This window comes from Megasphaera geminata F0357, assembly GCF_000239275.1.
Lineage (GTDB): Bacteria > Bacillota > Negativicutes > Veillonellales > Megasphaeraceae > Megasphaera > Megasphaera geminata.
The window spans coordinates 51,021-94,308 of record NZ_JH417605.1 but is presented as its reverse complement, the minus strand read 5'-3'; the positions used below and the strand labels follow the sequence as shown (position 1 = coordinate 94,308).

At 49.9% G+C, this 43,288-nt stretch carries 46 protein-coding genes, 1 tRNA gene and 4 pseudogenes; 3 read left to right on the top strand and 48 right to left on the bottom strand.

Translation table 11 applies throughout. The features are described 5' to 3' along the window. Positions 1-751, bottom strand: a 751-nt coding sequence (locus tag HMPREF0080_RS07110; RefSeq protein WP_040347464.1) for an amino acid ABC transporter substrate-binding protein, incomplete at its 3' end; no start/stop codon positions are given. Positions 752-947: 196 nt separating this feature from the next. Continuing rightward, complete coding sequence (locus tag HMPREF0080_RS07105; RefSeq protein WP_006790723.1) at positions 948-1,439, bottom strand: hypothetical protein; 492 nt, start codon at positions 1,437-1,439, stop codon at positions 948-950. 140 nt (positions 1,440-1,579) lie between these two features. Between HMPREF0080_RS07105 and HMPREF0080_RS07100 the strand changes: the two genes are divergently transcribed. Genes HMPREF0080_RS07100 through HMPREF0080_RS09765 form a run of 3 tightly spaced genes read left to right on the top strand, consistent with a single transcriptional unit; the run spans position 1,580 to position 3,154 of the window. After that, a complete protein-coding gene (locus HMPREF0080_RS07100) occupies positions 1,580-2,278 on the top strand; it encodes a GntR family transcriptional regulator (protein WP_006790722.1) in 699 nt (232 codons plus the stop codon). Then, positions 2,275-2,694: a QueG-associated DUF1730 domain-containing protein gene (locus tag HMPREF0080_RS11745; RefSeq protein ID WP_006790721.1), complete on the top strand. Its 420-nt coding sequence runs from the start codon at positions 2,275-2,277 to the stop codon at positions 2,692-2,694. The genes HMPREF0080_RS07100 and HMPREF0080_RS11745 overlap by 4 nt, the downstream gene beginning before the upstream one ends. After that, entirely contained in the window at positions 2,597-3,154 is a 558-nt protein-coding gene (locus HMPREF0080_RS09765; RefSeq protein WP_006790720.1) for an epoxyqueuosine reductase, read from the top strand. The genes HMPREF0080_RS11745 and HMPREF0080_RS09765 overlap by 98 nt, the downstream gene beginning before the upstream one ends. 17 nt (positions 3,155-3,171) lie before the next feature. Here the strand turns inward: HMPREF0080_RS09765 and dnaB are convergent, their stop codons facing one another. From dnaB to HMPREF0080_RS06885, 46 genes and pseudogenes are all read right to left on the bottom strand, one after another. Then, positions 3,172-4,515, bottom strand: coding sequence for a replicative DNA helicase (gene dnaB / locus HMPREF0080_RS07090; protein ID WP_006790719.1), 1,344 nt, complete (start codon positions 4,513-4,515; stop codon positions 3,172-3,174). A 9-nt stretch (positions 4,516-4,524) separates the two neighbouring features. Then, positions 4,525-6,431: pseudogene (lonC, locus tag HMPREF0080_RS07085) on the bottom strand (Lon family ATP-dependent protease). A gap of 4 nt (positions 6,432-6,435) precedes the next feature. Then, entirely contained in the window at positions 6,436-6,882 is a 447-nt protein-coding gene (gene rplI / locus HMPREF0080_RS07080; protein WP_006790716.1) for a 50S ribosomal protein L9, read from the bottom strand. Between the two features lie 2 nt (positions 6,883-6,884). Continuing rightward, complete coding sequence (locus HMPREF0080_RS09960) at positions 6,885-8,231, bottom strand: DHH family phosphoesterase (protein WP_245527254.1); 1,347 nt, start codon at positions 8,229-8,231, stop codon at positions 6,885-6,887. Next, positions 8,206-8,892: a hypothetical protein gene (locus HMPREF0080_RS10950; RefSeq protein ID WP_006790714.1), complete on the bottom strand. Its 687-nt coding sequence runs from the start codon at positions 8,890-8,892 to the stop codon at positions 8,206-8,208. The genes HMPREF0080_RS09960 and HMPREF0080_RS10950 overlap by 26 nt, the downstream gene beginning before the upstream one ends. Positions 8,893-8,908: 16 nt before the next feature. Continuing rightward, positions 8,909-9,862, bottom strand: coding sequence for a DUF2232 domain-containing protein (locus tag HMPREF0080_RS07070; protein ID WP_006790713.1), 954 nt, complete (start codon positions 9,860-9,862; stop codon positions 8,909-8,911). An 80-nt stretch (positions 9,863-9,942) separates the two neighbouring features. Further along, positions 9,943-11,605 (bottom strand): annotated as a pseudogene (locus HMPREF0080_RS07065) (ribonuclease J). A 257-nt stretch (positions 11,606-11,862) separates the two neighbouring features. Further along, complete coding sequence (locus tag HMPREF0080_RS07060) at positions 11,863-12,786, bottom strand: hypothetical protein (RefSeq protein ID WP_006790710.1); 924 nt, start codon at positions 12,784-12,786, stop codon at positions 11,863-11,865. A 14-nt stretch (positions 12,787-12,800) separates the two neighbouring features. Continuing rightward, a complete protein-coding gene (thiD, locus tag HMPREF0080_RS11380; protein WP_006790709.1) occupies positions 12,801-13,283 on the bottom strand; it encodes a bifunctional hydroxymethylpyrimidine kinase/phosphomethylpyrimidine kinase in 483 nt (160 codons plus the stop codon). A gap of 37 nt (positions 13,284-13,320) precedes the next feature. Then, positions 13,321-13,599: a bifunctional hydroxymethylpyrimidine kinase/phosphomethylpyrimidine kinase gene (locus HMPREF0080_RS11375; protein WP_006790708.1), complete on the bottom strand. Its 279-nt coding sequence runs from the start codon at positions 13,597-13,599 to the stop codon at positions 13,321-13,323. Between the two features lie 15 nt (positions 13,600-13,614). Beyond that, positions 13,615-14,103 carry a SixA phosphatase family protein gene (locus HMPREF0080_RS09255; RefSeq protein ID WP_050808848.1) on the bottom strand — a complete coding sequence of 163 codons (489 nt, stop codon included), beginning with the start codon at positions 14,101-14,103 and terminating at the stop codon, positions 13,615-13,617. Between the two features lie 27 nt (positions 14,104-14,130). Beyond that, positions 14,131-14,448 carry an ArsR/SmtB family transcription factor gene (locus HMPREF0080_RS07045; protein WP_040347483.1) on the bottom strand — a complete coding sequence of 106 codons (318 nt, stop codon included), beginning with the start codon at positions 14,446-14,448 and terminating at the stop codon, positions 14,131-14,133. Positions 14,449-14,777: 329 nt separating this feature from the next. Continuing rightward, complete coding sequence (locus HMPREF0080_RS07035) at positions 14,778-15,233, bottom strand: Fur family transcriptional regulator (protein WP_006790704.1); 456 nt, start codon at positions 15,231-15,233, stop codon at positions 14,778-14,780. Then, positions 15,234-16,055, bottom strand: coding sequence for a metal ABC transporter permease (locus HMPREF0080_RS07030; RefSeq protein WP_006790703.1), 822 nt, complete (start codon positions 16,053-16,055; stop codon positions 15,234-15,236). After that, positions 16,048-16,722 carry a metal ABC transporter ATP-binding protein gene (locus HMPREF0080_RS07025; RefSeq protein ID WP_050808847.1) on the bottom strand — a complete coding sequence of 225 codons (675 nt, stop codon included), beginning with the start codon at positions 16,720-16,722 and terminating at the stop codon, positions 16,048-16,050. The genes HMPREF0080_RS07030 and HMPREF0080_RS07025 overlap by 8 nt, the downstream gene beginning before the upstream one ends. Positions 16,723-16,887: 165 nt before the next feature. Continuing rightward, positions 16,888-17,328: a universal stress protein gene (locus HMPREF0080_RS07020; RefSeq protein WP_006790701.1), complete on the bottom strand. Its 441-nt coding sequence runs from the start codon at positions 17,326-17,328 to the stop codon at positions 16,888-16,890. 12 nt (positions 17,329-17,340) lie between these two features. Further along, positions 17,341-17,670, bottom strand: a complete 330-nt coding sequence (locus HMPREF0080_RS07015) for a hypothetical protein (protein ID WP_040347462.1) — start codon at positions 17,668-17,670, stop codon at positions 17,341-17,343. 20 nt (positions 17,671-17,690) lie between these two features. Then, positions 17,691-18,590, bottom strand: coding sequence for a hypothetical protein (locus HMPREF0080_RS07010; RefSeq protein WP_006790699.1), 900 nt, complete (start codon positions 18,588-18,590; stop codon positions 17,691-17,693). A gap of 11 nt (positions 18,591-18,601) precedes the next feature. Next, positions 18,602-19,543 carry a phosphodiester glycosidase family protein gene (locus HMPREF0080_RS07005; protein WP_040347482.1) on the bottom strand — a complete coding sequence of 314 codons (942 nt, stop codon included), beginning with the start codon at positions 19,541-19,543 and terminating at the stop codon, positions 18,602-18,604. A gap of 22 nt (positions 19,544-19,565) precedes the next feature. Beyond that, positions 19,566-19,817 carry a polysaccharide deacetylase family protein gene (locus HMPREF0080_RS10945; protein WP_006790697.1) on the bottom strand — a complete coding sequence of 84 codons (252 nt, stop codon included), beginning with the start codon at positions 19,815-19,817 and terminating at the stop codon, positions 19,566-19,568. After that, positions 19,799-20,377, bottom strand: a complete 579-nt coding sequence (locus HMPREF0080_RS07000; RefSeq protein WP_245527253.1) for a polysaccharide deacetylase family protein — start codon at positions 20,375-20,377, stop codon at positions 19,799-19,801. The genes HMPREF0080_RS10945 and HMPREF0080_RS07000 overlap by 19 nt, the downstream gene beginning before the upstream one ends. A 25-nt stretch (positions 20,378-20,402) precedes the next feature. Next, the gene (locus HMPREF0080_RS06995; RefSeq protein ID WP_006790695.1) at positions 20,403-21,371 is read right to left on the bottom strand and encodes a C-terminal binding protein; all 969 of its coding nucleotides are present in this window, start codon (positions 21,369-21,371) and stop codon (positions 20,403-20,405) included. A gap of 241 nt (positions 21,372-21,612) precedes the next feature. Next, on the bottom strand, positions 21,613-21,933 hold the full coding sequence (locus tag HMPREF0080_RS06990; RefSeq protein ID WP_006790694.1) for a hypothetical protein: 321 nt from the start codon (positions 21,931-21,933) through the stop codon (positions 21,613-21,615). 60 nt (positions 21,934-21,993) lie between these two features. Further along, a tRNA-Ser gene (locus HMPREF0080_RS06985) sits at positions 21,994-22,082 on the bottom strand. A gap of 104 nt (positions 22,083-22,186) precedes the next feature. Continuing rightward, complete coding sequence (locus tag HMPREF0080_RS06980; RefSeq protein ID WP_006790693.1) at positions 22,187-22,801, bottom strand: class I SAM-dependent methyltransferase; 615 nt, start codon at positions 22,799-22,801, stop codon at positions 22,187-22,189. A gap of 130 nt (positions 22,802-22,931) precedes the next feature. Then, positions 22,932-23,504, bottom strand: a complete 573-nt coding sequence (locus HMPREF0080_RS06975) for a chromate transporter (protein ID WP_006790692.1) — start codon at positions 23,502-23,504, stop codon at positions 22,932-22,934. A gap of 12 nt (positions 23,505-23,516) precedes the next feature. After that, a complete protein-coding gene (locus HMPREF0080_RS06970; RefSeq protein ID WP_006790691.1) occupies positions 23,517-24,098 on the bottom strand; it encodes a chromate transporter in 582 nt (193 codons plus the stop codon). 81 nt (positions 24,099-24,179) lie between these two features. Continuing rightward, positions 24,180-25,300 (bottom strand): annotated as a pseudogene (gene hydE / locus HMPREF0080_RS06965) ([FeFe] hydrogenase H-cluster radical SAM maturase HydE). A gap of 12 nt (positions 25,301-25,312) precedes the next feature. After that, a pseudogene (uraA, locus tag HMPREF0080_RS06960) lies at positions 25,313-26,580 on the bottom strand (uracil permease). A 17-nt stretch (positions 26,581-26,597) separates the two neighbouring features. Continuing rightward, positions 26,598-27,845, bottom strand: a complete 1,248-nt coding sequence (locus HMPREF0080_RS06955; protein WP_006790685.1) for an FtsW/RodA/SpoVE family cell cycle protein — start codon at positions 27,843-27,845, stop codon at positions 26,598-26,600. Continuing rightward, positions 27,835-28,500: a tRNA (guanosine(46)-N7)-methyltransferase TrmB gene (trmB, locus tag HMPREF0080_RS06950; RefSeq protein ID WP_006790683.1), complete on the bottom strand. Its 666-nt coding sequence runs from the start codon at positions 28,498-28,500 to the stop codon at positions 27,835-27,837. Before trmB ends, HMPREF0080_RS06955 begins: the two co-directional genes overlap by 11 nt. A 224-nt stretch (positions 28,501-28,724) precedes the next feature. Then, positions 28,725-29,714: a hypothetical protein gene (locus tag HMPREF0080_RS06945; RefSeq protein WP_006790681.1), complete on the bottom strand. Its 990-nt coding sequence runs from the start codon at positions 29,712-29,714 to the stop codon at positions 28,725-28,727. Then, positions 29,633-31,084, bottom strand: coding sequence for a TonB-dependent receptor (locus HMPREF0080_RS11370; RefSeq protein ID WP_156795311.1), 1,452 nt, complete (start codon positions 31,082-31,084; stop codon positions 29,633-29,635). Before HMPREF0080_RS11370 ends, HMPREF0080_RS06945 begins: the two co-directional genes overlap by 82 nt. Next, entirely contained in the window at positions 30,988-33,672 is a 2,685-nt protein-coding gene (locus tag HMPREF0080_RS11365) for a TonB-dependent receptor plug domain-containing protein (RefSeq protein ID WP_006790678.1), read from the bottom strand. Before HMPREF0080_RS11365 ends, HMPREF0080_RS11370 begins: the two co-directional genes overlap by 97 nt. A 344-nt stretch (positions 33,673-34,016) precedes the next feature. Beyond that, complete coding sequence (locus HMPREF0080_RS06935) at positions 34,017-35,141, bottom strand: HAD family hydrolase (RefSeq protein WP_006790677.1); 1,125 nt, start codon at positions 35,139-35,141, stop codon at positions 34,017-34,019. Between the two features lie 9 nt (positions 35,142-35,150). Beyond that, positions 35,151-35,858, bottom strand: a complete 708-nt coding sequence (hisIE, locus tag HMPREF0080_RS06930) for a bifunctional phosphoribosyl-AMP cyclohydrolase/phosphoribosyl-ATP diphosphatase HisIE (RefSeq protein WP_006790676.1) — start codon at positions 35,856-35,858, stop codon at positions 35,151-35,153. Further along, the gene (gene hisF / locus HMPREF0080_RS06925) at positions 35,859-36,623 is read right to left on the bottom strand and encodes an imidazole glycerol phosphate synthase subunit HisF (RefSeq protein ID WP_006790675.1); all 765 of its coding nucleotides are present in this window, start codon (positions 36,621-36,623) and stop codon (positions 35,859-35,861) included. Position 36,624: 1 nt separating this feature from the next. Beyond that, positions 36,625-37,341 (bottom strand): 1-(5-phosphoribosyl)-5-[(5-phosphoribosylamino)methylideneamino]imidazole-4-carboxamide isomerase, encoded by a 717-nt coding sequence (gene hisA / locus HMPREF0080_RS06920; protein ID WP_040347459.1) that lies wholly within the window; start codon positions 37,339-37,341, stop codon positions 36,625-36,627. Between the two features lie 4 nt (positions 37,342-37,345). Continuing rightward, positions 37,346-37,960 (bottom strand): imidazole glycerol phosphate synthase subunit HisH, encoded by a 615-nt coding sequence (gene hisH / locus HMPREF0080_RS06915; RefSeq protein ID WP_006790673.1) that lies wholly within the window; start codon positions 37,958-37,960, stop codon positions 37,346-37,348. Beyond that, positions 37,961-38,104: a hypothetical protein gene (locus HMPREF0080_RS11360; protein WP_280959844.1), complete on the bottom strand. Its 144-nt coding sequence runs from the start codon at positions 38,102-38,104 to the stop codon at positions 37,961-37,963. Further along, on the bottom strand, positions 38,070-38,543 hold the full coding sequence (locus HMPREF0080_RS06910; protein ID WP_006790671.1) for an imidazoleglycerol-phosphate dehydratase: 474 nt from the start codon (positions 38,541-38,543) through the stop codon (positions 38,070-38,072). The genes HMPREF0080_RS11360 and HMPREF0080_RS06910 overlap by 35 nt, the downstream gene beginning before the upstream one ends. Continuing rightward, positions 38,536-39,609, bottom strand: a complete 1,074-nt coding sequence (hisC, locus tag HMPREF0080_RS06905; RefSeq protein WP_006790670.1) for a histidinol-phosphate transaminase — start codon at positions 39,607-39,609, stop codon at positions 38,536-38,538. The genes HMPREF0080_RS06910 and hisC overlap by 8 nt, the downstream gene beginning before the upstream one ends. Then, complete coding sequence (gene hisD / locus HMPREF0080_RS06900) at positions 39,602-40,894, bottom strand: histidinol dehydrogenase (RefSeq protein WP_006790669.1); 1,293 nt, start codon at positions 40,892-40,894, stop codon at positions 39,602-39,604. Before hisD ends, hisC begins: the two co-directional genes overlap by 8 nt. After that, on the bottom strand, positions 40,891-41,538 hold the full coding sequence (gene hisG, locus HMPREF0080_RS06895; RefSeq protein ID WP_006790668.1) for an ATP phosphoribosyltransferase: 648 nt from the start codon (positions 41,536-41,538) through the stop codon (positions 40,891-40,893). Before hisG ends, hisD begins: the two co-directional genes overlap by 4 nt. After that, positions 41,535-42,755 carry an ATP phosphoribosyltransferase regulatory subunit gene (locus HMPREF0080_RS06890; protein ID WP_006790667.1) on the bottom strand — a complete coding sequence of 407 codons (1,221 nt, stop codon included), beginning with the start codon at positions 42,753-42,755 and terminating at the stop codon, positions 41,535-41,537. The genes hisG and HMPREF0080_RS06890 overlap by 4 nt, the downstream gene beginning before the upstream one ends. 224 nt (positions 42,756-42,979) lie before the next feature. Next, on the bottom strand, positions 42,980-43,186 hold the full coding sequence (locus tag HMPREF0080_RS06885; protein ID WP_040347477.1) for a DUF951 domain-containing protein: 207 nt from the start codon (positions 43,184-43,186) through the stop codon (positions 42,980-42,982). Positions 43,187-43,288: the final 102 nt, after the last annotated feature.

The window sequence follows — 43,288 nt, the reverse complement described above, 5'->3', positions numbered from 1 at the left end:
TTGTCATCGTGCCGTCTTCACTCATCTGTCGGAGGACGTCATCAATTTTTTCTTTCAAAAGCGTATCCTCCTTACGCATGCCTATGCCGAACTCTTCATCGCCCATATTCCGATCAATGACTTTAAACTGATCCGGTTTCTTACTCATGTAATATCTGCCGACAACACTGTCTACAAGGACGCCGTCAATACGTCCGACTTCCAAATCCATGAGGGCCGCCACAAAGTCTCCGTACATTTTAACATTTCCTAAAGACGACTTAAAGTCCGCCGCTTTATTTAATGCGTCGACAGAACTGCTGCCTTCCTGTGTGCCCAATACCTTGCCTGCAAGCCCGGCTCTGTCGTTCACTGCCGAATCGGCGCGGACAACCAGGAGCTGCGCATTTTTCATATACGGTTCGGAAAAGGCGATTTGCTGCCGGCGTTCCTCCGTAATGGTAAGGCCGTTCCAAAGAAGATCTACCTGTTTGCTCTTCAGCGCCGCTTCTTTGCTGTCCCAGTCGATGGGCTTGAATTCAACGGAAACGCCGAGGCGTTTACTTGCTTCCTGTGCAAGGTCGATATCAAAGCCGACTATATTACCGCTTTCATCGCGGAACCCCATAGGCGGAAAGTTGTCGTCAAACCCGATGACAATCTTATCGGGCAGCTTCTGCTCCGTTGTTGCCGAATCGGAACCGCACCCTGTTAAAACCGCTGCCGACATTATGATTGCCGCTGCCGTAACCGTCCATTTTTTCCAGTTCATCTTACATTCCTCCCGCACTTTCCACGTTATACTGTAGGTTTTAATTTTCATATCTTACAGCTGTAGTCTTTATATCTTGAGACAAAATTATTTTACTTTATCACATTAAAATAGTAAAGGTTATTTAGAGTTAAAAACGATGCTATTATTTATTTCTTTCTTCATTTTTTTCTTTTATTTGACAGTATACTATCTTTTAATCATCTTTTTCCTGGCCCTTCTGAATTACAGCAAAAATACTTTGTTTGGCCTCTTTGGAAAGATAGCGGAGCCGTACGGGTTGTACGACAATAACGCCGATCTCAGCCTGTCCCAACTCAAAATCGGCCCAGGTTTTGGAAACGGAGAAAATAAGCTCATACGGGATGAAAACAAGATGTTCCGTGCCTCTTACCTGTTCAGCCAGCAATTCCTGAAGGGTATGACAATTTCGCCTTACAATAAGGCCTTTTTCAGCAACATAGCAAACAACATCACGTTGCCTGTAAATACGATAGAGACAAAACACAAGGCCCAATAAGGGATAAAGTTTCATATATATATCAGGCGCATTCATGAACAAGTTAAAGAAATATATGCCGGCCAAGGCAAAGCTCCCTTGGCCGCTAAGCACGGCTATGCGCCCATTCTCATAGGTTGTTTCAATCGTACCGCACGAGAATTTTTGCTGTAATTCTTCTTCTTTCATAAATGCACCTCCTTTTTACTGCCCTTATTGTACACTAGGGCTGTGCCGTACTCAATCCTTTTACGGCTGTATGGCGGACTTGGCAAGAATCGGCGTTATAGTATATGATACACGTATAGATACAACGTGTTCAGGAGTCAATGATGAAAAAAAACAAGTCACCTGCTTTAAAAGAACAGGTCTATACAATTGTAAAAAACAGGCTTTTAGAGCAAAAATATCAGGACGGCCAAGTCCTGACGGAGCGGGCCCTGGCCGAAGAGTTTCGCGTCAGTCGCACACCTGTCCGCGCCGCTATGCGCCAACTCCAGAAAGAAGGGTGGCTGCGTTATATTCCCCATAAAGGTATTGTCGTACGTAATTTGGATGAAAAAAATCTGACTCATATTTTCCAGATTCGCACGGCTCTGGAAGTTCTGGCAGTTCGTTTGGCCTGCGGAAAAATCACCAAAGACCAGCTCGAAATTTTACGGCTCCTTGTAAAACAACAAAAAAAAATGGCCGAACAGGCCATCCCTACATATAATGAATTTATTTTCAGCGATACGGAATTCCACAATATTATCGTTGCCGCTACGGGAAACAGTCTCCTGCGCAGCCTTGTTGACGAACTGCGCGACAAAATCAAGCGCACGGGCATTAATTCACTCTATAGCCGCATTAACCGTGTGCATGAGGCGGCGCAGGAACATGAAACAATTGTCAACGCCTTACGTCTCGGTGATGTTGAGAAAGCCGCCGCCGCGATGGAAACCCATCTGAACATTTGTTATACATCGGCATACAGCTACATTGTCTCCGGTGCGGCCGACAGAGCGGGAAGTGACCCGGCTCTATGACAAGCAAAGATATAAAATCCTTTTGTCTGTCTCTCGGTCTGGATGCCGTCGGTATCGCTCCGGCTCAGTTGCCTGCTGAAAATGTTGATGCGGAGATTTGCCCGCTCGCAACGGGTCAAGGCAGAGAAAGGTATGAACCGGAAAAAATACTGCCCGGAGCGAAATCCTTAATCGTCGTCCTCTTTCCTTATTTTTGCGGTTACCCGACAGAAAGTAATCTCTCCTTATATACTCATTCTCTTGATTATCATACGATTATCCGGAATTACTTACATAAAATCGGAGACTTCATGAAAGAGGCCGAGCCCCTTGTCGAATATGTTTCCCGTCGTCGATACATCGCCCTTAGCCGACCGCTATATGGCGCGCATGGCCGGTCTCGGCTTTATTGGCGACAATCAGTGTCTCATCCATGAAAACTACGGTTCGTATTGTTTCATCGGTACCATCGTGACGACGGCCGTCTTGGAAATTGATACGCCGTCAACACGGGAATGCATTCATTGTCGCCGCTGTAAAGAGATTTGTCCCGGCCGTTGTTTTGACGGAAAAAACTATGACTATCGTCTCTGCAAATCATACTTGACTCAAAAAAAAGGAGACCTCAGCAGTGAGGAAATCAGGATTATCCGCAAGACGCCTTATATCTTCGGTTGTGATGAATGTCAACGTGTCTGCGCCCATAACAGAACCCCGGCGCCTACACCTATTCCCGAATTCAGACAAAATCTCCTGACCCGTCTCGACATCGCGGCCGTCGCGGCCATGACAAACAAAGAATTCAAAGAGGCCTACGGCAAACGTGCCTTTGCCTGGCGCGGCAAAAAAATACTCATCCGTAATGACGGATATATAAAAAGCACGCCGGAAGATTGATTCCGACGTGCTTTTTTCTATTCTGTAGGTGGCATATCGCCGTGCTGCGTGTCCAGATTCATAAATAAGGTATATTCACTTCTGAAATACAGCTTGGCCGTACCGACAGGACCGTTACGATGTTTGGCCACAATAACTTCCGTAATATGCTGATTTTCTGTTTCTTTATTGTAATAGTCTTCACGATAGAGAAAGGAGACCAGATCCGCGTCCTGTTCAAGGGCGCCCGATTCGCGCAAATCGCTGAGCATAGGCCGTTTATCCTGCCGGCTTTCCACACTGCGACTGAGCTGTGACAAGGCGACAAGGGGCACTTTAAGTTCCCGCGCCAAGGCTTTGAGGGAACGGGAGATATCGGAAATCTCCTGTTGCCTGCTCTCGGAATTTCTCCCCTGCATCAACTGAAGATAATCGACGATAATCAGATCAAGCCCGTGTTCCGCCTTCAGGCGACGTGCCTTGGAACGCATCTCAGCAACGGAAATACCCGGCGTATCGTCAATATAAATAGGTGCATCATAAAGCTTGCTGCATGCTTCCGTAAGCTTCTGCCATTCTTCATCCGTATTGAGTTGCCCTGTGCGCAGTTTCTGGGAATCAACATGCGAAATTTGACATAACAATCGATGCACCAGTTGTTCCTGTGACATTTCCAGAGAAAAGAAGGCAACCGTCTTATGCTGCCGTACACCTACATTCTGAGCGATATTCAAAGTGAACGCGGTTTTACCCATGCTCGGGCGGGCTGCCACAAGGACAAAATCCGACGGCTGCAGCCCCGATGTCAGCCGGTCAATATCGCGAAATCCCGTCGGTAACCCCGTAAGACCTTCTTTATTTTCATAAAGTTTAGCGATCTTGTCGAGAGCTTCGTCGACAACCTTGCCGACAGAAGCGAAGTCACCGCGCTTGCGGCGGTCGGCAAGATGAAAAATTTGTCGTTCCGCATTGTCGAGAATCTCTTCTGTATCTTTTTCACCGTCATACGCGTCGGCCGCCACATCCGTACACGTCCGGATAAGGTTGCGGGCAAGCGCTTTTTCAGCGACAATCCCGGCATGATATTCAATATTTGCCGCCGTAGCGACAAGATTAGGCAGACTGAGAAGGTACTCCAATCCTCCCGCTTCTTCAAGCTTCTTCATGCGCCGCAATTCTTCCGGCAAGGTAATGACATCGATCTCCTTATTTTCTCTATATAGATGTTCCATTGCCTCAAAGATTATACGGTGCGTATCTCTGTAGAAGTCATCGATGCTGAGCCTCTCCAGAGCGGTAATAACGGCATTGTGCTCAATAAGCATAGCCCCTAAAACAGCCTGTTCGGCTTCTACATTCTGAGGCGGTATACGTTGTTCCATACGGTTCTCCTAATCAACAGTCAAGAGCTTCAATACTTCTTCAATCGTTGTCACGGCATGGATGTGCATATTCAAGTGATGCTCCGTAATATCGTCCTTGTTTTCAGCCGGTATAATCATATCTTTCATACCGGCTCGAGCGGCACCGTAGGCTTTTTCAAAGATACCGCCGACAGCTCTCACTTTACCGCTGACGGAAATTTCGCCGGTAACGGCAATATCCTGTCGGACAGGCTTTCCTGTAATAGCGGAAATCAAGGCGACCGTTACAGCGGTGCCGGCAGAAGGGCCGTCAATCTGACCGCCGCCGATAAAGTTAATATTCACATCATAATCGGACAGTTCCTTCCCTGTCACGGCACGCACGACGGCAGCCGCATTGAAAAGAGAGTCTTTTGCCATGGAACCGGCCGTATCGTTAAAGCGAAAATACCCTTTCCCTTCATTACGGGCGGAGAAGGCCACCGCTTCGATTTCGATAACCGAGCCGAGATAGCCGGCCACCCCGAGACCGAAGACCTTACCTACTGCAGGTTTGTCCGAAGCTTTTTCCGTCGCATACGGTATAAAACGGCCGATCTGAACAACGTGCTTTGCCAGCTCCATCGTAATGGTCACGTCATCGGCACCGCCTCCGGTATATACGGCATACCCGTACATATCTGCGAGGATATTGATGGCTTTTCGGCCTTCGACCGTAAACTCACTGATATAGGACGAAACGCCGCAGACAAAACAACCTTCAAATCGTGGGCCGCATTTTCCACAATTTTTTTGATATCCGTCGGTTCGAGCGGTTCAAAGAACACCTCGGTACAACGGGAACGAACGGCCGGGTTGATTTCCTGCGGACTCCGCGTCGTCGCACCGATAAGAATAAAATCGGCAGGCGCGCCTTCGGCAAAAAGCTTCCGAATATACGCAGGTATATTCGGATCCGCTTCATCATAATAAGCAGAATCGAATTTGACGCGCTTATCTTCAAGAACCTTCAACAATTTATTCAATAAGAGCGGGTCCATTTCGCCGATTTCATCAATAAAAGTGTCCTCGCCGTGAGCTTCCGTTACAAGACCGGGTTTAGGTTCGGGAATACCCGTATCCGCCAAGTCGCGGCGAGCCCCCTGATAGATGGGGTCATGAACGGAGCCGATAAGCGGATTCGTCATATCGCGCGCATCCCAGCGTAAAGTTGTACCGTCCGTTTCCACGAAAGGCGCATCCGCCTCAAACGGTGTAAAGGGAAGTTTTTTTGCTTCTTCCAGAATAATACGCGCCGCCGTCGTCTTACCGACTCCGGGCGGACCGTACAAGAGCACATGCTGCGGATAAACGGAAGCAAGCTTACTGCGCATCGCTTCGACAGCCCGTTCCTGCCCGACAATCCGATCCAACTGCTTCGGGCGCACCGCTTCCATGACGGAGGCCGCCAACTTTACGCGATCAAGTGATTCAAGGCGAGCCAATTTCTGCTGTGTCTGCGGCGTTTCCACGTCATGCAATTCTTCCTGAATAAGTTGCATCTTGATTTCCTGTACATACTCCTGCTGTTTTTCTTCCATACGCTGGGAAAACTTCCCTTTACACCGTTCTTCAACGGCCTGACGCGCAAGCATTTCGGCGAGGACACTTTCCAAATCATTGAGGACATCTACCACTTCTTCGTCCGTCGGCACCTGTTCATACGAAGCATCTTCATAGACCAAGCGCTGCAATCCCTTCAGCCGCCGCCGCGGATCTTCTGAATGAATATAAGCCAGGGCTGAGTATTTACTGGCACGGAGAACCATTTTTTCCGGGCCGATAAGTCCTGTAAAGGCACCGTAAAGAACATTCACCTGCCGACGCAATTCTTCTTCCGCTGTCGGCTCCAAATACTTTTGCCGTTGTAAAAGCTTCTCCAACAATTCTTTCATATACTTAACCTTCGACTACATGGACTTTGATAACACTTGTAATTGCCGGATGCGCGCGAATAATAACGTCATATGTACCCAAAGCCTTGATAGGCTCTTTAATTTCCACCTTACGTTTATCCAAATCAAGGTCATACTGCCTTTTTGCGGCATCACTGATATCCTTGCCCGTAACGGCACCGAAGACTTTACCGCCTTCACCGATGCGGACGGGAATAGTGAGCTCCACTTTTTTCAACTCACTTGCCAAAACAACGGCTTCATCGGAAGCAACCTGCGCCCTATGGTCGGCAGCGGCTTTTTTCTGCTTGGCATCGTTAATATTCTCAGACGTGCCGGGAGCCGCCAGTTTGCGCGCAAGCAGATAATTGCGGCCATAACCGTCGGACACTTCCACAATCTCACCTTTTTTGCCGAGTTTTTTAACATCTTGCAGCAAGATCACTTTCATCTCTATTCCGTCTCCTTTTCTACCGTAATTTCTTTCAGGGCTTTCCAAACAGCGGCCTGCGCTTCTGCGGACGTGACGCCTTTCAATTGAGCGCCGGCCACATTGCTGTGTCCGCCGCCTCCGAGAAGTTCCATAACCCGTTGCACATTAACAAGCCCCTTTGAACGGGCACTGACACCGATTACATTTTCAGCCAGCTCATAAAATGTGAAGCTGACGTTAACATCATTGATACTGATGAGCAGATCCGCCAATTGGGCTGCCATCATGGTCGCGTTTTCCTCCAAATGGCCGCAATCGGTCATAGCCACACCGTCTCTGATCGTAGCCCTGGAAATAAGTTCGGCCTTCAGCTTGACCGTATCAAAGTCTGCACTGAAAAGACTGCGCACAATTTCCGGATCGGCACCGCAACGGCGCAGATATGCGGCTGCATCAAAGGTGCGTACGCCCGTTTGGACGGCAAAATTCTTCGTGTCGACGACGATACCCGAATAGAGCGCCGTCGCTTCAAGCTTGTCCAGCTCCACATCTTCCTGGTAGTACTGAATCAGCTCCGTGACGAGCTCACTTGTTGACGAACTGGATGTTTCCATATATGTCAGAAGCGGGCGTTTAATAAAATCGGCGCAGCGACGATGGTGATCGATAACGACACGATGAGGCGTCATTTCAAGGAGTTTGCTCGCCGCCGTCATATCGCCGCGATGCGTATCAACAACAAAAAGCAACGTCTTCTCCGTACAAATACGTTGACCTTCATCGGCGGAAATAATCATATCATTATAAATTTCATCGGCTTTCAACTGATCAACCAGGTACCGCACTGAATCACTCTGATCGCTCATAACAATATGTACAGGTTTGCCGGAAAGACGCGCCATATGCGCAACACCGACAGCCGCCCCGAGACTGTCGTAATCTTCGCGGGTATGGCCCATAATGAGGATAGAATCACACGCGTTGACCAATTCCCGCATAGCCTGTGCCACGACGCGTGCGCGAACACGTGTATGCTTCTCTACGGATTGGCTCTTACCTCCATAGAAGCGGGCCCCGCCGTCATCCTCATAAACTACTACCTGGTCGCCGCCGCGCCCGAGAGCCAGATCAAGACCGGCACGGGATTTTTCCGCCAATCCGTCAAAGTCGGTATGTCCCGATTTGACCAGTTCTTCTGGAATCGCGGCAACACCCATACTGATAGTGACGGGAATACGATTGACTGTATGGATTTCACGGATTTTATCAAGGAATGAAAAATTATTTTCCTTCAATGTATCCAGGGCATCCCTGCTCAGGCAGGCAAAGTACTTGCCGTTATTATATGAATGAATATAACAGCCCAAGTCGGTCAACTCGCTGACAAGGCAGGTTATTCACATCCGTCCACAACGTAGCCTGCTGAACCGCAGTCATACCTTTAGCCGCTTCTTCCATATTATCGATTTCAATTTCCGCGAAAACGGGAATGGCTTTAAGACAGAGGATCTTCTGTTGTTCCGTTTCCGTAATATCGTCAAAGTAAAGAATTAAGTAGCCGTCACCGTCAGTCGCTTCTCCTTGCAGGCTTTTATAGACGACACGGTATTGACGCTCATTAATAAGTTCAAAAAAATAACCTGCCTTGCCCCACATCTTTTCAATCTGTAAATTCGGCATGGACCGATCGAGGCGTTCATTTTCTTCCGCCGAGCCTATCCAATCGAAAAACACACTGTTTGCCCAGCAGAGACCGGCGCCTTTATCGACGATGGCAATACCGATAGGCAAATTCTGCACGGCATAGGTTGTCGCCTGATCGACACTCTTGGAGATGGCGTCGAAATAGCGGCTGATTTCCCGATTCCGTTCCGTATCGCTCTTGTGCATCAATACAAAAACACCGGCAATCAAAATAAGAGATAATACGGCAATAACCCAATTATATAAAGCAATCAGAACCAGCAGAATCAGAATAACCGCAAAATAAACGAATTCAGCCTTACCTGAAAATAACTTTTTAAGCATAATTTCTCCTAACGCATCAGTCGACGCGATATTTGCGGCGATAGCGGAAAAGAATATCCGCCATACCCGATAAAAACGTAATATATTGAGTCGGTACGGGTACGAACCAATAAAGGAACACTAAGATTCCCTGTGTAACCGCACCGATCTGAAAGTGTCGCTGTAAAAAAAAGAAGATAACTGCCAGCCCATTCAACGAGATGAGAAAAAAGGTCACCGTATCCAGATTAACGCCGGCCCCGTTAAGAAGGAATATTTCTCTCGTCGTCCCCCAGTATTGCATGACCTGAGCCAACACATATAAGTATACCACAGGCTTGCCCATTTCCCAAAAACGGATAGGCAAAACGGGAGGCACAGCAAGACCCGAACGGCACATAATAAAACGACATACCTTAGCCGTACAATACACTATGACCGCCGCGGCAATTATTATAGCCGAAGGTATGATAAGAGGCAGGACTTCAAGCACCGCAGTAACATTACGTCGCGTATTCATCAGTTCAATTTCCGAGATACCTGTGTCAGCAACATTCGCTAGCCCTCGGGTAATAACAGCATCCAGCTCCTGGCGCGCTGCAGCAAAGACATTAATATCCATAGTGACGTAGAGGGCGGCAAAAAACAGTGTCATAAGCACGGCAATATACGCGGCAGTCAGTACGATAAGCTTTTTCAGGGACCAGCCGTAGCGGAAAAACGCCCCTGCAAAAAAACCGTAAGGCCCGCTAAATGCCAAGAGCAATAACGCCGCCGGCGGCGAAGAAATCAGGGCCGCCACGGCAGTCATGCCGAGCGCCGTTACAACAGCGCGACGCAGGCCGTACGCGAAAAAGCTCATGCCGACAGGCAAGGGAAATATCAAATAACTCATAGGGAATGTAGCCGGAAATACTGCCAATATCTCCGCCACGGCGGCAGTCAGGATAACGGCACGGCCAATGGCAGAGAGGGTATGTAGCTTTTCCACTGTCAGCTCTCCTTTTCAAAATCTTCATTATACTCAGAACAGCGGAGGTAGCCACCTCCGCTGTCGTCATGGTTATAAAATTACACTTCCATAATAATCGGTAAAATCATGGGGCGGCGCCTCGTTTTTTCAAACAGATACCGGCTGAGCGTATCACGTACTTGAGATTTAATGACGGACCATTCGCGGATGTGTTCATCTTCACACCGTTCTAAAACAGCTGCCACCTTATCATGAGCTTCACTCATAAGCTCTTCCGAATCGCGTACATAAACAAAGCCCCGCGATACGATATCAGGCCCCGCCAGGGCATGGCTTGTACCCTTGGCCAGGGTCATAACGACAATAACCATGCCTTCCATCGCCAACTGCTGGCGATCGCGGATAACAATATTGCCGACATCGCCGACACCTAATCCGTCAACAAAGACACGACCCGCATTGACGCGGCCGCCCTTCTGGCCGGAACGATTGGTAAATTCAAAGATCTGTCCGTTATCCCCGATGAGGACATGATCCTTCTCAACGCCCATTTCCACAGCCAATTCGCCGTGGCATTTAAGCATTCTGTATTCACCGTGAACGGGCAGAAAATATTTCGGTAAGGATAAGGCCGAGCATGATCTTCAATTCTTCCTGACTGCCGTGGCCGGAAACATGAATACCCTTATCCTTACCGAATACGACATTGGCGCCGAGACGCATGAGATTATCGATTGTACGTCCTACACCTGTTTCATTGCCGGGTATAGGCGTTGCCGAGATAATAACCGTATCGCGGGGCATAATACTGACGCTGCGATGATTGTTCGACGCCATACGGGACAGGCCTGCCATCGGTTCCCCCTGACTGCCCGTCGTCAAAATAAGGATCTGATCGGCCGTGTAGCGGTTCAGTTCGTCCGCTTCAATAAATACGCCTTCAGGCACTTCCAAATAGCCTAACTCCTGAGAAACGGCCACATTGTTGACCATGCTCCTGCCCAGGACAAGAACCTTGCGTTTATATAAGACAGCCGTGTTAACGGCCTGCTGAATACGAGAGATATTCGACGCAAAAGTCGCAAGGATAATACGTCCTGTCGCTTCCTTAAATTCTTTGCGGAAGGCTTCGCCCACAGTCCGCTCCGATTCCGTATAGCCCGGGCGGAGCGCATTCGTACTGTCCGACATCAGAAGCAGAACGCCGCGGCGGCCGAGTTCGGCAAATCTGTGCATGTCCATCAACAGGCCGTCGACAGGAGTAAGATCGATTTTAAAGTCTCCTGTATGAACGACAGTACCGACAGGGGTTTTAAAATAAAGAGCGCTTGCATCGGGGATGGAATGATTGGTGTGAATAAAGCCCACCTTCATACAGCCGATCTGCACCTCATCTCCGTGCCGCACCTCATTTAAGGTATAGTGTCCTATATGATTTTCTTTCAGTTTTCCCTCAACAAGGCCGCAAACGAGCTTTGTCGCATACACGGGCACGTTGATTTCGTTCAGTAAATAAGCCAGACTGCCGATATGGTCTTCATGTCCGTGTGTAATGACAACGGCTTTAACCTTATCTTTATTTTCAATGAGATAACTCATGTCGGGGATAACAAGGTCAATGCCGAACATGTCATCATCAGGAAAGGCTAACCCGGCATCAAGAACGATGATATCATCACCGTACTGGATAACCGTCATGTTCTTACCGATTTCCCCAAGACCGCCCAAAGGGATAACCATAAGCTTTTCCTTTTTTGCCAAGATATATTCCTCCTATTTAATTTTAAACAAAACGTTTTTTATATGAATGCCCGCTTCGGGCTTTACAAGTCACGTCCGTTTTACATTTCTTCATATTCTCCGCTTTTTTCCGTAATCTGTCAATATATATTGCAGTAAGACAGACGTTTTACGAAAAGAATTGTTTAAAAATATTTATATTAATATCGCAAAATTGGTTTCCCGCAACCTCAAAAAAGCGATTCTCGCCAAAACAAGAATCGCCTTCATAAAACGAATTATTTCGTTTCCCCCGTCCCGTTGCGGTGTTTTTCAAATGCCGCATTGACAGTTTTTCCCGTTCCGTGTTTGTCCCTGGCAAGAACTTGATCTTTTACGTACTGCGGCACGGTCAGGTCAATCCCTTCAGGTAATTCAGCATAATCAAGCGTAAGATTTACCGTGCTGTTATCGGCAACTTGCTGCGCAATAGCCTGTTCGGCAGGCGTCATCATGCCGTCTGAAGACACAACGGCATAGGTTAAAAGACTGCGAAGCTGTCCCGTAAGAGGCATTTCAAAATGAGTAATCTTATTACGTGACGGATCAATCATTACTGTCGCCGTAACGGGGCCGCTTTGTTTCACTGCATTCAAAACGCCTTCAATATCTTTCAGATTTTTGTCGTCACCCTTTTTAGCGCGAATATCCCTCATAATCGCACCGATATCCAACATCGCCGGGTCGACCGTTACAGCATAAGTATTATCCGCTACTTTTGTAACACTCTTCAAATAAGCAACGGACACGGTTCTTTTTACCGTTTTTTCAGCCAACGGCGTCGCGTCTTTCAGTTTTTCCTCGCCGGCTTTCCACGCATCGTCATTCTTGCGGTAATAACAGTTCAGGATATCACCGTTCTGCTCGGCATAAATATCGGCACGGCCGAAAAATTCGGCCATTCCGGCAGAAGCAATATCCGTATGACCTTTCACTCGGAACGGAACCATCTGCACGGATATAGTCTGATTAAGTGCCGAATCTAAGGCAAAGGGGATCTGTGTGTCGACATGAACAGTATAGACTCCGTCGGGATGAGCTGCCATATTGGAAACGGCTGATTGATAAATTTCCGTCGGCGTTGCCGCAAAAACGGAACAGGAAACGGCACAGGCGGCCATTATGGCTGTAAAACTGCGCTTTGCGTATATTTTAAGCTTCATTATATATCTCCTTTTCACATGCCTGCTTTTCTGTAAAGTTCATAGAAATGATGGATCGGCCCATGGCCTTTGCCGATCGGTTCAGCATGCGCAATACCGTCAAAGACGTACTGTTTAGCTTCTTTCACGGCATCGGCAAGAGTCATTCCGTTTGCCAAATCGGCTGCGACGGCACTGGATAAAGAGCACCCCGTACCGTGCGTGCTTGTGCTTTCAATATGGCGGCCTTTACAGTAATGGAACCGCTTGCCGTCGTAGAGGATGTCCGTCGCATCTTCCGTACGATGACCGCCTTTGACGAGAACGGCTTTCGGGCCGAGCGCAACAATTTTTTCGGCAGCACGTTCCATATCGGCAAGACTTTTAATTTTCATCTCCGCCAAAACTTCCGCTTCCGGAATATTCGGCGTAAGGACGGTTGCCCACGGCAAGAGAAGCTCTTTTAAAATCGCTTCCGCCTTCGGCGCAAGCAAACGGTGACCGCTCGTGGCGACCATAACCGGATCAATGACGACAACAGGCGGTTTATATTGCTCAAGCTTGCCGACAATGGCACGAAGTTTCGGGTACGCTGACCATGCCGATCTTCACAGCATCAACGGAAATATCCTCAAAGACCGCATCAATCTGAGATGCAATAAGAGCGGGCGGAACATCCATATAATCGCGGACGCCTTGTGTGTTTTGTGATACAACAGCGGTAATGACATTCAGCGCAAAGCAGCCGTGGGCACAAAAAGTTTTACAGTCCGCCGCCGCACCGGCACCTCCCGACGGATCCGTGCCGGCAATGGACAAGACATGTTTCATCATATGTCAAAGACCTCCTCAAAAACATCCCCGCAAGAGGGATAGGACAGCCGGCTGCACATACATTATAAGCTCCCCCTTGCCGACAGGCCCGTCATAAGGGTCATACTCGACAAGCGCCACCCCGGCCCGGGAAAAGCGGAGAACCGAACCGGTCCAGGTATGCAGCCACGCCTCAAGATACGGCGTATGCCCAATGCAAATAATATCATTCTCAGTTTCCTGCCGCAATACACGGCAATAAAAACTGTTTAAATCTCCCGTCGAAAGATCCGATGATTCTTTTACGGGCAGACACCCCAGCTCGCTTGCAACGGCACGGGCCGTATCTACGGCGCGGGCGAAAGAACTCGCATAAATAACGGGACGGCGGGCATTCATATGTTTTTTTATGACTTTCGCCATTCCCGCCGCATCGGTAACGCCTCGCAGCGAAAGCCGGCGGTCTTCATCCTTGCCGCCGTTGTCCGCGTCGGCTTTCCCGTGTCGCATAAGCCAGATATACACGGCGTCTCCCCCTTTACGCGACAACGCCTACTCGGAAACATGCTCCAAGCCTACTTCCAGCAATGTATAAACATGATTGTCCGACAAAGAATAGTATACTTCTTTACCGGCACGGCGAAATTGGACCAATCTGGCATTACGCAAAATACGAAGTTGATGCGATACTGCCGATTGCCCCATGTTAATCTGCCGTGAAATATCGGACACGGCCACTTCATTATGCAAAAGAACATGTAGAATACGCAATCGCGTCGGGTCACCGAGAACCTTATAAATATCGGCTAAGGGCTGAATATATTTATCTTTCATAACGGGACCGCCTTCGCCTGCAGGTAAGCAGGACATATGTCCGGTCGCGCGCCCTTCTTTTTCCGTCATGTCATTTTCCTTCTTTCTCCCGAATATGATGAATCATGGTCTATACGGTATGTATTATTATAGCACATGCGGACAGACCGATTATACTGTTTTTACAAGTAACTCCATACATATGCTATATAAAAACGCGTGAATTATCTCATCAATCACAATTCCAGGCCAATTAATAAACATTCGTACACGTATTTTCGCTTTCTGCAGGCATATGAACACCAATCCCTGCCTCCGTCTCACACCGCCGGGCAGCGCGAAAAAACGGCTCGCAGTGTTTGCAACGGCATGAGCAGCCGCCATAATTACTTCTTCTCTGCCGATATATATCCGCCCGTTTCATGACGACACTTTTCACAATATCCATACAGTTCAAGATTATGTCCCTTAATTTCGAACCCAGTATCTGCCGCGACGACGGCTTCAAAATCACCGAGCGGACAGTGAGATATATCTATTTTCTTATGGCAACGCATGCATATGAGATGATGCGTATGCCCGACCGACATCAATGAAAAACCGTAACTGCGGAGATCGGGAAAAAAGTTTTTTCTTACAAGCCCCTTTGCCGCGAAAAGCTCCAATACACGATAGACAGTAGAAAAATTCACGGACGTACCCGCTCGTAAAAGGGCTTGATAAATCTCTTCCGCCGTCAGCGCCCCGTTCTGCCCGACAAGCACGTGAAGAACGGCATTACGCGGCTTTGTGCTTTTCAACCCGTACTGATGAAGCAGCTCTGAACGATCTTCGCACACCATTTAACGCACCTCCCTCCTTCTTCCGTCAATAATACGGCGCATCTGCATAACCGCAATAACCGCAAGGAGGACGATCACGGAAATAACCGCCGTCAGGCCGCCCGGTGCCGTCCCCGCTTCAAAAGAGAGAATAAGTCCGGCAATGACATCGAAAAGACTGAAAAAGACGGCATAAAGCATCGTGCTGCGAAAGCCGCGATGTAATTGCAGTGACGTTGCTACCGGCAGGGCGATAAGCGAACTGATAACGAGAATCCCCACAACGCGAATGGATACGGATATAGTCGCCGCCACGAGAACGGAAAAGATATAATTGATCATCCGGCTCTTTACGCCGGCAATTTTTGCCGCATCTTCATCAAAAGTCAGCATGACGAGCTGGGGAAAAAGAAAAACAACCGTCACCACCGTTACGGCACTGAGGATAATAACGGAAATGACATCATCATTTGTCACGGTCAGCATACTGCCGAAAAGAAAAGACTCTACATTTGCCCGAACGGCGCCGGAACTGATAATCGTGATGGCGATACCGACGGAGAAGGATAAAATTATAACGAGTATCAATTCGGCATACCGTTTAAACTTATTCCGCAGCATCTCGATCAGCAACCCGAAAAACGACGTTACCGCAAAAGCGCTCATAACAGGATTGGCATGCACCAGCAGGCCGACAGCGACACCTGCCAGAGAAGCATGGGCTAAGGCATCGCCAATCATAGAATAGCGGCGCAGGACGAGAAATATGCCGATCAGGGGGCAGACAAGAGCGATCAGGACTGCCACGATAAAAGCGTTTTGCATAAACATATACTCAAACATAGGACTCGCTCCCCGTATTGGCCGAAACATACTCGCGCACATATTCGGCAGGCGAGCAGAGATGTCCCCGCCCGTTGTCAATATGGTACATAAAGTTTGAGTTGCGTTTGGCGGCGCGCAAATTATGTTCAACCGCAATAATTGTCAGCCCTTCTTTATTAAGCCTATGCAAGAGCCCGTAAAGCTCGGACTGACTGCGTACATCGATACCGACAGACGGTTCATCCAGAATGATGAGCTCCGGCTGTGCCATGAGCGCGCGGGCAATAAATACTTTCTGGCTCTGACCGCCCGACAAATTACCGATAAGTGAATCGCCGTATGCTTCCATATCGACAAGACGCAGATAGGCGGTGATAAGAGATTTATCGCTGAGCTTCATTACCTTACGGTAATAATTCATAACTTCCCGTACGGTAATGGGAAACTGGCGGTTTAACGACTCAAAACGCTGCGGCACATATGATATCCGTTTAAAATCATTGATAATCGTACCTTCCGAGGGTGTCTGCAGTCCCAGTAAGACTTTTACAAGCGTACTCTTCCCTGATCCGTTTTCACCGACAATGGAAATATAGTCACCGTCGTTTACAGTCAGATTAATATCTTTTAAGACATACGGCGAGCCGATATCATACGAAAAACAGATATTTTTCAATGTAAGCACGAGTATGCCCCCTCCCCTGTACAAACTTAATTATATATGCGCCCCTGCGCAAATGCAAGCCGTTTGCATAAAGACATTGCCGCAGCTCTTCCCGCATAAGTCGTATATAAAAAGCTTCCGGTTACGGCTCTGGACCGTCAACCGAAAGCAGGAAGGCAAGACTTTCTATTTAACTACGATTACGGGAATCTTCGCGTGTTCCAGGACGTAAGTACTGACAGAGCCCAGAGCGACGCCGGCAAAAGTGCCGAGGCCGCGGGAGCCCATAACAATAAGCTCGGCCCCGATGCGGTCGGCAACACTGATAATGACGGCACCGGGCGAACCGACTTCAAAAATCTCGTCCGTTTCAATTTCTACAGGAACAGACGCTTTTGCTTTATGTAAAACAACTTCCCCTTTCTGCTGTACCTGCTCCGCTACGGCGCCGGCATCATAACTGCCGAAAAAACCGCTGATCCGCGTCATGGCCGACGTCAGGGAAGCGACATACAGAATAATGAGAGTTCCGCCCGTAACCTTTGCCAGAGATGCCGCATGGTCCAATGCCAATTGCGCATGTGTCGAACCGTCATAGGGAACGACAATTTTCTTATATCCGTTCATTGTAAAACCACCTTATGTATTGTGTTTTCCGGTTTTCGGAGCCGTCTTGATAACGATGTTCCTGCCGTCTTTAACCACTTGCAACGATATATCGCCGACACCGTCCTTATAATAGGCCAATTTAATATCCAATAGGATGGCCCCCACTTTTTCCTGCAAGTCGTCTGTAAAGAATTGTTTCCGCAAATCACCTTTTGTCTGCCGCAATCGGGGTTTTCCGAGCGCTTTTGCGGATATAGCCGCTTCATCGTCCCTATCGGCCGTTTCAAAAGTAAGCTCTTCCTTCACGCCTGCAAACATATCTTCAAGAGAGCGGTTCTTCGGGATTTTATTTTTTGCCATAAGGCCACCTCCCTTACTTGTCATTCCGTATGACTGTCGGCTTTATCGGAAGCTTCATGCATACTGTCCAGCGTAATCTTGCTGAAATCTTCCGGCGTGCTGTACGTAGCAATTTTCGTAAATCCCTTTCTCAAGCGGCCGCGATAAGCGGCGATAACCTTACCGTCCGCATTGACTTCGGCAATATAAATCTCCTGGCCGTCGATACCGATAAGGCGGAAACGGCCGTTCGGAGAAATTTCACGCCACGTGCCGGTATCCCCTTCGAGCATATAAACGACACCGGTGCGCAGATTATCATAGAAAAACACGTCTCTGTCATAAAATACGGCAATACGGCCGATATTTTCGGCCTGTACGGGAATTCGCCGCGTATCATAATTCGCATCGGTACGATAAATACGATATTTATTTTCGCCTACTTCAAGTTTCATATAGACGACATTCGTCGCTACCGAATATGCCACATCGACAATCTTACTGTCGTACGGGGCATTTTCAATTTCCGTGTCGAGTTCCCGTTCAGGCGCCAGCGGATTATACTGCGCAATATAAACGCCGTACTGGTCCGTCCGGTCATCACGGCCGTAGCTGGCGAAAATCGCTAAATTACGATCAGGCAGCCATTCGAAGAACGAAAGTTTACGGCCGTGCAGGCTGACACGCTGCGGTTCGCCTTTCTTTCCGGCCTGATAAATAGTAACCGTATCACCGACGACGGTCGCCATAAATCGTTTATCAAAAGAATAATATGCCTGTCCGTCCGGCACGACACCGAAGCCCATTGCCTCCTGCTGATTCGTACTGCCGATCTGGTAATCGGACGTCGCCGCAAAAAGGACCGTATCCAAATAATAATATATACCCGCCTGAAGCAAGATGCCGACAATAAAAGTAAGTACAACTTTTTTCAGTTTCATAGCCGCGCCTCCTACTTCACAATAAACGCCGTCGGGATCATACGTTCGCCGAGGAGATCGGCCGGTTTATTGACGACATTGCCGTTCATAAACAAGGTCGAACTCGAGCCGCCGTCAAGGTTGGCCGCAATATAGGCGCCTTCTTCATAGAGTATATTTTGAACATCCCTCAAGGTCGCGCCGATGGAGTAAGACGGCTGCCGTCCGTCAATAACGAGAAAAAGGACGGTCCCGTCCTTGCGTTGTCCGATAGCCGTGCGCGGCCCTACGCCCCAACCGCCGTCCCCGCTGGTGATCATTTTCTCGCCGTTAACGATGAGTGCCGGGCCGAAGGAGATACCTTCCTTGACGCCCATCGCAATCAATTCACCCTTGCTGTAATTGCCGGCAATGAGGTTCCCTCCCTCCGTAAACCCGACAAACTCATTAACTTCGCCGTCCGACACATTTTGTCCCAGAACAAATTTGCCGTCGTGAATGATAAACCCGTAAGGACTGCGGCCCGTACCGGTGCCGTTGGCATCGTAAAAGCCGCCCGCGTTGATAGCGGCGACAGCACCGTTACGCTGTGCAATACCGCTCGTCGTGTCGCCCTTTTCATCAAGGTTTTCCGCTGTAGCAATCTGTACTCGCTTCGGATCGGGGATTTCCAGCAGAAAGCCTTTGAAACGATTGGAATCGATATTTTTTAATTTCAAGGACGAATCCGTCCGCGATGTAAACGCAAAGAGTTCCTGTCTCGGTGCCGTACTGATGCCGCCGAGAATTTTATCAATTTCTTCTTGCGAAAAAAGCCATGTAATATACTGAGGATGACGGCTCTTCAAAATAGCACCGACAACGGTCCGTTTAATATTGTCAAACGGTCCGAAAAGGACGACAACGGGAGACGTCACTGCAAAAAACAGGAATGTTACCAATAAGAACTTGCCGATTTCTTTAGCTATCTTCATATATACCTCAACCTCAAAAAGCTTAGCGTTCTTCATAACGCGGTGTCGTCACGCGCTGCCTGAAATTGTCTATGTCCACCGCATTGCCCACCCAAATGCGTTCGATAGCATACGGATTATCACCATACCTGGCCCAGCCGGGACTCATCGTAAACGCCAGCTTGATCCCGTTCTTTTTCATTACTCGCTGTGACGCCGCGTCGTTCGAGCCGTAAGGATAGCAATAATATTCATTCGTAATGCCTAATTGTTCCTTTAACTCTTTCTGACACATTGCGCTTCTTCATTCAAAACCGCTTCACTCATTTCAGCCAGGCGTTCATGATGATAGCCGTGCCCGGCAATCGTCATTCCCGAAGCCTGCATTTCTTTAATTTGCCGCCAGGTCAAACGGGTCCCCTGATCGGCATCATACGTGGGAATAAAAACAGTACAGGCAAAACCGAACTCTTTCATGAGCGGCATGACGACGGAATACGTATCCGGATAACCGTCATCGAATGTAATGACAACGGGATTCACGGGTACGGGTTTGTTAAAAACAATATACTCGTACAACTGCTCCATCGTAATGGGGTGAAAATCATTATCTTTGAGGAACTTCATCTGCGCACGCAGGTGTGATTCCTTTAAAACGGCGTCGTTATCCTCCGCATCGCCGATCATATGATACATGAGGACAGGAATCCCCTGCTCCGGAACTGCCGTGGCAACCTCTTGCCGTCTTTGCTTTTTGTATTTTCCTGACCGCCGGTGCCGCAGCCTGCCAATACAAGACAGGGCAGCAGCAGAAAAAAAAGGAGCTTCCAAATCTGCAAGACAAGTCCTCCTCATAGTATGATACTCCTGAAAACCCATATTATTCTTCAGAAGAGGTAATGAAAGGGATACCGTCATATTTTCCCTCGACAAACAAGCGGATGTACCGTTCGGCATCATCATACTTTTCTTTTTCCGCTTCAAGCGAATGAGCCCGCACGTCAGGTGTGAGTAAAAATTCCGGACGTCCGAGCATTTCCAGAAACATGGCGCTCGGATGCTCCATGGTCAACGTATCCAAGGCGGCGCTGCGGATATGCCCGTCATCAACGGCATGATAAAGCGCAGCCTCATCGACAAGGCCCCCGCTGCCGCAATTAACGAGCATGGCTCCTTTTTTCATCGTTTCCATCTGCTCTTCCTGAAACATGTTCCGCGTCGATTCTTCCAGCGGCAAATGCAGGGTGATCAAATCACTCGTCTTTAAAAGCTTATCAAAATCAACAGGTCTGACATCATGCTCAAGCATGATCTTTTCGCTGACAAAGGGATCATACGCCTGTAGGTTGCAGCCGAACGGTTTTAACCGTGCCGCAACAAGCTGCCCGACGCGTCCGAAGCCGACAATGCCGATAAGATTTGCGCTGACACGATGAAGCGGCCAGGGAACGGAGCCGAACTGCCAACGGCCGTTATTGCGCACATCACTCGCATATTCGGGAATTTGGCGTAATAACGACAAAATCATGGCGCAAGTGTGATCGGCCACGTCCTCTTCAAAATAATCGCTCAGGCAAAGGACTTTGATATGTCTCTCCGCCGCCGCCATCAAATCCAGGTTGGAAGCGTCTTCGCCTAAGACGATGATAAGCTTTAAATCGTCCAACTCTTTCAACACGGCTCCGGATAGCGGTTCATCTTCACAAATAACGATATCCGCATCTTCCAGCCGCTCTATCAACTCTTCATCTTCCGCGGCTGAGCAATATTCCACTTCGGCAATATCGCTCAACCGCTCTCCGAAATCGTCTTCATCCTGATGTCCTGTAAGGACACGTATGTGATACATATCACTGCCCCTTTTCTAAAAAACCGGATTTAAGATATAAATGTACAGTTAAATATATAACATAAATACGCTGAAATAGCAAGGCTGCTTACCCCGCAAAACCTGTAACGACACGGCTCACAGACTTGTTTCCGGAGTGGCGGACGCAAAAAACCGCACCTTCTTGTGTGCCGATCTCCCCTCGTTAGTGTCCGGTCTAACTTTTTGGGGGGCATGTCACTCTCTGCGGTGCGGTTTTTGATTATAACTTTTTTAAAACGCAGACTATTTTTCCCGTGCTGCCCGTAGCCGCTGATACGCTGTCAATCGTATAATTAAGACCTTCATAAGATACCACCTTGCCTTCAAAGTACACACGTTTAAAACGTTTTATACGATTTTCCCCCGTTGCGCCGAACCCGTAAAACTCCATGATAACGACGCCGTCCCCAACCTTGCGGAAGTGCGGCTCAAACAAATCGTTACTGCCGTGATGCCGCGTATAGTGGACAGCAAAAAGAATGCACAGAAAAGCAAAGACGGCAATAGTGCAGACAACGAGATGCTGCGGCGAAAATTCCATTTTATTCGCCCCCTAAAAAAAAAGAGAAATCGTATATGCGATTTCCCCGTCCTTACAGCATGGCGGAAGGGGTGGGATTCGAACCCACGGTACCTTGCGGTATCACTAGTTTTCAAGACTAGCTCCTTAAACCACTCGGACACCCTTCCGTAACGGAACAAGTATATCAAATTCAAAAGTTCACCGTCAAGATACGTACACCGAAAAACGACGTCGCCGCCGCGGAAAAAACGGTCTGCCGGACAGCGGACCGTTATTTGCGGGCGACGACACAAAGCCGGCCCCCTTTCACAGGCTCGGCCGGCTCCGTCCGTACGGAAGAAAAGCCGCAGTCCAGTAAATGGGTCCGAAGCTCCTGCGGAGCATAAATAGTCATCGCTTCAATCCGCGAAGACCATGTCTTATCGGACGGATCCGCCGCTTCAAGGCCGATTACGAGGCGGCCGCCGTCTTTCAGAACCCGGTATATTTCGGCAAAGCCCTTTCTTATATCCTGCCAGAAATACAGGGATTCAAAAGTAGTCACCAAGTCGAAAGAATTATCGTCATACGGCAGAGACTCGGCGCCGCTCTGCTCAATACGGCAGCGACTACCCAGATATCGCCGGTTTTCTTTCCTGCTGTAAGCTACCGCCTCTGCCGATACGTCAACGGCATCGACACGCAGAGAGGGGTACCGGTCCAGCAAGCTTCTGATCATTCTGCCGCCGCCGCAACCTACATCAAGCAATCGGCAATTCTCATCAATCCGTACCTGCTCCAAACACCAATCCCATAAACGGCGATGCCCGATATTCATACCGCGAATAATAAACCGTCCCCAGGCCCCTTTGGGACAACCGAACTGATTCAGCAGACGCCATTTCATAAGCACGCCCTCCTTTGACACACTGACCGGATCGTTACAGATCCTTTAATAGTTTACTTTATAAGTATACTATACACGGTTATCGACAGGCAGTCAAAACGACGCCGGGCAAACTGTCTTTCCGGACGGATTAAACCGCCAACAATCCTGCCATCCCCAGGACAAGGCCCAGGACGCCCGCACCGGCAAGCACCGTAATAACTCCGACTTTACGTCGCACGGCAACTACGGCACTTACGAGGATAATGACACCGCCCGCACTGTAATCTCCCCAGACGACCGGCGTTTCTTCCGTATTCCAGACGGCAAGCAGGACAAAGCTGATGGAGGCGGCACAAATAAGCGCCACGACAGCCGGCCGAAGCCCGTTGAGAATACCGCGGACGGGACCGATGTCACCATATTTCAGAAAAACTCTTGCTAACGTGATACCTATGATCAGGGAAGGGGCAATAAAACCTGCCGTCGCCGCCACGCCGCCGAAAAATCCGGCCGTCTTCACACCCGCAAAGGTAGCGGCGTTAATACCGATAGGGCCCGGCGTCATTTGAGAAATAGTAAAAACATCGACAAACTCACTCATCGTCAACCAGTGATACGTATCGACCACGCCGGCCTGAATCAGCGGCATGGACGCATAACCGCCGCCGACACAGAAAATGCTTACCTTGCAGAATTCCCAGAAGAGAAGCGCAAAAATCATAATGAATACCTCCTAATTATACTTCGCCGAACGCATGAACAGGAGTCCGATAAGTCCGTCAATAAAAATAAGATACATAATATTGACGTTAAAAAAGGCATTCGCTACAAATGTCCCCATAATGATCACGACGGGCAAGATGCATTTTCGCTTACATTGGCGTATAAAAAGATCAATACCTACATTGACAATAAGCGCCGTCGCCCCGCACTGCATCCCCCGCAGAAGGAGCTTAATATAATAATTCTGAATAAAAAATTCATAAAAGACGGAAATAACGGAAAGCGTGATAAGAGGCGGCAAGACAGTCGCGATCGCCGCCACGAAGGCTCCCGGGAATCCGGCCATACGATAGCCGAGAATAATGGCCGAATTAACGGCAACAACACCGGGCATAGACTGCGCTATCGCCACCAGGTCGAGAGTCTCCTTGGCCGTAAGCCACCCGTATTCATCCACATATTTTCCTTTTAATAAAGGTATAATTACAAAGCCGCCGCCGACTGTAACCGCACTGATAATAAAAGTCGATGTAAAGAGTGTCCGATAAAACCGGGCCGTTCGTTCCTCTTTTGACAACTTAATATCTGCCACGCTCTTCGCCTCCGCTGCAATAATGCATAATCAATATATTTCCAGTATACACCCTAAGTCAGGGTAACACAAAAAGACGGGTTACGGCCCGTCTTTTTGTACTTGCGTTCTGTTGAAAAAATGCGGCGAATCGCCCCATCTGCCGAAACCCACCGTATCACCCGTGGCGGCGACACGGGCCCCGAGACAGTCGCGGCACCGGCCCGGTGTATCGTCAATACAGGGTTTATTGTCATAAAGTAAATAGTGCCCGCGAAACCTCGGCAGAGTCACAATCGGCATGAGAATGTTTGCACCCGCTTTCAGACCGAGTTCCCTGCCAAACGGATGAAGCGCCTGTAAGGCTGTCGTCGCGGCGATATTGCAATCTTTTAAAAACAGCCGCGTAACGGCAATCATAATCAGGCCCAACCGCAGCCGTTCGGCCTGCCGCTCCTTGGAATCAAGACCTGCCGCGACAACGGCTTTACCGACAGGCGTATTATGATGTGTCACATACGGCCCCATACCGATCATATCGATATCTTCCTGTCTATAAAAAAGGATATCGTCGGCAAGATCCTCGACGGTCTGACCGGGAAGGCCGATCATATTCCCCGTTCCGACCTGATATCCTACACGCCTCAACGCCTGCAGACAGTCATAGCGAACATCCCACTCATGGTTGCCGTCATGAGGATGCAGAGCGCCGTAAAGCCGCGGATTGGATGACTCAATACGCAGAAGATAACGATGCGCGCCCGCCGCAAACCAGCGTTTGTAAGTCTCTTCACTCTGTTCGCCGACACAAAGGGTCAGGCCGAGCGCCCCGTCACCGATTTTCTTGTGTCTTTTATGAGCCGTTCCATGTAGGCGATAAACCGCTCATCCTGCCGTTCCCCCGCCTGCAAAGTCAGTGAACCGTAGCCGTTCTCATAGGTCCAACGGGCCATGGCAAGAATATCGCCATAAGCCGTATCAAATCGTTTTACCGCTTTATTTTCCCGACGAATACCGCAATAGTCGCAGTTCTTAATACATCGGTTGGAAAACTCGATAAGGCCCCGATAATAAACGATATTACCCACAGCGTCCGTTTTGACGGCATACGCCGCCTCATACAAAGCCTGTAAATCAGCCGGACCTGTCAAAGAAAGAAGATCAATCAGATCCTGACGGGTCATATGCTCCTGTTTTCGTAATAACTCCTGCAGGCCCTTCATGCCCGATTCTCCTTAATGATAATTGTCAAGACGAAGCTTTTCAAACAACAGGAACGCCAGGCTCAGTGTCATGGCGACAACCGTAGCCAGACCCATACCCTTAAGCTGCACGGGTCCGAGAACGACAGTTGCACCGGAAAGGCCGCAAATCATGGTCACGGCCGTCAAAATAAGATTCTTTGAACGCGTGTAATCAACATGCTTTTCAACGAGCATACGAATCCCTGCCGCGGCAATGAAACCGAAAAGAAGAATGCAGACACCGCCCATAACGGGAACGGGAATCCCGTGAATAAGGGCCGCAACCTTACCGACAAAAGAAAAGATTATGGCAAATACGGCGGCACCGCCGATTACCCAAGTGCTGTATACGCCCGTAATCGCGAGGACACCATATTTTCACCGTATGTCGTATTCGGCGTGGAACCGACAAACCCAGAAATGACGTTGGAAAGGCCGTCGGCAAAAAGGGAGCGATGAAGGCCGGGATCCTTAATCAAATCGCGGCCCACAATATCGCTCGTTACGAAGAGATGTCCCAAGTGTTCCGCAAAGACGACGAAAAGCGCCGGCATAATCATCATAATTGCACTCAGGTTAAACTTTGGCTCATAAAAGGTCGGCACGGAAAACCACGGGGTCGCCGCCACTTTGACGAAGTCGACGGCACCGAGGCACCAGGCAAGAACGTAGCCGGAAACGACACCGATAAGAATAGGGATAATGCCGATAAAGCCGCGTCCCAGGACGGTTGCCAAAAGAGTGACAATCAACGTAAAAGTCGAAATGATCATGGCGGTTTCATTGCTCATACCCTGTGCTTCACCCAGATAACCCGACATGGTCATGGCAAGAGGAGCCAATTCCAGCCCGATAATAGAGACGACGGCACCCATGGCGGCCGGCGGAAAGAGAACGTCGATCCAGTGCGTTCCCACTTTATCGACGATCAAGGCAAGCACCATAAAGGACAATCCGAAGACGATAAAGCCCCCCTGGGCATCGCCGTAATCCATACCGGGAACGGCGCAGACGGCCAAAACAGGGGAAATAAAAGCAAAGCTCGAGCCCAGGTAAGCCGGCAGACGGCCCTTACAAATAACGAGATACAAAATCGTGCCGATACCGTTCATAAAAAGGGCCGTCGCCGGATCCACCTTCAAGAGAAAGGGTACCAGTACGGTCGAACCGAACATGGCGAATAAATGCTGTAAACTCAAAGGGATTGTCTGCAAGAGCGGCAATCGTTCATCAACCTGAATAATCCTTCGTTCTTTCATGCTTCCACTCCTATCCGTTACGACCGGCCGGGCCGGAAGACACTGCGCGTTTCGTCGCGCATCGACTTCAGCTCTCGCAGGGTCCCCGCCGGAGCCTGCCGCTGTGCTTCGCGGCGATTGGACTTACATATATTCAGCAGGATCCCCGCCGCCACCATATTAACTATCAGGGAAGTACCGCCATAGCTGATAAAAGGCAGCGGCACCCCGACAACGGGCAGCATACCGCTGACCATACCGATATTGATAAATCCCTGGACGCCGAAATACATGGTCACGCCGAAAGCGAGAAGCCTGCCGAAAGGATCTTTGCAGTTAATTGCACAAATACACCCGTAATAAATGATTGCGCTGAAAAGAAGAAGCATGACCAAAGAACCGCGGAGTCCCCATTCCTGAGCAAGGACGGCAAAGGCAAAATCCGTATGCGCTTCAGGCAGATAGCTGAACTTGCTTATCCCTTCGCCGAGCCCTTGGCCCATAATGCCGCCGGAACCGATAGCGATAAGTCCCTGAACAGTCTGATACCCGAGCGTCTTTTCGTATCCCCACGGGTCAAGCCAGGCTACAATGCGGTTCATACGATAGGGCGCCGCAAGAAGGCAGAGCCCGGCAAGAACGGCGGCCGCAAGAAGAGGATATTTAACATGCATGACCCGCGCGCCGCTGATCCAAAGCATGAGAATCGGCAAGGCCATGATGATGATAGCCGTGCCGGCATCAGGTTGCACGACAACGGGAACGGCCAGCACAAGAGTCAGGGCCAGACAGCGCTGCGGATAAACAGTCAGCCGCTGCAGGGCAGATGTGCCGCGCCCAGTCTTCCACGGCACGAGAAACTCTATCCGTTTTCCCGCTTCTATCATGGGCGCCAAAATGGTTGCCGTACAAAGAATAACCGTAAGCTTAGCCAGTTCCGACGGTTGGAACGTAAACCCGGCGAAGCCGATCCATCGCTTGGCTCCGTTGACGGTAACGCCTGCGGCAAGAACGGCTAAAAGCAGCAAAACAGTTACGGCATAGAGCCAGGCCGTATGTTTTTTCAAATCGCGATAGTCCCGTTTAAAAACATACATTGCCGGTATCAGGCCGATGACGGAAAATACGAGCTGACGGATTAAATGGCCGAATGCACTGCCTGAAGACATGTCTTCGGCAAAGGTCGCGCTGAAGACATTAACCGTGCCGATAGTCCACAACATAAAGAACGCGGTCAATAGAACAAGCATCGCCATATTCATTTTTCCGGCTTTTTTATTCATCATAATGGACCTCCGCCGGACGTTCGGCCACGCAATGAAAAATCGGCTGCCCCGCGGCACTGAACTTGGCTTCATATTCGGTCACGGCCTCATTCAAAATAAGGCTGTTATGAAGATCATACGTTACGTCCGTCAAAGGCCATCGACACGCCTTGAATTCTCCGAGCGTAAAAGTAAAAAGACCTGCATTGTCGGACTTGAAATGAATCGTCCCGTGCGGCGTCAAAAGCCGCGCATATCTGTCAAGGAAGCTCCGATGAGTCAGACGGCGCTTGGCATGGCGGTTCTTCGGCCAGGGGTCGCAGAAATTGATAAAAAACCGATCCGCCTCCCCTTCTGCGAAAATACTTTCCAGAAAGGATATATCAAAGCGCAGGAGCCGCACATTACAAAGCTCTGCGGCGGCGCACTTTCTGGCCGCATAATAAAGAACGCCGAGCTGGACTTCAATGCCGATAAAATTTACATTCTTATGAATATCGGCCATGCGGGAAATAAAATTTCCTTTACCCGTTCCCAATTCTACCCAAAGCGGCGCCGACGGAGTTGCGAACTGTTCGCGCCATTTCCCCTTTACTTCTTCTCCCGGATGCAGGTAGACAAAGGATTCATAGGCTGTAACAGCCTCGTCAATCCAAGGTTTTCTTCGTAACCGCATGCCTTCCTCCTGTAAAAAAGGCGGCTGCGTTATACAGCCGCCCTTCGTTTCCGTTATACGAAACGGGCGAAGAATAAAAAATCACGTTTCTACACTCCCGATTTCTTTTACTCAGCTACTTTATTATAGGTAATGAACCGTCTGCTGTCAATGGCGCGGCCGTATGTAACACGCCGTTTCCAGGGTGTTCCCTCCAAAACGGAACGGTTCCTGCCCGCTTCGTTTTAGAACTTATAAGTAGCCTGGATGCGCGTATAATCACCGAGGGTGAACGCTTCACTGCTCAGTCTGTCACCGCCGTGGATGACCCCGCGCCGTCCCGTGCTCCTGGCCCCGAAAGTATAAAAGGCTTCCAGAAGGAAGTTCTTCGCCGGCACATATCCCGCACCGAGCGTGAAGGAACGGATCCCGTCGAGATAACGGTCCGGCAGACCTTCCGTACCGTTGCCGCCGAGGAAGGAGCCGTGTTCAAAGGATTTGTAATCGGCAAATGCATGCCACGATCCGGGTACGTCCGTATCGGCACGGCCCACATCGAAACGCAGCACCCAGAAGGTCGGGCTCGAACCGCCGCCCGTGTAATCACCCCATGCACCGCGGCCGCCGTGGTAGTAGCGCCCCGTTTCGGCGCGGTTCAGCCCCCAGTCAAAGGAAACGAAGGCATCGGTCCCCACCCTGTATTGCGCTCCCAGGCCGAAAACATCGGCCACATTGAGCTCTTTTTCCTGCACACGGAAGCCGTCTCCGAAGGAACGGAGATACCATGCGTTCAGGCCGAAATTGTCCGCAACCTTCCGGCGCACCTGAATATAGGCGGCCCTGTCGATAGCGGGAATGACATCATGTTTGACAAAGGTGCCGACGGCAAGGATATTTTCCGGCAGACCGCTCAGCGGCAGATTCGTGGCGCCGTTGGTCGGATCATAGCGGGCCCAAGTGATCAAATTGGCGATAAAGTCGGTAACGACCGCCGTACCGCCGATATACGTCGCCGGTTGGCCCAAACCTACAAAGTTGATATACATTTTATCCAACTGCTCCTGCTCCGTCAGCTCCCTGCCGGTATCGTCAACGTAAGTAATCGTTTCGCCGCGCTTTGCATATTCCGCTTTTACGGCATTCGTAATGGACTTCAGATAGCTGTAAATCTTCGCCTTGCCGTCCGGCCCGAAGATATCTCCGAAGCTGGGCGCTTCAATGGGCTGTATCCCCATACCGCGCCAATAGCCGATAAGAGAATCGGGTAATATGTTTTTTTGTAATCCGGATAATCTCCGGGCCGCTTGAATTCGGCCTGTGCCGCTTTCTTGCTTTTAAGATTTACTGTCGTACCGTCCGATTTACGGATAATCATATCAGCGCCGTATCCTTCATATTTGTTTTCAATTGAATATAAGGCAATCCTGGGATTTGTAATAATACCGCTGTCATCATCATAATCACTTCCGTGCCGGTTGGCTTTCAGGAACTTCTCGTTGTAGTAATCCTTTCCGGTATAAATATTATTACCCGATTCTCCTACTCCCTTGAGCAGATTAGCCAGCTCGGAAATAACGGCCAGACGCGCGTCGGCCTTGGCTACAGGGTCGGTCAGGCCGTCCGTAGCATGCAGGAACTTGTCCCAGTAGTCCAGCTGCTGCGTCCTGTAATCGGGCTGTACCGTATATCCCGTATACGGCCGCAAAGAACTGCCTTCTTTTCCAACACCCAATACTTCAAACAGAGTGGGGGCCCTCATAAACATGCCCTTTTCCACATGCGAGTAGGCCGAGTCGTTGATACCCGTGGAGAAGGAAAAATCACCGTAACCGAAGCGGACCTGCGTGGTACTGTCGGTCCAGACGGCACGGGCGCCGGTGTATTCTTTGCCGAACCAGTAACCTGTCGTCCCCATGCGTTCCGTCAGGCGACCGACGGTGAAGTCCCACTTGTCCGCCTTTTTACTGAGTTCGGCCCGCTCCAGGCGCACGCCGTGGATGCCGCGCCTGTCCGCGGCCGTGTATTTCGTATCCACCGCATTGCCGCTGGATCCCTCGACAACGAGGTTTTCAGTCTCTCCCAGCTGAATATCCGCGCCGAGACGGAGTCGCTGTTCCAGCCCGTGTCCCGGTTCATCTTTCATATTGCGTACGGCTTCATCGTCAAGAGATACGGTAGCGGATTTTTTCATGCCGGCCAGGTCCTGGCCGCCCCACATGCCGCTGCGTATGCGGTAGTCGCCGATAAGCTTGATATCCCCTCGCTTACGGCCGGCATCTTTGTCGGACGGGCGGTCGAGGAACCAACTGTCTGCCACAGCGTTTACAGCTTCAGCCCTTGTCCCCTCCGCCGTCAGTACAGCGGAGTTCTTCATTTTTGTCCCGGCCGCGGCCTTTGCCGCCGCTTCTTCCGCCGTGGCGGGACCGAACTTCATATTCACGCCCAGACGGTAGAGTCGGTCCTGATAGGCCCGGTCGTCGTCGCGATAGTTGAAGAGGTTGTCGACGCCTACGTACGCCGTAAGGTTTTTACCGAACTCTTTCTGGACCATAAGATTCCAAATACCGAAGGTTTTGGGCGGTAGTTCGGGTTCTTTTTTTTCCATTCTCCCGTATCGGCATTAAAATCGGCGGCCGTATAGGTATTGGCAACAGAATTGCTGTCCAGCATGTGAATATAGTAATCTCCCCAGAGAGCCGCCTTCCAGCCGTGCTTTTTATCTTCATAGTTCAGGCTGATATCCACTTTATGCTGCGGCCGGTCCAGAAGCTGTCGCGGCATGTCGGGATCGCTCTTATTGACGGCATGGAGCCAGGCGTATCCCAGCTTGGCCGACCAGCGGCTGTTAAAGCGGTGCTGCACTTCCGCTTCGATGCCCGTGATTTCAGCCTTGCCGATATTCTTAAACGTATACAGCCGATCCAGACTCAGGGAACTGTTCGGATCCAAATACGAACCGAAGTCAATAAGCTGTCCGACAAAATACGTCGTCATATAGTCATCGATGACATTGTGAAAGACGGAAGCCCTGGCAAAAGTCTTCTTATTTTCTCCTTCAATGCCTATATCGAAATTCAACGATTTCTCCGGTTTCAGATTCGGATTGCCCACCCAGTACCAGCCGTAATGGCTGCCGCCGGCGGAACCGTACATTTCCCAGTTATAATAGAGTTCACCCAGTCCCGGCTCGGCGTAGCCCGTCCCGATATTGGCCTTCAGACGGCGGTGCGGGTTGCCGCCCAAGTTGCGGGTCATGCCGAGCTGTGCCGTAAAGCGGCTGCCGAATTTATCGCTGTTATCGAGGCGCAGGACCGGAGTAAGTATCGTATCGTCATTGACCTGCCATGCATCCTGGATAAAAAAGTGACGTTTCCGCAGGTGCGCTTCACCGCCGCTAAGCATATTTTTGCGGGAGTCATAGTTTTCCTTAAAATACGATCCGTTATACTTAAGGTTCCGACGCTCTTCTGGCGTAAACGCTGTGGAAACATCACTGCCACCGTAGTAAATATCGACAATATCCCGATAGTGTGTATCATACCCCGGATTCAGATCATTCAGTATCTGGGCAAAGGCCTTATGCTTTGCTCCCGCCGCAAGCAGGCGGTCGTGCTGGGCCTGGGTGATGGAGCCGTTATGCAGTGCCTCCTGCAGTGCGTTCCGATAGGTGCCGGCAGGAAAATATCCCCACCCTTCATATTGTTCAATCGTGTTGGCCGGGAGGGTCGTTCCGTTATGCGGCAGTCTGGTACCGGTCCATTCCTTATATTCTTCATAAGGAAAAGGCGGCGCCGTTTCGCTGTTGTAGTATTCCAGATTGCGATTCCACTGGAGAACGCCGTCGGCTCCGTACGTAAACGCATAGTTATGAATACTCGAATCGGGTTCGCCGGATTTTCCGCCCTGTTCAATAGGGACATAAAGATTCCGTTCATAGTCCCAGGGATCGATGGAGCGTATCCAGCGCTTGGGCGCATTTTTCAGACGTGTACCGTCAGCCTTTTCTTCCGTATAGCCGAGGCCGTAGGTAAAAAGGTGCCTGCCGTTAGGCGCATAGTTTAAGACGGCATTAACGCCGAGCTGCTTATGCTCCAGCCAGTCCAGCGACACCAAGCCGTTCTGCCCAGAATAAGCGTCGCGCCCTTTATTGTAATAAGTTGTAACGCCCGTATCACGTTCCTTCATTTTGCCGTAGTCCACATCGAGTTTCCAATCCGCCTTGCCGCCGCGGCCTGTATAGGACAGGCCGTACGTATCCCGATCCATGGTGCGTTTGAAAATCTGCATGGGTTCAAAGTATGATTCAATAAATCCTGTAGAGTTTTTATTCCGACGCTGCATGTCCTCTTTCTCTTTCATGCCGCGGAAAGAAATGGCATGATCCTTGTCAATCTCGACCTTCAGCGCGGCACCGATATTCTTGGACGTACCGTAATAGCGCAGAGACGGACGGAAATCATCGTACCAGCCGCTCAGGACAGAGCCTTTCGTAAAAGCCCGCTCGTTCGAATAAACAGGCATGATATCCCGCTTACTGCCGAAAATACTGAACTTGACATTACCGACTTTACCGGAATCGGCGCGTAAATAATAATTCGACGGCCAGGTATTTTTGTTTTCATCCGTGCCGTCGTGCCTATGGTAGCGTGCTTCGGCATTCAGCTGAAAACTCGGCTTATCCGACGGCGCCCTGGTAATGATATTGACGACGCCGCCGATGGCGTCGGCCCCGTATTTAGCGGACGCCGCACCACGGATGATCTCAATGCGTTCAATATTTTCCGCACCGATACGCATTGCTTCATCGCCGGCACCCATGTATTTGGACACATCACTGATAACCGGTTGTCCGTCGACAAGGATCAGCGTATGCCGCGGATCGGCACCGCGGATAGCGATACCTACACGTCCCATGGAATCAACAGTTCGAGTTATGCCGGTTTCACTGAAAATAAGATCTTCCACAGACTTGGCCTGTTTCTTTTCGATATCCGCCTTTGTAATAATCGTAGTGCTTTGCGATTCATATTTAGCCACTTCTTTAGCCGCATCCATCCGAACGACGACATCGCCGGTATCAATGCGCCCCCCCGTTGTCGAACCGTCCGCCGCCAAAGTGGGAGCCGACAGCCACGTAATTACGGCGCAAACCAAAAAAGCCGTTCGTTCCGCTTTTCGTAAATGAGATTTCATGTTTTTCCCTCCCTGTTAAACTGTCAGATTATGCTGCTCAACTATAAGCTCCGCATAACAACTGCTTCACTTATTTAAATTTTGAGTATCATTATCTTTATATAATACACAGGTACATAGAGAATTTTCCACTCCGTTCGGACCAAAAATGCTCCGTTCGGACATAATTAGACAGACTCTTCATATGGATTATGCATTGTATATACCTTACGAATACCTTCAGGAATAACTGTTCCGATGTCGGATTTTCAGCATCTGCACGGCAGCGGCTGAAACAGGAGAAAAACGGCAAAAAGCCATACTGAAGCGTTCGCTTTCAGTATGGCCTGCTCCTGTTCCCGCCCTTACGGAAGAAGGGGTAAGATATCCAGGAGGGAACTGACGATATAATCGGCTTTTTCCCGCTCAAACAACGGTCTTGCCCGTTCTCCTTCCAATCCGGTGAGAACGGCAATCATCACGGCGCCCATAGCCTTGGCACATCGAATGTCGGCCGGAGAGTCACCGATAATATAATAGGTACCCTGCTTGTACTTGTCGGGATGATCAATATAATCCCGATAACACTTCTCATCTCTTCCGAACGCTCCCGCATAGTAGACGAAAGGGTTCGGCTTATCCAAGGCCCTGCCGAGTTGTTTTTCCGCTTTTTCTATATCCGTCGCCGTGGCAATATGCCTGACATCGAATTCATCAAGCCAGCCGCAGGCCGCAAAGGGTATCTCCACCTCCTTGGCGGCTCTGCCTGTACCCACGGCAATAGCGTAGCCTCGCCGCTTTAACTCGATAAACATGGCCTTCGTTTCGGCGGCCCCGCCGAGGGGCACCTCCCGTGTGAGGAATCCCGCTTTGCCCGGACTATCGGGTTTCCTGCCATATGTTTCTGCATAAAATGCATCGCCTAAATACCAGTTTTGAAAACACGCAAAAAGGCTTTGCCAAAGAGTCCCGTGTAAACCGAGCTGACCGGCAAAGACGGCTGCCGTCGCACCAGACAAGGCCTTGTCGACCAGGGAAAAAACATCGTCCTTCTTCGTATCTTCCGGAACAAGCGTTTCAAAAAGGCCGAGTACACGCCGGCCCGACGGAATGGCAAAAGCCCGCCGTCTCAATGCCGTGCCCAATTTCCGCAAGGCCGGCGGGGTCGAAAAATCGGCGCTCAGGCCTCTGAACAAGTTTGCATCCCCTTGCGCGGCAACAAGAAAAGAGCAGACGGCAAAAAGATATACCATATCCCAATTACTGTTGATACCGTGCCGTTTAAAACGGCGCAAAAGTTCATCATCCGCCCAGTAGTGGCGGCGCAATGCTTCTATCTTTTCTTCCGTCGGTTCGGCTATGACGGGTTCTTCACCAATCCCTAAAAAAAGAGGGCTGTTGTACCATTCCCACAAAGCCAGCCCGGATACATCAAAATATCGCTTTTCACTGAGAAGGACTCCGTCGACATCAAAAATAACTGTTTTCATGTTATACCTCTAAAAGGTCTTGTCACAATGACCGGTTTCTTTTTTATTTTCTTCTTTTCGGGAACGTGCCGCCAGGCAGGCAGCCACATCCTGGACAGTAAGTCCGACAGCTTCCCACAGCACGGCCATATGATAGAAGAGGTCCGCCGACTCGCCTATGGCTTCTTCCCGTAGTTGCGGCAACTGTGCCGCATCGGCGCAGACAGTAACATTTTTGGCGGCAATAATCACTTCCGCCGCTTCTTCACCGATTTTTTTACAAATCTTATCCGTTCCCGTTTCCAATAAATACGCAGTATATGATTTTTCCGTCGGATGAAGGCGTTTTTTTTCTATTCTGTCCTGCAGGTCCGAGAAAACGCTGAGACTGCGATCATCTTTTCCGGGCAGGCCGCAAAGCCCCCGGTAAAAGCATGTCTTACGGCCGGTATGGCAGGCAGCTCCCGTCTGCTCCACCTGAAAGAGAAGTGTATCGCCGTCACAATCGACGCTTGCGGCGATAACTCTTTGTCTGTGTCCCGATACGGCGCCCTTATGCCACAGCTCCTGACGGCTGCGGCTATAAAACCATGTTTCTCCCGTTTCAACCGTTTTGGCAAGGGACTCTTTATTCATATAGGCTACCATGAGCACCTTACCGCTTTTGCTTTCTTGGATGACGGCGGGGACAAGGCCTATCTCATTAAAGCGTACGGATTCGATCCCGACAAATTCCATTTAAATTTCCACCCCTCTCACGGCAATTCCTTCTGCAGCCAAATACTGCTTTAAGTCAAAAACGGATATCTCTCCGTAGTGGAAAACGGATGCCGCCAAGGCTGCATCGGCGCCGACGAGAAAAACATCTTTAAAATCCTCTTTTTTCCCGGCGCCGCCGGAGGCAATAATCGGTACAGGCAGCTCACGTGCCAATATCCCGTTCAGTTCCAGATCGAAACCGCCTTTCTCTCCGTCCGCATCAATCGAGTTAATACAGATTTCACCGGCACCGAGGGCGACTCCGTATTTAGCCCATTGTACCGCATCAAGTCCCGTATTCTCTCTGCCGCCGGCGATATAGACCTGCCATTTCCCGGGCCCGCACCGTTTGGCATCGACGGAAAGGACGACACACTGATTACCGAAGCTTTCAGCTCCCTCACGAATGAGTTCAGGCCTTCTGACCGCGGCCGAATTCACGGAAACCTTATCGGCGCCAGCATTAAGCACACGACGAAAATCATCAATGCTGCCGATACCGCCGCCGATGGTGAAAGGGATATCCACCGCTTGAGCGACACGTTCGACAATATCAAGGAAAAGAGGCCGTTCTCCATGTGTTGCCGTTATATCGTAAAAGACGAGTTCGTCGGCCAGCTGAGCCGAGTATAGCGCTCCCAATTTCACGGGATCATCTACGTCGTGTATATTTTTAAATTGTTTTCCCTTGACAACGCGGCCGTCGCGCACGTCCAGGCAGGGTACGATTCGTTTGGCCAGCATCTTACATTCCTCCCAAAGCGCGGATCTCGGCCATTGTCACCCGTCCTTCGTAAAGGGCCGTCCCTGTGATGGCGCCGTAAATCCCCATTGCCCGTAAAGCCTTGAGATCCTCAATTGTACCGATACCGCCGGAGGCAATAAGGCGAATAAAAGGCAGTTGCTGCAGTTTTTCGAGCATGGCCAGATTAGGCCCTGTCAACATACCGTCACGACGGATATCCGTATAAATAAGGGTACGAATACCGATAGACAGCAAAAACAGTGCAAAGGGGATGACTTTTTTATCACTGCCGTCCACCCAGCCGTGAGTCGCGACGACATCATTTTTCGCATCAAGGGAGACCGCCAGGCTCGAAGCGTATTGCCGCGCGGCCTCGACGAGAAAATGCTGATCTTCCGCAGCCTTTGAACCGAGGATAACACGGCTCACTCCATTATTGAGATATTCTTCAATGGCCTCTTCCGTACGTATGCCGCCGCCGACTTCAACAGGAATTTCGACGGACTCACAGATGCGTCTGATGATGTCTTTGTTCTTCGGTTCACCGGCAAAGGCGCCGTCCAAATCGACAACATGGAGAAAGAGCGCCCCTTCATCGCACCACTTGCGCGCCGCTTCCACAGGATCTTCAAAATATTCCTTACCGGCGCCTGCAACCCCCTGGCGCAAGCGAACGACACGGCCGTTCTGTATATCTATTGCAGGAAATACTATCATGGCCTTACTCCTTCCGCACATATGTCAATATATTTTCTAAAAGACGGCTGCCGACGGCGCCGCTTTTTTCGGGATGAAACTGCATGCCCAGGACATTATCCCTGCCGCAGATTGCCGGTACGGCACCGTCGTACTCGGTCGCGGCAATCACATCGTCCGTATGAACGGGCACCTTATGATAGGAGTGGACGAAATATACATACGGCCGTGCCGGCAGTCCGTTCTCCAGCCAATGACGGCGCACAAAGTTCAGCTCATTCCAGCCCATATGAGGTACTTTCAGATGCGTCCGGAAAGGCACGACTTCACCGGGAAGAAACCCTAAAGTCTCATGCTTTCCCCCTTCATGAGAACACTCAAAAAGAGCCTGCATACCGAGACATACACCGAGAAGGAAGGTACCGGAACGAACCTTCTCCGTCAGAACTTCAACCAGCTTTCTTTCCTTCAAATTGCGTACGGCATCACGCATGGCGCCGACGCCGGGAAGCTCAATAAGATCGGCTGTGCGGATAACATCGGCATCTCCCGTAACAATCGGGTTTTCTCCGAGGCGCCGCCATGCGTAAACAACATTGGCCAGGTTACCGACACCGTAATCGACGATGACAAGATTCATTTATAGCACTCCTTTAGTCGACAGTATAACGCCGCTTCCGTCATCATACACGGCTTCACGCAGCGCATGTCCGAGAGCCTTAAAGACGGACTCGACAATGTGATGACTGTTACTGCCGTAGAGATTGGCTATATGCAGGTTCATGCCGCCGTGAACGGCAAACGCATAGAGAAAATCGTACAGCATTTCCGTTTTCAAAATCACCGATCCTCTCTGCCCGCACGGTCACATCGCAGACCAGATAAGGACGGCCGCTCAGATCAATAACAACCCTGGTCAGCGCCTCGTCCATAGGACAATAAAACATGCCGTAGCGGCGAATACCCGCCCTGTTCCCCAACGCCTCAGTTAAAGCATCACCGAGAACGATAGCCAAATCTTCCAATGTATGATGCGTATCGACTGCTAAATCCCCGTCTACGGAAACAGCTAAATCAAAAGACCCGTGGCGGGAAAAAAGCTGCAGCATATGGTCAAAAAAGCCGATGCCGGACGAGCCGGAGAAGATTCCCGTGCCGTCGACATTGAGAGAAAGTAAAATCTGTGTTTCTCCGGTCTTCCGTTCTATTGTTGCACTACGCATGACTGTACTCCTTTCGTAAAGCAGTGATAATGCGATCTGCCGTTTCATTTGTCGTGACGGTAAGGCGCAGACAGTTTTTCAGCGCTTCCGTTTTATATGAACGCACGGCAATATCCGCCGCGGAGAGCGCATTGACCGCAGCGGCCCCGTCAGGTACGCGGATAAGAATAAAATTGGCCGCGCTGTCATAAACGGCGACATCCGGGAGGGTGCGGAGTTTCTCTGCCAGATACCGTCGTGCCGCTGTAATGCGCGGAATCGTATAGGCAAGGATCTTATCACGATTATCCATAGCTACGAGACCGACGAGTTGAGACATGGCATTTACATTATATGCCGGTTTCATCAGGGAAAGGGCCTTTATCATCTCTTTATTCGCTACGGCATACCCGATGCGATAGCCTGCAAGCCCGAAAGACTTGGACAGCGTTCTGAGAACGATGAGATTATCATATTTATGAATCAGGGAAACAGCGCTGTCGGCGGCGGCAAATTCCATATATGCCTCATCCACGAGGAGCGGATTTTTTGCGGCCGCCGCAATCGACTCCACCTCAGCCAGCGACCATACGTGGCCGGTCGGATTATTGGGGTTGCAGATAACCGTCAATTTCGGCTGTACTTCTTCCACCTTCCGCCTATATGCGGCGGCGTTGCGTACAAACCCGTCTTCATCGGGAACACGCACCTCTCTGCCGCCGATCATGACCGCATCAATGCCGTACATATCGAAAGTCGGCCAGTGCGTTAAAACCGTATCACCGGGGTTGATGAAGGTATTCACAGTAAGACCGATAATTTCGTCACCGCCGTTGCCCACGAGGATTTCTCCCGGTTCACACCCCATATACCCGCTCAAGGCAAGGCGCAATTCTTCCGCGTACGGATCAGGATAACGGCAGGAACGAAATCGAACAAATCGTTTCTCGTAATCTCTGCGGACTTCCGGAAAATCAAAGATAGTGTAAGGACTTTCATTGGCATTGATGACAATCGACTCGGAAATGGCCGGAACGACATACGGCTCCGCCTTCTGCAACGTCTTTCGTATCCATCTGTTATCCATCCAATCTCCTCCTCATTGCCAATCCGTGTGCCTCCAGACCTTCCACATCGGCAAAAACCGCTACCTTTTCGGCAACCGCTGTAAAAGCTTGTTGATCATATTGCAGTAAACTGGACCGCTTGACGAAATCATAGACGCCGAGGGGGGACGAAAAAGCGGCGGTCCCCATTGTCGGCAGGGTATGATTGGGCCCGGCAAAGTAATCGCCCAGCGGTTCAGGCGTATACGGCCCCATGAATATTGCGCCCGCATTGACAATAGCCGGTATATAAGATGCCGGTTCCTCAAAGAGTATTTCCAAATGTTCCGGAGCAATACGGTTCATTATCTCTACGGCTTGTTCTTTATCTTCGGTTATGAAGATTTTCCCGTAATCGTTGACGGCGGCCTCTGCAATATTACTGCGTTTCAGTTCTTTTACCTGACGCCGCACTTCTCCTTCTACAGCCTCTGCCAGTTGTTCACTCGGCGTAACCAGGAAAAGAGCGGCCCGTCTGTCATGTTCGGCCTGCGCCAGCATATCCGCCGCAATCCAAACGGGATTGGCGCTGTCATCAGCAAGAATGCCGACTTCACTGGGCCCGGCAATCATATCGATGCCGACCAGACCGAAAACGAGACGTTTGGCCATAGCTACATAGGCATTGCCGGGCCCGACGATTTTAAAGACCGGTTCGACCGTTTCCGTCCCGTACGCAGCGGCGGCGATGCCCTGTGCTCCGCCAATCTTATAAATTTCCTTTACTCCCGCGACAGATGCGGCAGCCAGGATATACGGATTAACGGAGCCGTCCCGATCGGGCGGCGTAAAAACGGCAAGGGAAGGTACGCCCGCAACCTGCGCCGGTATCGTATCCATAAGCACGGTTGACGGGTAGGCGGCCGTACCGCCGGGTACATACACACCGACGCGCTGAATAGGGGTAAACTTCGTTCCCAAATGCACGCCCGGGCGGCATTCTTCAAACCAAGTCGTTTCCGCCTGCCGTTCATGGTAAGCGCGAATATTATTACACGCTTCTTCGAGAATACTTATAAAATTCGCCCCCGCCTGCACCCGGGCCGCTTCCATTTCAGCGGCGCTTACGCGAAAATCTGCAAGTTCAACACCGTCAAAACGCGCCGTAAATTTACGAACTGCCGCGTCACCGCCTGTACGCACTGCTTCCAAAACGGTCTGTGTCCGCTCGTGTATCGCAGTATCGCCGGCCTGCGTGCGCGCCGTAATTTCACGTATAGCCCGTAATGTCAATCCTTCCGCAGGCACCTTTATCCGCTCCATCATCGCTTCCCCCCTGCCGCTTTGCGTTTTTCCATAACTGAACATATCGCTTCGATCTCGCGTTTCTTCAATTTAAACGCGACGGGATTACAAATCATACGGGCGCTGAAATCCATAATGTAATCCCGTACTTCCAACCCGTTGGCTTTTAATGTACTGCCCGTCTCAACAAGATCCACGATGAGGTCGGCCAAGCCGACAAGCGGGGCCAGTTCAACGGATCCGTTAAGCTTGACAATATCAACACTGTAATGATTCTTTTCAAAATACTGTCGTGCAATACGCGGGTATTTAGTACCGATTGTAAGACGTTTCGTCAGCTCCGGCTCATTGCCGGCAACACCGGCAACGGCCATACGGCAGCGGCCTATATTAAGATCCGCTATTTCGTATACGTCCGCACAGAAACACTCTTCAACAAGCACATCCTTTCCGACAATACCGATATCGGTGGCGCCCCGTTCGACATAAACGGCTACATCGGGAGATTTGACAAGAGTTACTTTAAGCTGTCCGCTGCGATCGGCAAAAATCAGTTTGCGGCTCTCTTCGGAATAGGTCGGAAAATCATAGCCGCTCTCTTGAAGATAGGCCATTACCTGCTTATGAATCCGCCCTTTGGCCAAAGCAATATGCAGTGTCATCATCTCACCTCCTGTACGAGTACTTCCATATCGGCGGCACTCAATTCCTTACCGTCTTTACTGTACACGCCGTCGCTGTATTGGCAGATACTCTTATAGTCACGGGTATCGATAAAAACCTCTCTGTTATATATACCGATACGGCAACCGAGCCGGCGCCAGCGGAAAACGTCCGCAACAAGCCGTTCATCACAACGATCATAAATGACAGCCAGCTCCGAGGCCGGTTCATTATCTTTTAAAAGCCCGCCGTCCTTCATGAATTCATAGAGGATATTGATATTCATGCCGAAGCCGCAGGCAGGTCTGTCGACACCGAACAGCCGTGAAAGTGTATTATAACGACCGCCGCTGATGAGTTCACAAAATGCGCCGTTTGCATAAATCTTGAATATCATATCCGTATAATACCCCAACGGGCCGGTAAATCCCAAATCGAGTTGAAGGGTATCTCTATATCCGGAAAATGTAAGAAAACGATTGATTTCTTCCAATCGGGTTAACGCATTGTGCATAGCCCCGTTCAGACAATATGCGCGAGCCTTTGCCGAGATTTCGGAATAAGGGCCGAAGAGCATCGGCAATGCATCCAAAACATCACGGTACGATTGTTCCAGCGCTAATGAATCCGTGAAAACATGATAAGCCACGATATCGCGCTCACTCAATAACCGCCTTAATACTCTTTTTTCTTCTTCTTTTAAGCCGCTCCCATCAAAAAGCGCGTTTCCGTAAGCGGCATTTCCCAAGTCGATATGCATATCTTCAACTCCGACAGAGGTCAAAAGATCGGCCGCCATGGAGATGACTTCTCCGTCGCATTCAGCGCTGTCAATCCCGAGAATTTCCGCTCCGCCTTGAAGAAAGTCGCGGCCATAGGTACTGCGGCCGGAATAATTACGAAAGACCGTACTCACATAGGCAAATTTCAAAAGTTTACGGGCCTGCGGATATTCGCGAGCCGCCGTCTCCACTATAGGCAATGTCACGTCAGGGCGAAGGACGGGAACCGTACCGTCAGCATCGACCGTCTTGACCATTTCCTTGCGTAAATCAGGAAAAACTGTGCTGCACATATCGTAATCAGCAAAATTCGGCGTTTCTACAAGTTTACAGCCGTACCGGCTGAAAACGTCCAATAATCTGCGTTGAATGCGTGCATAATTACGTATTTCATCATGATGCAGCATTTTTACTCCGTCCAGGCTGTTCCCGTCCATCAGTATCTCTCCTTAATTTTCTTCATCGCTTTAATTTGTTAAAGCGATGGATATGTTTATATAATATCAACAGTATCGCCAAAAATCAACCTCAAAAAAAGGCGCTTACAAAACCGGTGCTTCTGTCTCTGTTTTCTAAAAACATTTTGCACAAAAACAAAAGTTAATCGCTGACATACATATAAAAAAGAGCACGACTCTCAACGAATCGTGCTCTTTGCCGCCTATGACTCTTTTTCGGCACGTTGCAAAATTTTTTTTACCGACTTCTCAAATTTCGGACGCGGCACCATGACACGGTGGCCGCAACCCTTGCAGATAATAATAAAGTCAACACCGGTACGCATGACCTCCCACTCATCGGAGCCGCAAGGATGCGCTTTTTTCAATTGAACCGTATCTCCCGTATGATAGCGTATAAAATCGGCCATGCTGTTCTCTCCTCCGCTTTTATTCTTCTTTCTTTTCAACAACATCGGGACCGCCTATGCGAAGGCTCCGCAAAACAATACCCCGTTCATTAAATTCGCCGG

Excerpts from the sequence above, each read along its gene's own strand:
- HMPREF0080_RS06945 (WP_006790681.1), bottom strand. The coding sequence starts at position 29,714 with ATGGGGATACAGCCCATTGAAGCGCCCAGCTTCGGAGATATCTTCGGG.
- HMPREF0080_RS06990 (WP_006790694.1), bottom strand. The coding sequence starts at position 21,933 with ATGGAATTTTCGCCGCAGCATCTCGTTGTCTGCACTATTGCCGTCTTT.
- HMPREF0080_RS06975 (WP_006790692.1), bottom strand. The coding sequence starts at position 23,504 with ATGATTTTTGCGCTTCTCTTCTGGGAATTCTGCAAGGTAAGCATTTTC.
- HMPREF0080_RS11370 (WP_156795311.1), bottom strand. The coding sequence starts at position 31,084 with ATGGAAAAAAAAGAACCCGAACTACCGCCCAAAACCTTCGGTATTTGG.
- HMPREF0080_RS11365 (WP_006790678.1), bottom strand. The coding sequence starts at position 33,672 with ATGAAATCTCATTTACGAAAAGCGGAACGAACGGCTTTTTTGGTTTGC.
- hisC (WP_006790670.1), bottom strand. The coding sequence starts at position 39,609 with ATGGATAACAGATGGATACGAAAGACGTTGCAGAAGGCGGAGCCGTAT.
- HMPREF0080_RS11375 (WP_006790708.1), bottom strand. The coding sequence starts at position 13,599 with ATGATGAAACATGTCTTGTCCATTGCCGGCACGGATCCGTCGGGAGGT.
- HMPREF0080_RS06995 (WP_006790695.1), bottom strand. The coding sequence starts at position 21,371 with ATGTATCACATACGTGTCCTTACAGGACATCAGGATGAAGACGATTTC.
- HMPREF0080_RS11360 (WP_280959844.1), bottom strand. The coding sequence starts at position 38,104 with ATGAACCTGCATATAGCCAATCTCTACGGCAGTAACAGTCATCACATT.
- rplI (WP_006790716.1), bottom strand. The coding sequence starts at position 6,882 with ATGAAAGTGATCTTGCTGCAAGATGTTAAAAAACTCGGCAAAAAAGGT.
- HMPREF0080_RS09765 (WP_006790720.1), top strand. The coding sequence starts at position 2,597 with ATGTTTCCCGTCGTCGATACATCGCCCTTAGCCGACCGCTATATGGCG.
- HMPREF0080_RS06955 (WP_006790685.1), bottom strand. The coding sequence starts at position 27,845 with ATGATGAATAAAAAAGCCGGAAAAATGAATATGGCGATGCTTGTTCTA.
- HMPREF0080_RS07105 (WP_006790723.1), bottom strand. The coding sequence starts at position 1,439 with ATGAAAGAAGAAGAATTACAGCAAAAATTCTCGTGCGGTACGATTGAA.
- HMPREF0080_RS06890 (WP_006790667.1), bottom strand. The coding sequence starts at position 42,755 with ATGGACGGGAACAGCCTGGACGGAGTAAAAATGCTGCATCATGATGAA.
- HMPREF0080_RS07005 (WP_040347482.1), bottom strand. The coding sequence starts at position 19,543 with ATGAAGATAGCTAAAGAAATCGGCAAGTTCTTATTGGTAACATTCCTG.
- HMPREF0080_RS11745 (WP_006790721.1), top strand. The coding sequence starts at position 2,275 with ATGACAAGCAAAGATATAAAATCCTTTTGTCTGTCTCTCGGTCTGGAT.
- HMPREF0080_RS07000 (WP_245527253.1), bottom strand. The coding sequence starts at position 20,377 with ATGAGGAGGACTTGTCTTGCAGATTTGGAAGCTCCTTTTTTTTCTGCT.
- HMPREF0080_RS06935 (WP_006790677.1), bottom strand. The coding sequence starts at position 35,141 with ATGAAAACAGTTATTTTTGATGTCGACGGAGTCCTTCTCAGTGAAAAG.
- hisIE (WP_006790676.1), bottom strand. The coding sequence starts at position 35,858 with ATGGAATTTGTCGGGATCGAATCCGTACGCTTTAATGAGATAGGCCTT.
- HMPREF0080_RS06885 (WP_040347477.1), bottom strand. The coding sequence starts at position 43,186 with ATGGCCGATTTTATACGCTATCATACGGGAGATACGGTTCAATTGAAA.
- HMPREF0080_RS07100 (WP_006790722.1), top strand. The coding sequence starts at position 1,580 with ATGATGAAAAAAAACAAGTCACCTGCTTTAAAAGAACAGGTCTATACA.
- dnaB (WP_006790719.1), bottom strand. The coding sequence starts at position 4,515 with ATGGAACAACGTATACCGCCTCAGAATGTAGAAGCCGAACAGGCTGTT.
- HMPREF0080_RS07010 (WP_006790699.1), bottom strand. The coding sequence starts at position 18,590 with ATGAAACTGAAAAAAGTTGTACTTACTTTTATTGTCGGCATCTTGCTT.
- trmB (WP_006790683.1), bottom strand. The coding sequence starts at position 28,500 with ATGCGGTTACGAAGAAAACCTTGGATTGACGAGGCTGTTACAGCCTAT.
- hisH (WP_006790673.1), bottom strand. The coding sequence starts at position 37,960 with ATGAATCTTGTCATCGTCGATTACGGTGTCGGTAACCTGGCCAATGTT.
- HMPREF0080_RS10950 (WP_006790714.1), bottom strand. The coding sequence starts at position 8,892 with ATGCTTAAAAAGTTATTTTCAGGTAAGGCTGAATTCGTTTATTTTGCG.
- thiD (WP_006790709.1), bottom strand. The coding sequence starts at position 13,283 with ATGGTCGCCACGAGCGGTCACCGTTTGCTTGCGCCGAAGGCGGAAGCG.
- HMPREF0080_RS07015 (WP_040347462.1), bottom strand. The coding sequence starts at position 17,670 with ATGGCAAAAAATAAAATCCCGAAGAACCGCTCTCTTGAAGATATGTTT.
- hisF (WP_006790675.1), bottom strand. The coding sequence starts at position 36,623 with ATGCTGGCCAAACGAATCGTACCCTGCCTGGACGTGCGCGACGGCCGC.
- hisG (WP_006790668.1), bottom strand. The coding sequence starts at position 41,538 with ATGATGACACTGCATATTGCTTTGGCCAAAGGGCGGATTCATAAGCAG.
- HMPREF0080_RS07045 (WP_040347483.1), bottom strand. The coding sequence starts at position 14,448 with ATGTCCTGCTTACCTGCAGGCGAAGGCGGTCCCGTTATGAAAGATAAA.
- HMPREF0080_RS07060 (WP_006790710.1), bottom strand. The coding sequence starts at position 12,786 with ATGAAGCTTAAAATATACGCAAAGCGCAGTTTTACAGCCATAATGGCC.
- hisA (WP_040347459.1), bottom strand. The coding sequence starts at position 37,341 with ATGATAGTATTTCCTGCAATAGATATACAGAACGGCCGTGTCGTTCGC.
- hisD (WP_006790669.1), bottom strand. The coding sequence starts at position 40,894 with ATGATGGAGCGGATAAAGGTGCCTGCGGAAGGATTGACATTACGGGCT.
- HMPREF0080_RS07030 (WP_006790703.1), bottom strand. The coding sequence starts at position 16,055 with ATGTTTGAGTATATGTTTATGCAAAACGCTTTTATCGTGGCAGTCCTG.
- HMPREF0080_RS06910 (WP_006790671.1), bottom strand. The coding sequence starts at position 38,543 with ATGCGTAGTGCAACAATAGAACGGAAGACCGGAGAAACACAGATTTTA.
- HMPREF0080_RS06980 (WP_006790693.1), bottom strand. The coding sequence starts at position 22,801 with ATGAAATGGCGTCTGCTGAATCAGTTCGGTTGTCCCAAAGGGGCCTGG.
- HMPREF0080_RS07035 (WP_006790704.1), bottom strand. The coding sequence starts at position 15,233 with ATGGTGTGCGAAGATCGTTCAGAGCTGCTTCATCAGTACGGGTTGAAA.
- HMPREF0080_RS10945 (WP_006790697.1), bottom strand. The coding sequence starts at position 19,817 with ATGTGTCAGAAAGAGTTAAAGGAACAATTAGGCATTACGAATGAATAT.
- HMPREF0080_RS07020 (WP_006790701.1), bottom strand. The coding sequence starts at position 17,328 with ATGAACGGATATAAGAAAATTGTCGTTCCCTATGACGGTTCGACACAT.